The 54210-nt window shown below is 74.4% G+C and carries 43 protein-coding genes and 1 pseudogene; 28 read left to right on the forward strand and 16 right to left on the reverse strand.

What is annotated here, in order from left to right; translation table 11 throughout:
- The first annotated feature begins 198 nt into the window (after positions 1 to 198).
- The 4 genes from AB0I60_RS36145 to asnB all read left to right on the forward strand — a co-directional run bounded on the left by AB0I60_RS36145 (position 199) and on the right by asnB (position 4769).
- Positions 199 to 1425 (forward strand): amidohydrolase, encoded by a 1227-nt coding sequence (locus AB0I60_RS36145; protein ID WP_360738422.1) that lies wholly within the window; start codon positions 199 to 201, stop codon positions 1423 to 1425.
- Positions 1426 to 1434: 9 nt separating this feature from the next.
- Positions 1435 to 1653, forward strand: coding sequence for a hypothetical protein (locus AB0I60_RS36150; protein WP_360738424.1), 219 nt, complete (start codon positions 1435 to 1437; stop codon positions 1651 to 1653).
- A 73-nt stretch (positions 1654 to 1726) separates the two neighbouring features.
- The gene (locus AB0I60_RS36155) at positions 1727 to 2806 is read left to right on the forward strand and encodes a MerR family transcriptional regulator (protein WP_360738426.1); all 1080 of its coding nucleotides are present in this window, start codon (positions 1727 to 1729) and stop codon (positions 2804 to 2806) included.
- A 124-nt stretch (positions 2807 to 2930) separates the two neighbouring features.
- On the forward strand, positions 2931 to 4769 hold the full coding sequence (gene asnB / locus AB0I60_RS36160) for an asparagine synthase (glutamine-hydrolyzing) (protein ID WP_360738429.1): 1839 nt from the start codon (positions 2931 to 2933) through the stop codon (positions 4767 to 4769).
- A gap of 52 nt (positions 4770 to 4821) precedes the next feature.
- Here asnB and AB0I60_RS36165 read toward each other — a convergent pair whose 3' ends face one another.
- Complete coding sequence (locus AB0I60_RS36165) at positions 4822 to 5994, reverse strand: MFS transporter (protein WP_360738432.1); 1173 nt, start codon at positions 5992 to 5994, stop codon at positions 4822 to 4824.
- A gap of 195 nt (positions 5995 to 6189) precedes the next feature.
- On the opposite strand from AB0I60_RS36165, the gene AB0I60_RS36170 reads away from it, so the two are divergent.
- Positions 6190 to 7335 (forward strand): ROK family transcriptional regulator, encoded by a 1146-nt coding sequence (locus AB0I60_RS36170; protein ID WP_360738433.1) that lies wholly within the window; start codon positions 6190 to 6192, stop codon positions 7333 to 7335.
- Between the two features lie 3 nt (positions 7336 to 7338).
- On the opposite strand, the gene AB0I60_RS36175 is transcribed toward AB0I60_RS36170, so the two are convergent.
- Positions 7339 to 8427, reverse strand: a complete 1089-nt coding sequence (locus AB0I60_RS36175; RefSeq protein ID WP_360738436.1) for a cytochrome P450 — start codon at positions 8425 to 8427, stop codon at positions 7339 to 7341.
- Positions 8428 to 8523: 96 nt separating this feature from the next.
- On the opposite strand from AB0I60_RS36175, the gene AB0I60_RS36180 reads away from it, so the two are divergent.
- Positions 8524 to 9015, forward strand: coding sequence for a MarR family winged helix-turn-helix transcriptional regulator (locus AB0I60_RS36180; protein ID WP_360738439.1), 492 nt, complete (start codon positions 8524 to 8526; stop codon positions 9013 to 9015).
- Positions 9016 to 9075: 60 nt separating this feature from the next.
- Here AB0I60_RS36180 and AB0I60_RS36185 read toward each other — a convergent pair whose 3' ends face one another.
- The 3 genes from AB0I60_RS36185 to AB0I60_RS36195 form a co-directional block, all read right to left on the reverse strand.
- Entirely contained in the window at positions 9076 to 10902 is a 1827-nt protein-coding gene (locus AB0I60_RS36185; protein WP_360738441.1) for an ABC transporter ATP-binding protein, read from the reverse strand.
- Between the two features lie 131 nt (positions 10903 to 11033).
- Complete coding sequence (locus AB0I60_RS36190) at positions 11034 to 13358, reverse strand: FtsX-like permease family protein (RefSeq protein ID WP_360738444.1); 2325 nt, start codon at positions 13356 to 13358, stop codon at positions 11034 to 11036.
- Positions 13355 to 14035, reverse strand: coding sequence for an ABC transporter ATP-binding protein (locus AB0I60_RS36195; RefSeq protein WP_360738446.1), 681 nt, complete (start codon positions 14033 to 14035; stop codon positions 13355 to 13357). The genes AB0I60_RS36190 and AB0I60_RS36195 overlap by 4 nt, the downstream gene beginning before the upstream one ends.
- A 205-nt stretch (positions 14036 to 14240) precedes the next feature.
- Between AB0I60_RS36195 and AB0I60_RS36200 the strand changes: the two genes are divergently transcribed.
- The 4 genes from AB0I60_RS36200 (at position 14241) to AB0I60_RS36215 (ending at position 17463) form a co-directional block, all read left to right on the forward strand.
- A complete protein-coding gene (locus AB0I60_RS36200; RefSeq protein ID WP_360738448.1) occupies positions 14241 to 15506 on the forward strand; it encodes a histidine kinase in 1266 nt (421 codons plus the stop codon).
- The gene (locus AB0I60_RS36205; RefSeq protein WP_360738451.1) at positions 15503 to 16159 is read left to right on the forward strand and encodes a response regulator transcription factor; all 657 of its coding nucleotides are present in this window, start codon (positions 15503 to 15505) and stop codon (positions 16157 to 16159) included. Before AB0I60_RS36200 ends, AB0I60_RS36205 begins: the two co-directional genes overlap by 4 nt.
- Positions 16160 to 16173: 14 nt before the next feature.
- The gene (locus tag AB0I60_RS36210) at positions 16174 to 16521 is read left to right on the forward strand and encodes a VOC family protein (RefSeq protein ID WP_360738453.1); all 348 of its coding nucleotides are present in this window, start codon (positions 16174 to 16176) and stop codon (positions 16519 to 16521) included.
- 381 nt (positions 16522 to 16902) lie between these two features.
- A complete protein-coding gene (locus tag AB0I60_RS36215; protein ID WP_360738455.1) occupies positions 16903 to 17463 on the forward strand; it encodes a hypothetical protein in 561 nt (186 codons plus the stop codon).
- A 97-nt stretch (positions 17464 to 17560) separates the two neighbouring features.
- Here the strand turns inward: AB0I60_RS36215 and AB0I60_RS36220 are convergent, their stop codons facing one another.
- From AB0I60_RS36220 to AB0I60_RS36230, 3 genes are all read right to left on the reverse strand, one after another.
- The gene (locus tag AB0I60_RS36220; protein ID WP_360738458.1) at positions 17561 to 17767 is read right to left on the reverse strand and encodes a DUF4287 domain-containing protein; all 207 of its coding nucleotides are present in this window, start codon (positions 17765 to 17767) and stop codon (positions 17561 to 17563) included.
- On the reverse strand, positions 17764 to 18576 hold the full coding sequence (locus tag AB0I60_RS36225) for a siderophore-interacting protein (protein WP_360738460.1): 813 nt from the start codon (positions 18574 to 18576) through the stop codon (positions 17764 to 17766). The genes AB0I60_RS36220 and AB0I60_RS36225 overlap by 4 nt, the downstream gene beginning before the upstream one ends.
- 184 nt (positions 18577 to 18760) lie before the next feature.
- Complete coding sequence (locus AB0I60_RS36230) at positions 18761 to 19168, reverse strand: MmcQ/YjbR family DNA-binding protein (RefSeq protein ID WP_360738462.1); 408 nt, start codon at positions 19166 to 19168, stop codon at positions 18761 to 18763.
- A gap of 194 nt (positions 19169 to 19362) precedes the next feature.
- Here AB0I60_RS36230 and AB0I60_RS36235 point away from each other — a divergent pair, with 194 nt between their 5' ends.
- Positions 19363 to 20622 carry an NB-ARC domain-containing protein gene (locus AB0I60_RS36235; protein WP_360738464.1) on the forward strand — a complete coding sequence of 420 codons (1260 nt, stop codon included), beginning with the start codon at positions 19363 to 19365 and terminating at the stop codon, positions 20620 to 20622.
- Here the strand turns inward: AB0I60_RS36235 and AB0I60_RS36240 are convergent.
- Positions 20619 to 21539, reverse strand: coding sequence for a peptidoglycan-binding domain-containing protein (locus tag AB0I60_RS36240; RefSeq protein ID WP_360738467.1), 921 nt, complete (start codon positions 21537 to 21539; stop codon positions 20619 to 20621). The genes AB0I60_RS36235 and AB0I60_RS36240 overlap by 4 nt on opposite strands.
- A gap of 244 nt (positions 21540 to 21783) precedes the next feature.
- On the opposite strand from AB0I60_RS36240, the gene AB0I60_RS36245 reads away from it, so the two are divergent.
- From AB0I60_RS36245 to AB0I60_RS36285, 9 genes are all read left to right on the forward strand, one after another.
- Positions 21784 to 22902 carry a tetratricopeptide repeat protein gene (locus AB0I60_RS36245; protein ID WP_360738469.1) on the forward strand — a complete coding sequence of 373 codons (1119 nt, stop codon included), beginning with the start codon at positions 21784 to 21786 and terminating at the stop codon, positions 22900 to 22902.
- Positions 22903 to 23167: 265 nt separating this feature from the next.
- A complete protein-coding gene (locus AB0I60_RS36250; RefSeq protein ID WP_360738471.1) occupies positions 23168 to 24016 on the forward strand; it encodes a DUF4132 domain-containing protein in 849 nt (282 codons plus the stop codon).
- Positions 24013 to 28815 carry a hypothetical protein gene (locus AB0I60_RS36255; protein ID WP_360738473.1) on the forward strand — a complete coding sequence of 1601 codons (4803 nt, stop codon included), beginning with the start codon at positions 24013 to 24015 and terminating at the stop codon, positions 28813 to 28815. Before AB0I60_RS36250 ends, AB0I60_RS36255 begins: the two co-directional genes overlap by 4 nt.
- Positions 28812 to 29948, forward strand: a complete 1137-nt coding sequence (locus AB0I60_RS36260; RefSeq protein ID WP_360738475.1) for an AAA family ATPase — start codon at positions 28812 to 28814, stop codon at positions 29946 to 29948. The genes AB0I60_RS36255 and AB0I60_RS36260 overlap by 4 nt, the downstream gene beginning before the upstream one ends.
- A 148-nt stretch (positions 29949 to 30096) precedes the next feature.
- On the forward strand, positions 30097 to 33648 hold the full coding sequence (locus tag AB0I60_RS36265; RefSeq protein ID WP_360738478.1) for a DUF5682 family protein: 3552 nt from the start codon (positions 30097 to 30099) through the stop codon (positions 33646 to 33648).
- A complete protein-coding gene (locus AB0I60_RS36270; RefSeq protein ID WP_360738480.1) occupies positions 33645 to 35573 on the forward strand; it encodes a hypothetical protein in 1929 nt (642 codons plus the stop codon). The genes AB0I60_RS36265 and AB0I60_RS36270 overlap by 4 nt, the downstream gene beginning before the upstream one ends.
- A 419-nt stretch (positions 35574 to 35992) precedes the next feature.
- The gene (locus tag AB0I60_RS36275) at positions 35993 to 37354 is read left to right on the forward strand and encodes a putative glycoside hydrolase family 15 protein (RefSeq protein WP_360738483.1); all 1362 of its coding nucleotides are present in this window, start codon (positions 35993 to 35995) and stop codon (positions 37352 to 37354) included.
- A 61-nt stretch (positions 37355 to 37415) separates the two neighbouring features.
- The gene (locus AB0I60_RS36280; RefSeq protein WP_360738485.1) at positions 37416 to 38372 is read left to right on the forward strand and encodes a VOC family protein; all 957 of its coding nucleotides are present in this window, start codon (positions 37416 to 37418) and stop codon (positions 38370 to 38372) included.
- 49 nt (positions 38373 to 38421) lie between these two features.
- Positions 38422 to 39249 carry an SDR family NAD(P)-dependent oxidoreductase gene (locus AB0I60_RS36285; RefSeq protein WP_360738487.1) on the forward strand — a complete coding sequence of 276 codons (828 nt, stop codon included), beginning with the start codon at positions 38422 to 38424 and terminating at the stop codon, positions 39247 to 39249.
- A gap of 7 nt (positions 39250 to 39256) precedes the next feature.
- Here AB0I60_RS36285 and AB0I60_RS36290 read toward each other — a convergent pair whose 3' ends face one another.
- The 4 genes from AB0I60_RS36290 to AB0I60_RS36305 form a co-directional block, all read right to left on the reverse strand.
- Positions 39257 to 40261, reverse strand: a complete 1005-nt coding sequence (locus tag AB0I60_RS36290; protein WP_360738490.1) for a helix-turn-helix domain-containing protein — start codon at positions 40259 to 40261, stop codon at positions 39257 to 39259.
- 345 nt (positions 40262 to 40606) lie between these two features.
- The gene (locus AB0I60_RS36295; protein WP_360738492.1) at positions 40607 to 42769 is read right to left on the reverse strand and encodes a hypothetical protein; all 2163 of its coding nucleotides are present in this window, start codon (positions 42767 to 42769) and stop codon (positions 40607 to 40609) included.
- Positions 42766 to 43182 (reverse strand): GtrA family protein, encoded by a 417-nt coding sequence (locus AB0I60_RS36300; protein ID WP_360738494.1) that lies wholly within the window; start codon positions 43180 to 43182, stop codon positions 42766 to 42768. Before AB0I60_RS36300 ends, AB0I60_RS36295 begins: the two co-directional genes overlap by 4 nt.
- On the reverse strand, positions 43179 to 44204 hold the full coding sequence (locus AB0I60_RS36305) for a glycosyltransferase family 2 protein (protein ID WP_360738496.1): 1026 nt from the start codon (positions 44202 to 44204) through the stop codon (positions 43179 to 43181). The genes AB0I60_RS36300 and AB0I60_RS36305 overlap by 4 nt, the downstream gene beginning before the upstream one ends.
- 196 nt (positions 44205 to 44400) lie before the next feature.
- Here AB0I60_RS36305 and AB0I60_RS36310 point away from each other — a divergent pair, with 196 nt between their 5' ends.
- Together AB0I60_RS36310 and AB0I60_RS36315 are read left to right on the forward strand one after the other, a co-directional pair.
- Complete coding sequence (locus tag AB0I60_RS36310; protein WP_360738498.1) at positions 44401 to 46230, forward strand: PIG-L family deacetylase; 1830 nt, start codon at positions 44401 to 44403, stop codon at positions 46228 to 46230.
- A gap of 91 nt (positions 46231 to 46321) precedes the next feature.
- Entirely contained in the window at positions 46322 to 46516 is a 195-nt protein-coding gene (locus AB0I60_RS36315; RefSeq protein ID WP_360738500.1) for a hypothetical protein, read from the forward strand.
- Positions 46517 to 46546: 30 nt separating this feature from the next.
- On the opposite strand, the gene AB0I60_RS36320 is transcribed toward AB0I60_RS36315, so the two are convergent.
- Positions 46547 to 47233 carry an alpha/beta hydrolase gene (locus AB0I60_RS36320; RefSeq protein ID WP_360738503.1) on the reverse strand — a complete coding sequence of 229 codons (687 nt, stop codon included), beginning with the start codon at positions 47231 to 47233 and terminating at the stop codon, positions 46547 to 46549.
- A 498-nt stretch (positions 47234 to 47731) separates the two neighbouring features.
- Here AB0I60_RS36320 and AB0I60_RS36325 point away from each other — a divergent pair, with 498 nt between their 5' ends.
- The 6 genes from AB0I60_RS36325 (at position 47732) to AB0I60_RS36350 (ending at position 53219) form a co-directional block, all read left to right on the forward strand.
- A complete protein-coding gene (locus AB0I60_RS36325) occupies positions 47732 to 48097 on the forward strand; it encodes an SH3 domain-containing protein (protein ID WP_360738505.1) in 366 nt (121 codons plus the stop codon).
- A gap of 169 nt (positions 48098 to 48266) precedes the next feature.
- A complete protein-coding gene (locus AB0I60_RS36330) occupies positions 48267 to 49280 on the forward strand; it encodes a helix-turn-helix domain-containing protein (RefSeq protein WP_360738507.1) in 1014 nt (337 codons plus the stop codon).
- Positions 49281 to 49509: 229 nt separating this feature from the next.
- Complete coding sequence (locus tag AB0I60_RS36335) at positions 49510 to 51009, forward strand: FAD-binding oxidoreductase (protein WP_360738520.1); 1500 nt, start codon at positions 49510 to 49512, stop codon at positions 51007 to 51009.
- Between the two features lie 510 nt (positions 51010 to 51519).
- A complete protein-coding gene (locus tag AB0I60_RS36340; RefSeq protein ID WP_360738510.1) occupies positions 51520 to 52080 on the forward strand; it encodes a hypothetical protein in 561 nt (186 codons plus the stop codon).
- Positions 52081 to 52582: 502 nt separating this feature from the next.
- Entirely contained in the window at positions 52583 to 52852 is a 270-nt protein-coding gene (locus tag AB0I60_RS36345) for a hypothetical protein (RefSeq protein ID WP_360738512.1), read from the forward strand.
- A gap of 97 nt (positions 52853 to 52949) precedes the next feature.
- Complete coding sequence (locus AB0I60_RS36350; RefSeq protein ID WP_360738514.1) at positions 52950 to 53219, forward strand: hypothetical protein; 270 nt, start codon at positions 52950 to 52952, stop codon at positions 53217 to 53219.
- Positions 53220 to 53742: 523 nt separating this feature from the next.
- Here the strand turns inward: AB0I60_RS36350 and AB0I60_RS36355 are convergent.
- Both AB0I60_RS36355 and AB0I60_RS36360 read right to left on the reverse strand, forming a co-directional pair.
- The gene (locus tag AB0I60_RS36355) at positions 53743 to 53913 is read right to left on the reverse strand and encodes a hypothetical protein (RefSeq protein WP_360738517.1); all 171 of its coding nucleotides are present in this window, start codon (positions 53911 to 53913) and stop codon (positions 53743 to 53745) included.
- Positions 53914 to 54041: 128 nt separating this feature from the next.
- Positions 54042 to 54210 (reverse strand): annotated as a pseudogene (locus tag AB0I60_RS36360) (4-hydroxy-3-methylbut-2-en-1-yl diphosphate synthase); the annotation flags it as partial.

Below are 54210 nucleotides of genomic sequence, written 5' to 3' on the forward strand. Positions count from 1 at the left end.
TTTGCCAGGGTGTGCAAGCGAAGGGCGTGCTTGCACACCCTGGCAAAGCGCGGTTCGCTGCGCGCAGGCCACACGGGGAGAACACGACTCTGCGGTTCGGGTGGTGCCGGCTCGCCGGGTGACGCGGACGGGTGTCGCTCCGCCGGGTGCCGGTGCGGTGTGTTGCCCGCCGGGCGCGACGCGCTGATAGTGATCGTCGTGAACCTCGAAGAGCTGTACCGCGACCTGCACCGCAACCCCGAGCTGGGGTTCGCCGAGACCCGCACGGCCGGTGTCGCCGCCCGCGAGCTGCGCGCCGCCGGGTACGACACCACCGAGGGCGTCGGCGTGACCGGCGTGGTGGGGGTGCTGCGCAACGGCGACGGCCCCACCGCCCTGCTGCGCGCGGACATGGACGCACTCCCGGTCGAGGAGCGCACCGGCCTCCCGTACGCCAGCACGGCCGTCGTGGACCGGGACGGCCACCCGGTGCCGGTCATGCACGCCTGCGGGCACGACGTGCACGTCACGTGCCTGGTCGGTGCCGCCCGCGAACTCGCCGCCACCCGCGACACCTGGCGCGGCACCGTGCTCGCGGTGTTCCAGCCGGCCGAGGAGGTGGGCGGCGGGGCGCAGGGGATGGTCGACGACGGCCTGTTCGACCGCTTCGGCACGCCCGACGTCGTGCTCGGCCAGCACGTCACGCCCATCCCGGCGGGCGTGATCGGGTTGCGGCCCGGACCGGCGTTCGCGGCGGCGGACACGCTGAAGGTCACGCTGTACGGGGAGGGCGGGCACGGGTCGCGTCCGGAGTCGGCGGTCGACCCGGTGGTGATGGCGGCGGCCACCGTGCTGCGGTTGCAGACCGTCGTGTCGCGCGAGGTCTCCGGCCTGGACACGGCCGTGGTTACGGTCGGCGCGATCAACGCCGGCACGGTCGCCAACATCATCCCGGACTCGGCGGAGCTGCTGCTGAGCGTGCGCAGCTACACGCCGGCGGTCCGGGAGCGCGTGCTGGCCGCGATCGAGCGGATCGTGCGGGCCGAGGCGGCGGCCTCCGGCGCCACCCGCGACCCGGAGATCACCACCGTGACCGGCTACCCGGCCGTGGTCAACGACCCGGGCGCGGCGGCCCGCACGCGCACCGCGCTCGCCCGCGTGGTGACCGACGCGCGCGTGGTCGACCCCGGCCCGGTGACCGGCAGCGAGGACGTGGGCGTGTTCGCCACGGCCGCCGGCGTGCCGCTGGTGTACTGGCTGCTCGGCGGCGCGGACCCGGCCGCGTTCGCGGGCGCGACGTCGCTGGGGACGCTGCGCGAGATGGCGGCCGGCCTGCCCGCGAACCACTCGCCGCTCTACGCCCCGGTCCCCGACCCGACGCTCGACATCGGCGTGGCCGCCCTGGTGTCGGCCGCGCGCGAGTGGCTGCCGGTGACCGCCGGCTAGGGTGGCGGCATGGGGGAACGGGAGATCAGGGAGATCCGGGTCGGCGTGTACGCCACCGAGGAGCAGGTCCGCGAGCTGGTCGAGCGGTTCACGCGGCAGCTGTGCCCGGAGCCGGAGCACGCGAGCCCGTGCCCGGTGCCGTGGAGCGTCTCGGTCGTGCCGGCCGAGGCGCTGGCCGAGGACGCCTACCCGGAGCTGGTCGAGCAGTACCGCGTCGAGAACGGGTGAGTTGACCTTCACCCCGGGGCAGGCCGCACGGTGGTGGCGCCGGGCACCGGGCCCGGCGGGGAGGGGCGGCGGAGTGGAACTGCTCACCATCGGGGAGTTCGCGCGGGCGTCCCGGCTGTCGCCGAAGGCGCTGCGGCTCTACGACGAGCTGGGCCTGCTGGTGCCGGCCAGGGTCGACCCCGGTTCGGGCTACCGGTTCTACGCGCCCGACCAGCTGGAGCGGGCCCGCCTGGTGGCGTGGCTGCGCCGGCTGGGGATGCCGCTGGCGCGCATCCGGGCGGTCTGCGAGCGGGACCGGGCGGGGGCGGCGGCGGACGTGCGGGCCTACTGGGCGGGCGTCGAGGCCGACATCGCGGCCCGGCGGGACCTCGCCGCCTTCCTCGTGACCCAGTTGTCGGGGGAGGAGAACACCATGGACGTGGCACTCAGGTACGCGGTGCGCAGCGATCGCGGGCTCGTCCGGGAGACGAACCAGGACCGGGGGTACGCGGGCGGGCACCTGCTGGCCGTGGCGGACGGGTTCGGCCCGTCCGGGGAGCGCGCGAGCGCGGCGGCCGTCGACGCGGTGGCCGTGCTGGACGCGGAGATCCCGGCCGGTGACCTGCTCGACGCCCTGGCCGACGCGGTGCACCGGGCCGGGGCGGCGGTGCACCGCCACGTGCCGGGCCGGGGCGGCGAGCAGTGCACCGGCACGACGTTGACGGCGCTCGTGCTGTCCGGGTCCCGGTTCGGGCTGGCGCACGTCGGTGACGGGCGGGTGTACCTGCTGCGGGAGGGCGAGCTGTTCCGCATCACGCTCGACCACACGGCGGTGCAGTCGCTGGTCGCCGAGGGGCGGCTGACCGAGGAGGAGGCGCTGGGCGACCCCCGGCGGTCGTTGCTGGTCCGGGCGTTGGACGGGCGGGCGGTGGAGCCGGACCTGGCGCTGCACGACGCCCGCGTCGGCGACCGCTACCTGGTGTGCACCGACGGCCTGCACACCGTCGTGGCGCGGGACGACCTGCGGGAGGTGCTGGCCCGCGCGGCCGACCCGGAGGAGGCGACCCGCCGCCTGGTGGACCTCGCCAATGAGCGGGGCGGTCCGGACAACGTGGTGTGCGTGGTCGCGGACGTGGTCCCGGCGAGCGGGTCGGACGGCGCGAACCCGAAGTGACGCGGACGACTGTCCGCAACCAGATGGGAACGGAGGGTGCATTTCGGGCGGACACCTGGCATCACCGGGTGGTACATCGGCAGGAACAACAGTTGTTCTTGCTAAGTAACTCCGGAGGTCGGACATGTGCGGCATCACCGGGTGGGTCTCCTTCGACGTCGACCTGGCACGGCGGCGGGACGTCGTCGACGCCATGACCGCGACCATGGCCTGCCGGGGCCCCGACGACGCGGGCACGTGGGTGCGCGACCACGTCGCCCTGGGGCACCGGCGGCTCGCGGTCATCGACCTGCCCGGTGGCCGGCAGCCCATGTCCGCCCGCACGCCCGGCGGCGACGTGGCGATGGTCTACAGCGGCGAGACCTACAACTTCCCCGAGCTGCGCGCCGAGCTCACCCGCCTGGGCCACGCGTGGGAGACCGACAGCGACACCGAGGTCGTGCTGCGCGGCTACCTCCAGTGGGGCGACGCCGTCGCCGACCGCCTCAACGGCATGTACGCGTTCGCCGTCTGGGACGGCCGCGACGACAAGCTGGTGATGATCCGCGACCGGATGGGCGTCAAGCCGTTCTACTACCAGCCGACCCGCGACGGCGTCCTGTTCGGCTCCGAGCCCAAGGCGATCCTGGCCAACCCGCTGGCCGCGCGCGTGGTCGACGGCGACGGGCTGCGCGAGCTGGTCGGGCACACCAAGCGGCCCGGCTGGTCGCTGTGGAAGGACGTGGAGGAGGTGCCGCCCGGCGCGATCGTCACCGTCGACCGCTCGGGCGTGCGCACCCGCACCTACTGGCGGCTCGACGCCCGGCCGCACACCGACGACCGGGACGCCACGGTCGCCCGGGTGCGCGAGCTGATGACCGACGTCGTGCACCGCCAACTGGTCGCCGACGTGCCCCGGTGCGTGCTGCTGTCCGGCGGCCTGGACTCCAGCGCCGTCACCGGGCTGGCCGCCGCCCACCTGGCCGCGACGGGCGAGCGGGTGCGCACGTTCTCGGTCGACTTCCTCGGCCAGGAGGAGAACTTCCGGGCCGACGCGATGCGCCCCACGCCGGACGCCCCGTTCGTGCGCGACGTCGCCGCGCTGGTCGGGTCGGCGCACGAGGAGGTGCTGCTCGACCCGTCCGACCTGACCGACCCGGAGGTGCGCCGGGCGATGATCACCGCCCGGGACATCCCGGCCGGCATGGGCGACATGGACGTGTCGCTGTACCTGCTGTTCAAGGCCGTCCGCGCGCAGTCCACGGTGGCGCTGTCCGGCGAGTCGGCCGACGAGGTGTTCGGCGGCTACCGGTGGTTCCACGACCGGTCGGCGCACGCCGACACGTTCCCGTGGCTGGCCTTCCACAACGTGCTGATGAACAACCGGACCACCATGTACGACAAGGGTGTCGTGCGCGACCTGCACCTGCGCGACTACGTCGGCGACCAGTACCGCGCGGCGGTGGCCGAGGTGGACCCGCTGGAGGGGGAGAGCGCGCACGAGGCCCGGATGCGGGTGGTCTGCCACCTGCACCTGACCCGGTTCGTGCGGCTACTGCTGGACCGCAAGGACCGCGCGTCCATGGCGGTCGGGTTGGAGGTGCGGGTGCCGTTCTGCGACCACCGGCTGGTCGAGTACGTCTACAACGCGCCGTGGGCGTTGAAGACGTTCGACGGACGGGAGAAGAGCCTCCTGAGGCACGCCACCGCGCACGTGCTGCCCGCGTCGGTCCGGGACCGGGTGAAGAGCCCGTACCCGTCGACCCAGGACCCCGCCTACGCGCTGGCCCTGCAACAGCAGGCGAAGGAGGTGCTGGCGGAACCGGGCAACCCGGTGTTCGACATCGTCGACCGGGCGTGGGTGCACCGGGTGTCCGAAGTGGACGCCGCCGCGCTCGACCCGGCCGACCGGGTGGGCCTGGACCGCCTGCTGGACCTGTACCACTGGTTCGACCTGTACCGGCCGGAGATCCGGCTCTCCTGACCCGGGCCGGCCGGACCACCGGGACGCGGTGGTCCGGCTCCGCCGTGCCGGGCTACGCGCTGCGGTCGCCGGGGCGCAGCACCCCGGCGAACGCGATCAGGCCGCAGGCGAGCGCGGTGACCACGATGAACGAGACGGTCAGCGAGGTGGCCTGGGCGATGCCGCCGATCAGCGACGGCGCGACCAGGCTGGAGGTGTAGGTGACGGTGGCGACGCCCGCGATGGCCCGGCTCGGGTTGGCCCCGCTCCGGCCGGCCGCCGCGAACGCCAGCGGCACCACGACCGCGATGCCCAGGCCGAGCAGGCCGAAGCCGCCGATCGCGAGCAGCGGGTGCGGCGCGAGCACCACCAGCACGCCGCCGATCGCGGCGACCAGCCCGCCGACCCGCACCGCGCGCACCGCGCCGACCCGGTCGACCACGGCGTCGCCCGCGATCCGGGCCACCGCCATGGTCAGCGCGAACCCGGTGGTGGACGCGGCGGCCACGCCCGCCGAGGTGCCGAGCACGTCCCGCAGGTACACCGCCGACCAGTCCAGGCTGGCCCCCTCGGCGAACACCGCGCAGAACCCGACCGCGCCGATCAGCAGCGCGGACCTCGGGGGCAGGGTGAACCTCGGCGGCGGCTCCTCGTCGTGCTCCGGCCGCACGTCCAGCACCCGGTGGGCGACCAGCAGCCCGACGGCGGTCAGCACGGCGGCGGCCACCAGGTGGTGCAGCGGCGCGGGCACCTCGAAGTGGGCGGCGGCGGTGCCGGCGGCGGAGCCGAGCAGCGCGCCGACGCTCCACATCCCGTGCAGGCCGGACATGATCGAGCGGCCGAGGCGCTGCTCGACCTCGACGCCGATGGCGTTCATCGTGACGTCCGAGGTGCCCGCGCACGCGCCGAACACGAACAGCGCCGCGCACAGGGTCAGGAGGTTGGGGGCGAGCGCGGGGAGGGTCAGCGACAGGGTCCACAGCGCGAGCAGGCCGCGCAGGGTCGCCTTGCTGCCGAACCGGTGGCCCAGCCGGGCGGCGAACGGCATGACCAGCGCCGACCCGATCGCCGGGAACGCGAGCGCGAGCCCGAGCTGCCCCGCGCTGAGCGCGGCGTGCTCCTGGATCCACGGCACCCGCGTGGCGAACGACCCGAGCACCGCGCCGTGCACGCAGAACACCGCCGCGATCGCGTACCTCGCGCGCCGCACCTCCCGCGCCGCGCCGGTCACCACCGTTTCTCCCACGTCCCCGTCCCCTCCCCGAACACCGGTGCCGCCACCGGCCGCGACCGCGCCCCGCCCGTGCGGGAGCGGCCCGTCCCGGCACTACCCGTCATGGTCCGCCGGCAACCCCGCGCCGGTCGGGCGACGGTGCAAGAAATTATCAGGAAGGTTTCCTGAAAGAAAGGGTAGGAGGTCTGGATCTGCCAAGATCCCGGTATGCCCGCATCACCGAGCGCCGCCCGTGCGATCAACGACCGGGAGGCGCTGCGCCTCCTGCGGTCCGGCCCGCTCACGGCCGGCGACCTCACCCGGCTCACCGGCCTGTCCCGCCCGACCATCGCCGACCTGGTCCGCAGGCTGGGCGACGCGGGGCTGGTAACCGTGGTCGGCGAGGCCGACGTCCGGCGGCGCGGGCCCAACGCCCAGCTCTACGGCATCGTCCGGACCCGCGCGCACGTGGCCGCGCTGGACGTCCGCACGCACGGCGTGGCGGTGGTCGTGGCCGACCTGCTCGGGGAGGTGCTGGCGGAGGCGGCGACGCCGATCGGCCCGACCACGACCACGGAGCACGCGGTCGCGCGCACGCTCGCCCTGCTCACCGCCACCGCCGACCGGGCCGGCGCGCCGACGCTGCACTCCGTGGGCATCGGCGTGCCCGGCCTGGTCGACCCGCGCACGGGCGACCTGCGCGGGAGCGCCTGCCTGCCCGCGTGGCACGGCGAGGTGCTGGCCGAGCTGCGCGCCCGCCTGGCCGGCCGGCTCCTGGTGGAGAACGAGACCAGCGCCGCCGCCGTCGCCGAGCACCGCCTCGGCCGCGCCCGCGACCTCGACACGTTCGCGCTGCTGTGGCTCGGGCACGGCACGGGAGCGGCGCTCGTGGTGGGCGGCGGCCTGCACCGGGGCGCGTCCGGCGGTGCGGGCGAGCTGGGGTTCCTGCCGGTGCCCGGCCGGGACTGGCCCCGGGGCGGTGGCTTCCACGGGCTGGCGTCCTCGGACGCGATCGCGGAGCTGGCCGCCGCGCACGGGCTGGCCCCCGCGTCGTCGGAGCTGCCGGGCGCGGCGGCGGTGCGGGACGCGGTGGCCGGCGGCGCGGACGCCTTCCTGGACGCCCTCGCCGACCGCGTGGCCGTGGGCGCGGCGTCGATCGCGGCCGTGCTGGACCCGGGCTGCGTGGTGCTGGGCGGCGAGGTCGGCCGGGCCGGCGGTGACGAGCTGGCGGACCGGGTGGCCGCCCGGCTGGCCGCCGCGTCGCCGATCGCCACCGTGGTGCGGGCCAGCGCGTTGGGCGGCGAGGCGGTGTTGCGGGGCGCGCTGCTGGCCGCGTGCGAGTCGGCCCAGGACGACCTGTTCGCGACCGCCTGACGGTCAGGCGAGCACGACGGGGAGCGCGGTGAGCCGGCTGCCCATGATCCCGCCGGGCCCGGTGTGCCGCAGCGCGGCGAGCGGCACGGCCAGGCGGGCGTGCGGGTAGTCCTCGCGCAGCACCGCCACGACCGCCCGCAGTTCCAGGTGGGCGAGCTGCGCCCCGATGCAGAAGTGGTGGCCCGCGCCGAAGGTGAGGTCGTCCGCGCGGGAAAGGTCGGCGTTGACGGCCTCGATGTCGACCAGCACGGGGGAGTGGGCGGGCAGTTGCTCGCCCGCCAGGTCGAGCGGCGCGGTGGTGAACCGCCACAGCGAGTACGGCGCGGGCGGGTGCCGGCGCAGCACGTCCCGGACGAAGTCGGCCTCTACCTCGGCCGACGGCCGCTCGGCCAGCGCGTGGGCGACGGTGAAGCCCAGGGCCGCGTCGGTGGTGAGCTGCCCGGCGAAGATCAGGCTGAACAAGTGGTAGCGCAGGTCCGCGCGGCTGGTGCCGGGCGGTACCCGGTCGCGCAGCTCGGCGGCCAGGCCGGTGCCGTCGACGCCGTGCTCGGCCACCGCCTCCAACTCGGCGATGGCGACCGCCGGGTCGCCCGCGACGAGCAGCCGGCACGCGGCGGCGGCCCGGTCGACGTGGGCCGGGGGGATGCCGAGCAGGTCCAGCAGCACGGTGAGCGGGTAGCGGGTGGTGAAGTCGGCCATCAGGTCCACCTCGCGCGGCAGGTCGGCGAGCAGCCGGCGGGCGGTGGCGTGCACGCGGTCGGCGTTACCCCGCATCCGCTTCGCGCTCAGCAGCGGGGCGTGCGCCCGGCGGAGCGCGGCGTGCGCGGGGCCGTCGAGGGTGGTCAGGGCGGGCTGTTCGGCGGCGGTCCGCTCCAGCCCGGCCCGCTGCGGGTCCCACCGGGCGGGCGCGGCGGCCGGGTCCTTGACCAGTCGCGGGTCGGTCAGCACGGCACGCGCCAGGTCGGCGTCCCGGACGATCCAGACCGGGCCGCCGGCCGGCGCCTCGGCGCGGACGACGGGCCGGCTCGCGGACGGGGTGCGGTCCGGGTCGGTGTCGGTGATGCCGCGATCGGTGGCGGCGAAGTGGTGCACGAGGACCCCCAGGAAACTTCATCGTGAAGTAGCTTCATGGTGAAGCTAGTTGCGGGGTCGGTAGGTTGTCAACGCGGGCGATCAAGGGGAGTGACGATGGACGGCGAGCGCACCACGCGGCTGCTGGACGCGCTGCGGACGTTCGGCGCGAACTACACCGACCTCACCGGCCGCTTCGCCGCGTGGCTCGGGCTGCACCACACCGACGCCGCCGCGCTGGTGGAGATCCTCTACGCCGAGGACCAGGGCACGCCGCTGACCCCGACCGGCCTGGGCGGACGCCTGGGCCTGACCAGCGGCGCCACCACGAACCTGCTCAACCGCCTGGAGAAGCTGGGCCACGTCGTGCGCACCCGCGAGCACACCGACCGCCGCGTCGTGACCCTGCGCAGCAGCCCCGCGATCGAGGCGCCCGCCCGCGAGTTCTTCGGCCCGCTCGCCGGCCACCTGGGCACCCTGGTGGCGCGGTACTCGGCGGAGCAGCTCGACCTGGTGGAGGACTTCCTGGACCGGCTGCGCGACACCATGGCCGCCGCCCTCGCCGACCCGCCGCCGGACCGGCCCGGCGCGCACCGCGCCGACCCCTGACCGCGACCGCGCCCGCCCCCGACCGCCGGCCCGGGACAACGGGTGTCCCGGGCCGGCTCGTCAGGTGACGACGTCGGTCAGCTCGTCGTCGGCGAGGAAACCGCCCGACTGGTGGTGCCACAGGCGGGCGTACGGGCCGCGTGCGCGCAGCAGCTCGTCGTGCGTGCCCTGCTCCAGGATGCGGCCATCGTCCAGCACGATCAGCCGGTCCATCCGCACCACGGTGCTCAGCCGGTGCGCGACCACCAGCGCGGTGCGGCCCTCCATCAGCCGCCACAGGGCGTCCTGGACCAGGACCTCGTTCTCCGAGTCCAGCGCGCTGGTCGCCTCGTCCAGCAGCAGGATCGGGGCGTCGCGCAGGATCGCGCGGGCCAGTGCCACCCGCTGGCGCTGGCCGCCGGACAGCTTCACGCCGCGCTCGCCGACCAGCGTGTCGAAGCCGTCGGGCAGGGTGCCGACGAAGTCGGTGACGTGCGCGGCGTCGGCGGCGCGGCGGACGTCGGCCTCGGTCGCGCCGGGGCGGGCGAACGCGATGTTCTCGCGCAGCGTGCGGTGGAACATCGCGGGTTCCTGCGGCACGTACGCGATCAGGCTGCGCAGGTCCTCCTGGCGCAGCCCGGCGATGTCCTGGCCGCCGACCAGGATCCGGCCGCCGTCCACGTCCATCAGCCGCAGCAGCAGGCGGGTCAGCGTGCTCTTGCCGCCGCCGGACCGGCCGACCAGCCCGACCCGGTGACCACCGGGGATCTCCAGGTCCAGCCCGTCGAACAGCGGGCGGCCGGCGGTGTGCGCGAACGTCACCCGCTCGAAGCGGACGTCCGCGCCCTGCGGCCGCAGCGGTTCCGGCGCGGGCGGGTCCACCACGGTCGGCGGGGTCAGCAGCAGCTCGGTGAACTGGGCGGCCTCGGTCAGCGAGCTCTCCAGCCGCCGGTAGGTCTGGTTGAACTCGAACATGATCCGGGTGGCGTTGGAGAAGTACGCGAAGGTCACCAGGATCGCCTCCACGCCCAGCCCGCCGCCGCTCAGGCCGACCGCGACCAGCAACCCCAGCGCGTTGGTGAGCACGGACATCGGCGCGACCACGGTGTCGATGCGCAGGTTGCCGTAGTCCCACGACCGCAGCGTCAACGTGCGCTGCTCGGCGACGCGGGCCCGGTGCTCGGCGGCCTCGCGCCGCTCGGCGGCGAACGCGCGGACCGTCTCCATGTTGGTCAGCGTGTCCGCGACGTGGCCGGACACCCGGGCGATGGCCGCCTCGCGGTCGTCCACGAGCTTCTGCCTGCGGCGCACCAGCGGCGCGATCACCAGGCCGGTCAGCGCGATCAGGCCGACCAGGACGACCACCAGCAGCGGGTCGTAGCGCCACAGCACGACGGAGGCGAACGCGAGCGGGACGACGTTGGCGACCACCGAGAACGCGAGCGTGTCCACGAACTCCTCGAACCGCGACGAGAAGCCCAGCACCCGCTTGGTCAGCGAGCCCGCGAAGTTGTCGTGGAAGAACGCCGCGTCCTTGGCCAGCAGCTCCTCCACGCCGTCGACGCACAGCCGCTCGATGCCCCGGCCGTCGGTGCGGTTGAGGCAGTGCACGCCGATCCGCCACAGCACCTCGGCGAGCAGCAGCAGGCCGGCGAAGCCCAGCACGTAGGGCAGGACGGTCGCCAGGTCGCTCGACGCGCCGCCGGCCAGCGCCCCCACCAGCGAGGCGACCACCAGCGGGGCGAGGTAGTGCAGGGCGGTGTTGCCCAGGGCCGGCAGCAGCAGCGCGGGGATCGAGTTCCACCGCTGGCGCACCAGTTCCCGGTTGTAGCGGCGCAGCGCCAGCAGCACCGCCTTCCTGCGGGTGGGGGAGTTGCGATCGGCACCGGAGATCCCGGGCACGGTCATCGGTCGTCCTCCAGGACGTGTCGGTGGTGGGGTACCCGCTTATGCTGCCCCAGCGGCGGCGGCCCCGGCGATCGATTATCCCGACAGTCCTGTGTGGACGGTGCCGGGCGGGTGCCGCCCGGCACCGCCGGTCACTCGGCGCGCAACGCGTTCGCGGTCCTGGTGCGCGCGGCCCACCCGGCGGGCAGCAGGGCACCGAGGACCGCGATCAGCAGGCCCCCGACGACGAACAGGGCCAACGCCGCCGGGCTGAACACCGCGTACGCGGCGGCCGGCAGCCGGGTGCCCGCGCTGTCGCCCATCGCGGGCACGATCACCCCGTGCAGGGCGACCCCGACCGGCACGCCGACCGCACCGCCCACCACCCCCGGCGGCACGATCGAGCACACCACCGCCGTCATCGTCTGCCGGGGCGTCATCCCCAGCGCCTTGTGCACACCCAGCTCCCGCACGCGCTCCCGCGTGTCGAGCACCACCGCGTTGAGCACGCCCAGGCCGGCGACCACGACGAGCATCAGCGTCAGGATCGCGGTGAGACCGCCGATCAGGAACAGCATGTCGCTGAAACCCGAACTCCGGCCGGGCCGGGCCTCCGAGCCCAGCGGGCCCAGCGCGGCGTTCAGCCCGGCCAGGTAGGCGTCCAGGTCGGTGCCGGGGCGGACCGTGACGTGGTAGCTCGTCGGCGGCAACCCCGGGAACGACGCCGCGTCCGTGAGCACCTGGAGCCCGTCGTTGCGGGTGTCGAACACCTCGCCGACGATCCGCAGCGCCACCGGGCGGCCCCGGTCCTCGACGGTGATGGTGTCGCCGACCCGCGTGCCGGTGGCCGACAGCAGCGGCGCGGGCACCACGGCCTCGCCCGGCCCGTGGAACCAGGTCCCGGAGATCAACCGGTAGGAGCTGCTGGAGGTGTCACCGGAGAACCCCAGGCCCACCACCGTCCCGGGCACGCCGGGCACGGACGTCTTGGCGCGGCTGACGCCGTAGTGGCCGGCCGTGCCGGGCTGCGCGTCGACGGCGGCGGCGACCGCGCCGGCGTCCACCCGCCGGACGGGCGGGGGCTGTCCGCCGGGCTGCGGGGCGGCGGTCGGCGGGGCCGCCAGACCACCCGGCCCGCCGCCGCCGATGGCGACGTCCGCCGCGTCCGGCTGCCGCGCGGACTGCACCTCCGCCAGCGTCGCGCCCAGCCCGACCGCGAACGTGACCGCCGCCGTCCCGAACACCACCGCCGCGACCAGCGCGAGCGCCCGCGCCGGCCGGGCGAACGGGCGGGCCAGGCCCAGCCCGACCGGGCGGGGCAGCGGCAGCCGCGCGAACAGCCGCCCGGCCCGGCGACCCCGCCCCGGCCGGGGCGTGCGGCCGACCGCCAGCGCGTCGGCGGTGCGCAGCCGCCCCGCGCGCCACGCGGCGGCCAGCCCGGTCACCGCCACCACGCCCAGCGCACCGGCCACGACCACCACGCCCACCAGCGGGTCGACCGGGCGCGCGGTGGTGCCGAACACCTCGCCCGCGTCGGCCAGCACCGGGACCGCCAGCAGGTACCCGGCCCCGACCCCGAGCGCGGTGCCGGCCGACGCCGGGACCAGCGCCTGCGCCAGGTACGCCCACACCACCTGCGCGGGCGTGGACCCGAGCGCCTTGAGCACGCCGATCCGCCGGGTGCCCGACGCGACCGCGCCCGCCACCGCGTTGCCGACGACCAGCACCGACATCACCAGCCCGAGCACCCCGAACGCGGCCAGGAACGGCACGAACACGGCCGTCTCGCGCACCGCCTCGTGCCGCACCACCAGCCACGACCGGGCACCGGTGAACCCGCCGCCCGCAGCGCCGATCGCGGCGGTGGCCGCGTCGACCCGCTCGGCGGTGTCGGCCGCCGCGAGCCGGTAGAGCACCTGGTAGCCCTCGGGTTCGGCCAGCACGGCGGGCAGCACCCACGCCTCGGCGGTCCGGCCGACCGACCGCGCCACCCCGACCACGGTCAGCGCGGTGTCCAGCTCCGCGAACCGCACCTCCCGGCCGAGCAGCCGCTCGCCGCCCGGCCCGTCGGTGGCGAGCACGACCTCGCCCGGCCCGGCCACCCACCGCCCGGCGGTCACCGCGACGGCGTCCACCGGCCCGCCCGGGTCGGCCCGGCCCGCGATCACCAGCGGCGCCCGGTCCACGCCCGCCCCCGCGTCCGGCGTGGCCGTGGCGGTCGGGAACGGACCGGCGCTCGCCGTCACCTCCGGCGGCGCTGCGGCCTCCGGCGGCCCCGCGTCCGCCGAGTACCGGGCGATCACGTGCGCGCCGCGCTGCTCCTCGAACGAGGTGTCGAACGGCGCGCTCGACGCCACCAGCAGCGACCCGCCCAGCACGGACGCGGTCACCGCCATCATCGCGGCCAGCCCGATCACCACCGCCTGCACGCGGCGGCGGCCCAGCCCGGCGCGCACCACGCGGCCGAGCGCGCTCATCGGGCGTCCTCCTCGGTGACGTGCCCGTCCACGATCCGGATCGTGCGGTTCGTGCACGACTTCGCCAGCTCCAGGTCGTGGGTGACCACGACGAGCGTCTGGCCCTCGGCGTTCAACCCCGCCAGCAGCGCGCTGACCTCCTCGCCGGACGCGGAGTCCAGCGCCCCGGTCGGCTCGTCGGCCAGCAGCAGCGCCGGGCGGTTGACCAGCGCGCGGGCCACCGCGACCCGCTGCCGCTCGCCGCCGGACAGCCGGCCCGGGTAGGACTCGGCGTGCCGGTCGACGCCCAGCGCCGCCAGCAGCTCGGCCGACCGCCGGCGGGCCTGCGCCCGGGAGGTGCCGGCGAGCTGCGCGGGCAGCGCCACGTTGTCGGCCACCGTCAGGTCGTCGAGCAGGTTGAAGAACTGGAACACCATGCCGATCCGCGCCCGCCGGTAGCGCGCGGCGGCGGCCTCGCCCAGCCGGTCGACGCGCACCCCGTCCACGGTCACCGTGCCCCCGTCCGGCCGGTCCAGCCCCGCGATGAGGTTCAGCAAGGTCGACTTGCCGCTGCCCGACGGACCGAGGACCGCGACCGCCTCGCCCGGCCGGACGGTCAGCGACGCCCCGTGCAGGGCGGGTGGTCCGCCGTCGTACCTGCGGCTCACGTCGCGCAGTTCGATCACCGGCGTGGTCATGCGTCGTCTCCCGGGGTCCGAGCCGTTGTGGCGCGGTCGAAGCTAGGAGCCGGCCCGGCCCGGCCGCGTCGGTCGGCGGAGCGGTTTCCGGTACCGCGCCGGGATGACGGCGCGCGGCGTCATCCTCGCGGCGTAGTCCCGGGGGAGCGGGGAACCGGCGTCGGCGCCGATGCCCGGCCGCCGGCGCGTCGGCGAGAATGGGCCGGTGCAGAGGTGGTGGGCGGACCGGGCGAGGGCCGGGTGGGCGGCGCTGGTGCGGGCGAGCGGGCCGCCGCCCCGGCCGACCCGCCGCAACCGCGTGTTCGACGCGCTGCTGGCGCTGCTCGTCGCCGTGCTGTCGATCGACTTCGCGCTCGGCGGCGTGGACGTGCCCGGGCCCACGCCCGACGTGTTCCGGCCGCCGGTCGTCGACCTCCGGCTGCTGCTGCCCGAGCCCGTGGAGGAACCGGTCGGGCCGGTGCTGGTCGCGCTGGTCGCCTCGGTGGCGCTCACCGCGCGCCGGCGCTACCCGCTGGCGGTGCTGTGGGTCGTGGCGGCGATGACCGTCCTGGCGGCCGGCGACGAGGCGCGGCTGACCTTCTACGCCGTGGTGATCGCCGTCTACAGCGCGGCGGTGTACTCGCCGTACCGGTGGGCGACGCTGCTCGGCGTGGTGGCGGTGGCGGTGGCCGCGAACGCGCTGGGCAGCTCGCGGCTGCCGGCCGTGCCGCAGGAGTACGTGCCGCTGCTGATCGTGGTCCCCATCGCGTTCGCCGCCAACGGGATGCGCACCTGGAAGCTGCGCACCGACGAGGGCCTGGCGCAGATGTCCGCGCTGGAGCGCGACCAGGCCGAGGCGCTGCGCCGCGCGGTCGAGCACGAGCGCGCCCGCATCGCCCGCGAGCTGCACGACGTGGTGACCCACAACGTGAGCGTGATGGTCATCCAGGCGGGCGCGGCGCGCAAGGTCATGGCCGCCGACCCCGACCAGGCCCGGGACGCGCTGCTCGCGGTCGAGGCGGGCGGCCGGGCGGCCATGTCCGAGCTGCGGCACGTGATGGGCCTGCTCACCTCGGACGGCGAGGCGGACGACCCGCTGGCCCCGCAGCCCGGCCTGGGCCAGGTCGCGGCGCTGGTCGACCGGGTGCGCGCGACCGGCGTGCCGGTGCGCCTGGAGGTCGACGGCACGCCCCGCGCCCTGCCGTCCGGGATCGAGCTGGCCGCGTACCGGGTGGTGCAGGAGGCGCTGACCAACACCGTGAAGCACGCGGCCGGCGCGTCGGCGTCGGTGCTGGTCGAGTACCGGCCGGAACGGCTGCGGGTGGAGGTCGGCGACACCGGCGGCCGGGCCGGTGCGGGCCGCGCACCCGGCGGCCGGGGCCTGATCGGGCTGCGCGAGCGGCTCAGCGTCTACGGTGGCACCCTCCGGACCGGTCCGACGGCCGAGGGCGGGTTCCGGGTGACCGCACTGATCCCCCTGGAGGCGTCGTGACCCGCGTCGTGATCGCGGACGACCAGTTGCTGGTGCGCACCGGCTTCCGGATGATCCTCACCGCCGACGGCATCGACGTCGTCGGCGAGGCGACCAACGGCGCGGAAGCCGTCGACGCGGTCCGCCGCACCCGGCCCGACGTGGTGCTGATGGACGTCCGGATGCCCGAGCTGGACGGCCTGGAGGCGACCCGCCGCATCCTGACCGGGGCACCGGGGGAGCCGAGGGTCGTCATCCTGACCACGTTCGACCTCGACCACTACGTGTACGCGGCGCTGTCGGCGGGCGCGAGCGGGTTCCTGCTCAAGGACGTGACACCGGAGCACCTGGTCGCCGCGATCCGGATGGTGCGGGCCGGCGACGCCCTGCTCGCGCCCGCGATCACCCGCCGGCTGGTCGAGCGGTTCGCGCACCGCGACGCGGGCGTCGTGCACCGCGACCTGGCGTCGCTGACCCCGCGCGAGCTGGAGGTGCTGCGGCTGCTCGCGCAGGGCTTGAGCAACGCCGAGCTGGCCGCGCGGCTGCACCTGTCCGAGGCGACGGTGAAGACGCACGTGGCGCGCATCCTGGCCAAGCTCGACCTGCGCGACCGGGTGCAGGCGGTGATCGCGGCCTACGAGACGGGGCTGGTGAGCCCGAGCGGCGCTGTGTAGGCGATGATCGGCTCATGGCGGTCAACAGGGTGGTACCGGATCTGAAGAGCACGTCGTTGCCGGACGCGGTCGCGTTCTACACCTCGGTGCTGGGGCTGCGGGTGGTGATGGACCACGGGTGGATCGTGACGCTGGCCGACCCGGCGCGGCCGGAGGTCCAGCTCAGCCTGATGACCCACGACGAGACCGCGTCGGTGGTGCCGGTGGCGTCGATCCAGGTGGACGACGTGGACGCCTGCTACCGCGCGGCGGTCGAGTCGGGGGCGGAGATCGTGCACGACCTGCGCGACGAGCCGTGGGGCGTGCGCCGGTTCTTCGTGCGCGACCCGGACGGGCACGTGGTCAACGTCCTGGCGCACTGAGCCGGCGATCCGAGCGGTTCGGCCGTTGGCGCAGCCCGACTCCGCGACGTGGTGACAACGCATCGTCGGGCTGATGCAGGCCCACCAGCCGCGCCGCTGGGGTCGACCACGACGGGCCGCTGCCGATCATCCAAGGAACCGTCATCCGGCTGCCCGTCTGGTCGGCATTCGTACACGATGGGAGCGAGCAGCCACACGTATTGGTGAACAGGTGTGCGTGACGAGCCTCTTGCTGCGCTGGACCTGGGGATGCGTTCACCGTGGCGGTGTGCGGTGATGGGAAGCCGCGGTCCTGCACTCGTCGGCGCGAGTCGCGGAAGCGGATCGCCGAACGGTTCCGAGGCCGAGGACGATCCCGTCCCGTCAGCGAGAGGCGCCCCCATGACTCCGCGCACTTCCTCCCCGCTCGCCCGCACTGGCGGTGGCAGGTTCCTCGTCACGACCGCTTTCCGCCGGTTCGCCATCGCGGCGGCGACGGTGGCCGTGACCTTGACGGCCCAAGCCGCCCCGGTCGCAGCGGCCGACTACCCCGCCTGGTACATCGTCGTGGTGACCGAGCAGACGTACCGGTCGCAGACCTTCCGCAGCCCCGGCCAGGTCTACAACCACGACGAGGCAACCCGGTGGGGAAGTGCTTGCCAGGCATCGCACCCGGGCAGCACGGCCGACGGCAAGCAGTGGAACGGCCCGGGTACGGAGGGCACCAAGTGCGCCACCGGCGGCGTGAACAAGAAAACCGACTACGGCTACGCCAAGCAGAAGTTCTTCGTCTGGGCCGGCGGGGACAAGACCTACCGGACCAACAAGAAGGTGAACAGCCGGCAAGAAGGCGAAGCGTGGGTCGCCAGGTGCCGGACGGCCAAGACGAACCAGACCGTCAGGTGGGTCAACGAACGCCCCAGCCGGTCCACGACGCAGACCGGCAGTCCGTGCGTGGCCTGACCCGGGCACGGCATTCACCTCGTCCGGCGGGGTCCGGTCACCGGTCGGCGGTGACGCGTCCCGGTGACCGGTCCACCGCTGGAGTCCCGGCCGGTCCTTACTTCCCCTCGGCGAGGGTGTGCGCGACGAGCGCGTTCGCGTGCCCGTGGCCGAGGCCGTGCTCGGACTTGAGCCACGCGACCAGTTCCATGTGCTTGGTCAGCGGCGACTCGCGGACGAGCCGCTGCCACTCGGCGACCGGCTTGCCGTACTTCTTCTCGATCGCCGGGAAGTAGCTCGCCGGGCCCTTGACCGTCTCGCTCACGCCTGCTCCTGCTCCTGCTCGACCTGCCGGTTCCAGTCCGTCTTGGTGGACTGCCAGCCGTCCTCGTCCTTGCCCAGCCGCCAGTAGCCCGAGATGGACAGCTGGTCGCGCTCCAGCCCGCGTTCCAGCCGCAGGTGGCCGCGCAGGCCCTTGACCATGTTCGCCTCGCCGTGCACGAACACGTGCGCGCGGCCGGGCGGGAACTCCAGCTCGCGCACGGCCTGCACCACGGCCTCGCCGCGCGGGCGGCCGGCGCGGTGCAGCCACACCACGTCGAACGGCGCGTCCTGCTCGTCGTCGGGGCCCTCGACCTCGGCGAACACCCGCACCACGGCGTCGGCGGGCAGCGCTTCCAGGGCGGCGGCGATGGCCGGCCACGCGCTCTCGTCACCGGCCAGCAGGTGCCAGTCGGCGGCGGGGTCCGGCGCGTAGCCGCCGCCGGGACCGGCGAAGTGCAGCACGTCGCCGGGCTGCGCCTTCTGCGCCCACGGCCCCGCCACCCCCGAGTCGCCGTGGGTGACGAAGTCGATCCACAGCTCGCGGGCCTGCTCGTCCCACCGGCGGATCGTGTAGGTGCGGGTGCGCGGCCACTGCTCGCGCGGCATCGTCTCGCGGATCACCGCCGGGTCGAACGGCTCCGGGTAGGCGACGTCCTGCTGGGGGAACTGGAGCTTCACGTAGCTGTCGGTGAACGGGCCCACCGCCAGCTCGGCCAACCCGTCCCCGCCCAGCACGACGCGCACCATGTCGGGCGAGATCTGCTCGGTCCGCACCACGCGACCGCTCTTCACCCGGGATCGTTCGGCCATCGGTTCTCCTGCTCTGTGCGTGACACCACTCCCGGTGCCCACCGTACGTCGCGGTGTCCACCGTCCGGAGCAGTGCCCGCTCGATCCGGCACTGCCCGGTTCTCCCGGTGAGTCTACGTTCGTAGCCTCTCCCGTGGCAGGGTCCGGGCACGCACGGTGTCGTCGGCCATGCTCGGCCCGGCCGTCAGGACGGGCGTTCGACCAGGCCGGCCAGCCGTTTCGGCGCGGACGCGCAGAAGCTCTCCACGAGCAGTTCGCCCACCTCTTCCCAGTCCGTGTCGGCGTCCAGGAGCAGCCCGACGACGTTGGCCGACCACCGGGGCTTGAAGAACGGGCGCGGGGCGACGCTCAGCGCGAGCAGCTCCGGCCCCGTGGCGCGGAAGGTCAGCACGCTGCCGGACTCCACCCCCGACGCCTCCGCGTAGGACGCGGGCTTGCCGCCGTCGACCTCCAGCAGGTGCGCGAACGCCCGCTGCCCGACCCGCCACCGGGTGCCGCGCCAGGCTTGCTCCTCGTACACCTCCGGCAGCGCCATGCACCTCGCCCGCACCTGCGCCAGGACCTCCTCCGGCACGTCCGGGTAGTCCGCCACCTGGTACCTCCCCCTGTCGTCGCCCGCGCATTATCCCGTCCCGCCCGGGTGGTCCGGCAGGGTGCGAGCAGGCCGCTGTTCGGGCGAAGGCGGCCGTGTTCGCACAACCCCGAACGGGTTCGGACGGGGGCACGCCTTGCCCGGCGGCAGCCCCGCCAGCAGTGTCGGCCGGGTCACGGGGAACGGGGGAGCACGTGGACGACGTCGATCCGGTGGGGGCGGGCAGCCGAGCCGAGTTCCTGGCACTGCTCAGGCGGCGGAGGGAGGTCGCCGGCCTGTCGTACCGGCAGCTGGCGCGACGAGCGCGGCAGGGCGGCGGCTCGCTGCCGCCCAGCACGGTGGCGACCATGTTGCAGCGCTCGACGCTGCCGGGCCGCGAGCTGGTCGCCGAGTACGTGCGGGCGTGCGGTGCCGACGGTGCCGAGGTCGCGGCGTGGCTGGCGGCCCGTGACCGGGTGGCCGCCACCGGGGAGCCGTCGGCCCCGGTGGTGCCGCGCCAACTGCCCGCGCCGGTCGGGCTCCTGGGCCGGCGGGCCGGGCTCGCCGCGCTGGGCGAGGTGGTCGGCGGGGCGGGCCTGGTGGTGGTGACCGGCCCTCCCGGCGTCGGCAAGTCGGCGCTCGCGGTCGAGTGGGCGCACCGGGCGGCGGGCCGCTTCCCGGACGGCCAGCTGCACCTGGCGTCGCCCGCGACCGCCGGGGAGGCGCTGGCCCACGCGCTGGTGGGCCTGGGCGTGCCCGGTCCGGCGGTGCCCGCCGACGAGCGGCACGCCGCCGCCCTGTTCCGGTCCGTGGTGGCCGACCGCCGGGTCCTGGTCGTGCTGGACGGCGTGGACTCGGCCGACCGGGTGCGCCTGCTGCGGCCCGGCGGTCCGGGGTCTGCGATGGTCGTGACCAGCCGGGACCGGATGGTGGCGCTGTCCGTGCACGACGGCGCGCACGTGCTCGCCGTGCCGCCGCTGGACCGGGCGGACGCGGTGGCGGTGCTGGCCCGAGCGGCGGGCGAGCGGGTCGTGACCGCCGAACCCGACGCGGCGGCCCGTCTCGCCGACCTCTGCGAGGGGGTGCCGCTGGTGCTGCGCGCCGCCGCCGTGACCCTGGACCGCACCGTCGCGACGCCGCTCGCGGACCTCGTCGCGCGCATGGAGATCACCGGCCCGCCGGCGGCGCTGGGCGATCCCCGCCTGGGGCTGACGGCGGTGTTCGACACGGAGCACGACCGGTTGGACGAGGTCGGCCGGCGGGTGTTCCGGCTGTGCGGGACGCTGCCGGTCATCTGCCCGTCGGCGCTGGCGATGGCGACCGGCGTGCCGCTGGACCGGGTGCGGGCCGTGCTGGGCGGCCTGGCCGATCGACACCTGGTCACTTACGAGGGCGGTGAGCTGTACGCGATGTCGAACCTGCTGCGCGAGTACGCCCGTGCGCGTGACGACCCGGCGCGACACACGGCGGCCTAACGCACCGGGGCCGATTCGCAGTGCCACCGGCTGAAGTCGCCGGTCCGCCGCCACACCGCGCGGGCCATCCCGATGTTGCTCTCCGGGTCGAGCGCCGTGGTGTGGTCCGAGCGGAAGTCGAACAGCACCTCTCGGTCGTTGAGCTGGAACAGTCCCCAGTCGCGCGTCTTGTCGGCCCGGCCGTAGATCCACAGCGGGTCGAGCCGGGACAGGCAGTCGACCAGCCGCACGGCCCGGTCGGGCTCCTCGGGGAAGACCTCGCGCACCCGCTGCTCCACGCGCTGCGGCGACCACGTGGCGAGGGCGCGCGGCCGGGCGAGCGCGTCCATCGTGGGCTGGTCGGCGATCCCGGTCGGCGGCAGCCCGGTCAGTTGTTGGAACGCCACCACCCGCATCTTCGTGTACGGCCCGAACCTCCCATCCGCCGGCAACGCCAACCCGGTGCGCTGGAGAGCGACCTGGAGGTCCTTCACGCACAGGCCACCGTCGCCCAGGTGCAACGGGTCGGCGCACGTTCGCGGGGTGCCGGCCGCCTGCAAGGCGACGGACAACACCACCACCACGACGGCACCGGCCGCCGTCCGCCACACGCGTGACGTCATGCGGCGCGGTCTGGCCACCGGGACGGCCTGGTCGACGGCAAGCCTGCGCCGTGCCGCGAGCCACCGCGTCGACTCCTGCTCGTCCGCGCCGCAGGCCCGGACGTACATCGTCACCAGTTCCTCGCGCGGCAGCGTCTTGCGCGCCAGTGCGGTGGCGACGGTGGAGTGCGGCAGCACGTCCCCGTTCGCGCGTGCTGCCGCTTCCACCTGCCGGTAGGTCAGGCCGCACCAGACGCGCAAGGCACGCAGCCCGGCCATGAAGTCACCGGCCGTCGTGGCACCGGAAGGGTCCGGCCTCGACTCGTCATCCCCCATGCGGCGATGCTGTCAGGCCCGCCCGGTGGTCTCCATCGGCTGAACGGAGGGCCGCGACCGGGTCGTCCCGTGGCCGTGAGCCCCCGCCCGGACGGCTGAACTTGCTTCCCCGAACGGGTGACGGTCGGCGCAGAGCCGCTGGTCGGGGCCGGTGTGCTCGCCCGCCGCCCGGATCGGCGCACCACGGACCGCCCGGAACCTGCATCATCGGGTGCTTCGGACGGCGGTCGGAGGTGGCTTGGCGGTGACGCGGGCGAGCGGTGCGTCGGGCGGTGCGGCCACCCGGGGCGACCTGCTCCGCGCCTTCCGGGTCCTGGGCACGGACGTCCTGCCAGCGCGCGTGCTCGCGGTCGGTGCCGACGTGGACCTGTGGCTGGTCGACGGCGTCCTGGCGGGCCTCGCGGCCGGCGGGCCGCTGCGCGCGGTCGGCGACGGCCGGTACGCGGTGCGGCCCGCGCCACCCCTCGAACCCTCGCCGAGGGAGGCCCGCGCGGTCCGGGTGGCCCGCCGGATCGGCGAGGACTTCCTCACCGCGCTGAACACCTTCCCGGACCTGGCCGACGCCCCGCTGCTCGGCTTCGACCACGAACCCGCCCGGCTGGTGCTGCCCGCCGTCGGGTTCGCCGACCGCGCGGCGGCGGCGGCGTGGCTGTCCGACCACCGCGACCTGCTCGCGGCGGCGGTCCGGGCCGGCAGCCGGGCGGGCTGCCACGACCTGGCGGTCGCGCTGGCCGCCCGGATCTGGTCGCTGCCCGCACCGCCCGGCGACCGGGCGTGGGCGCACGAGGTGGCGCGGTGGGGCGCGGAGTCGGCGGCCGAGGCCCGGCGGCCCGACGCGGTGGCCGGGCTGCTCGCGGCGGCGGCCCGGTGGTTCGCGGACGCGGGCGACTTCGCCACCGCCGAACTGCACGGCATCCGCGAGTCGCGCACCCGTTCGGAGATGGGCGTGCCGTTCGGCATCGCGGACGCCTTGTGGCGGCGGGCCGGGATCTACCGGCGCTGGGGCCGCCCGGACGCGGCCTTGGACTGCTACCGCGAACTGGCCGCCGGCTACCACGACTCGGACGACCGGCAGGGCGCGGCGCGCGCCTCGACCGCGATCGGCGCGACGCTGCTGGAGTCACGGCGGCCGGAAGCGGCGGCCGAGCAGTTGGAGCAGGCGCTGCGGCTCTACAGAGGACTCCCGGGCACAACGCCTGCCGAGCGGGCCGCCGTGCTGGAGTACCTCGGGCGCGCGCTCTGGGCGTCGGGGGAGCACGGCGTGGCGCTGCGGCGGCTGGACGAGGCGATGGGCCTGCTGGCCGACGTGGACGACCGCGCCGCCGACCGGATCCGCCGGCTCCGCGCTGACTTGGAGCGCTGACCTGGAGCGCTGACCCGCCGGCACGGGCACCGTCCTTCCCGGACGGTCCGACCGCCCGGACCCGATCCGTGCCGCCGCCTGCCGGCCAGGACCGGCGAGTCGATCACGCGGGTCCCCCGGGCCGGCGCCGTGGGCCGGGCAGGGGTGCCGGAAGTGCCTCCGCTGATCACGGCGGGGTTGCGAAACGGCTGGTACGCGGTTTTTGTCGGTGCTCGTCGCTAGCCTCCGGCCAACAACTTCGATCACGACTCTCGCAGGAGGAAACGTGGGCTGGCTGGACGCCGCGTCCGGGTACCAGGTGCGGCTTGGGGAAGGTGGGCGCGTCCAGGCCCGCAACGGCAAGGGCAAGGTGCTGTCCTCGGTGCCCGCGTCCCTCAAGGACGACCCGCAGGTGGTGCAGCTGCGCCAGCTCGCGGAGTGGCTCGCCCGGCACGAGGCCGAGTGCCTGTCCGCTGTGGACGGCTGGATGGTGCGGTCGCTGCCCGTGCCCTCCGCGCTGATCGCCGAGGTGTGGCCGGACGAGGCGTGGGCCGGCGCGCTGCGCGACCTGGTGGTCGTGGCGGACGGCGAGGTCGGTTTCCTGCGCGACGCGGACGCGGAGCGCGGCCTGGGCGTGGTCACTGTGGACGGTGACACCGTGCGGCTGCGGCCGGAGGCGGTGTCCGTCCCGCACCCCGTGCTGCTGGAGGACCTGGAGGAGCTGCGCGAGTTCGGCGCGGAGCTCGGCGTCGAGCAGAAGGTCCAGCAGTTGTTCCGGCAGACCTTCCCGCGCCGGCCGCACGCGGCGGGCAAGACCTCCGTGGACGACTTCGCCGGCGGCAAGTTCGAGCAGCTCAACCACGCGCTGGGCCGGTGCCGCACGTTCGGCTACCCGGTGCGCGGCGGTGACGCGGTGTACTCGGCGTTCGAGGGCGGCCGGGTGGTCGAGGCGCGGTTCTGGATCGGCTCGGACTACCCCGAGGGCGAGACCTGGACCGGCGGCCTGCACTGGGCGCTGGAGGACGGAACCGGCCTGCCCCTGTCCGACGTCGGACCGGTCGCGTGGTCCGAGGGAATGCGCATGGCCTCGGCGATCCACGCCGGGCGCGTCGTCGAGGAAGCGGTGGCCCGGTGAGCGAGCACGACGAGAAGGCCCTGATCGGCGCGGGCGCGGTGCTCCCCGGCACGACGTCCGGGGGCGAGGACCGCGACACGATCACCGCCCGCCGGTACCTGCACGCCGCGCTGGGCGAGCGCGTCGTGGTCCGCCTGGTGCCCGCCGTGCTCGGCCGCGCCGAAGACCTGACCTGCGAGTACCTCGGGTTCGGCGAGCCCGCCCGGGTCACCGGGGTCGGCACCGGCAAGCGCGAGGCGCTCGGCTTCCCGGCGTGGGCGCTGGTCCACGACCCGGCCAACGCCCACCACGCGCTCAACCTGGTCAAGGACGTGGAGCGGCTGGCCCGCACGGCGAAGTCCCGGGCCGGCGCGGCGAAGGACGGCTTCACCTCCCTGGGCGAGATGCTCGGCCGCTCCGCGCCGCACTTCCTGCCCACCTTCTACGAGCAGGCCGGCCGGATCTTCCTGGAGCACGGCAACCACACCTACGCCGCGAGCATGTTCGGCAAGGCGCGCGAGGCGGAGGAGGTGCACGACCTCCAGGTCGACCCGGAGCGCATCCGCGAGGTGTTCCTGGAGTTCGCGTTCGCCGGCGCGCTGACCGCGAAGGCCCTGTCCGCGCACTCCAAGGGCCTGGCCCGCAAGTACGAGCCGGGTGCCGCGTACGAGCTGTTCGTGACGCTGTGCGTCGAGCGCACCCGGGGCGGCCTGCCGCCCTACACCGGGATGCCCGAAGACCTCCGCCGGCTGGCCAAGGCCGCCAAGCGCGACGTGCGCGAGGAGGACGAGCGGCTGCTGCGCGCCGTCCTCGACAGCGCCTCGGTCAGCCGCGCCGGCGTCGCGTTCTGGAAGTCTTACCGCGACTCCCTGGTGCGGCTGGCGACGCGGGACGAGGAGGTCCGCGCGCGGCTGCTCACCTTCGTGCCCGCCTCGGCGCCCGTGCTGGACACCTGGCTGGAGATCCTCACCGCGTGCGGGGCGTCCCGCGAGCTGGTCGAGCCCGGCGGCGCGGCGGACGCGGCCGAGTGGCTGGGCTCGGTGATCAAGGTCCGCGACAGCGGCTGGCGCTCGACGGGCCGGTCGACGGTCGTGCTCGACCTGGTCGAGGCGATGTGCCCGAGGCTGGCCGCCGACGGCGTGCCGGTGCGCGCGCTGGTCGGCTGGCGGCAGGACGAGCTGGACCTGCTCGACCTGCTGGTGGCGCACGGCGTGCCGATCGAGCCCGGCAACCGCAGCGACTACTCGGTCAACGTCGCCGGCTGGCTGTCCGACGAGGGCGGGGGTGCCCGCGACCTGGTGGCGCTGGCCGGTGACGAGCGGCTCGGGCGCGGCCTGGGCAAGGGCCTGGTCGACCACTTCCGCAACGTCGCCCGCAAGAGCGCGGTGTCGGCCGAGGTGCTGTCCTCGGCGGTGTCCGTGCCCGGCCTGCGGATCGCGCTGCGCGACTGGGTCACCCGGCAGGCGGCCAAGTCGGTCGCCGGGCTGCCCGCCTTGGGCGACCAGCTCGACGCGCTGGCCGTGGTCCGGGTGCCCGAGGCGTTCGCCGACGTGCCGGAGGCGGCCGAGGCGCTGGCCGCGACCGACGTCGCCGCCGCCCTGCACCACACGCTGCGCACCGGCCTGCTCGACGAGCTGGGCTGGCCCGGCCTGGAGGAGGCCGTCGCCCGCCTGTCCACCGAGCAGCCGCCGAAGGGCGAGGACACCGCCCTGGCCGGCGAGGGCTGGCCCGCGCTGGTCCTGCGGCGCGGCGAGACGTTCGTCGTGGCCGGCCCGGACGGCGTGCTCGCCGAGCACGTGTCCCGGGTGCCGGCCGACGACCGGCACCGGTGGGGCTACCACCCGACCGGCTCCTGGTTCGACGGCCGGCTGCTGGTCCGCTGGCACGGCGCGGAGGAGGCGCGCGCCTACTGGAGCGACGCACCAAACCACGTGTTCGACCCGAACTCCGGCACGAACCCGTACTACCGGCGCGACGACGACCAGCCGTCGATCGGGCTGCCCGGCGGTGCGCGGTTCGCCGGCCGCCGGGCCGTGCGGCCGGGCGACACGCAGATCCCGGAGGCGCGGGAGGCGTACGGCGACGGCACGACGCTGTGGACCACCGTGTGGCGCGAGAACCAGTGGCGCTGGAGCGAGGTCGACCCGGCGACCGGCGAGGTCGGCCGGGCCAGCCTGCCCCGCTTCGTGGAGGACTTCGCGGCGGACGGCGCCAAGCTCCACCTCGGCCGCTGCGACCTGCGCCCCTCGGTGGCGGCGACGGTGGGCAGCCCGCTGGGCGAGGCCGACGGGCTGCACGGCTGGCGGCTGCGGAAGGAGGCCGACGGCTCCTGGCTGGGGGAGGGCGTCGACGGCCGCCGGGTCCGGCTGCCCAAGGGCCAGCGCCGCCCGTCCGGCGTGCTGGACCTGCCGGGCGGCCGGCTGGTGCTCGACGCCGACGACAGCACCGTGCACCTGCTCGACGAGCAGGGCGTGCTGCTGGGCACCGTGCGCGTCGGCGACAAGCACGAGAGGTACGCGGCCGGCACCCCGCTGGTCCCGCCGCTGCACTGGTGGCACCTGCTGCGGCCCCGGGACGAGGCCGGCTCCGCCGCGCTGCGCGCCGTGACCCGCAAGGCGGTCGAGAAGGTGCTCGCGGCGGCCCTGGCCGAGGACGGCGAGAAGAAGAGCCGGCGCAAGCGGCTGCTCGCGCTGGTGCGCGGCGAGCGCGACGACCTGGCGGCGGCGGTGGCCTCCGCGCTGCCCGGCCTGACCGACCCGGCGCTGCTCGCGGGCGTGCTGGACGTGGTCCGGCGGGCGGCGAAGCTGGCGCGCGGCTACCTGGGCTACGCCGAGGTCGCCCAGGCCGCCCGGAAGGTCGACACGTCGGTCTTCGCGCCCAGCGGTCCCGTGGTGACCGAGGACGACGTGTCGGACGCGCTGAACTGGTTCGGCGACCGGCGCTCCAGCCGCGTCACCCTCCGCACCACGCTGCCCGACCTGCTCTCGGCGCTGGCCGACACCGCGCGGCAGGCCAAGCCCGAGGGCCGCGCCCTGCCCGAGTCGACCGACGCGGCGTGGTGCGAGCTGCTGCCCGTGCTGGGCGCGGTCGCGCACCGGGCCGCGTCCCCGCTCACCCCGGAGGAGGTCCGCCGGGCGGCGGCCCTGGTGCTGCGGTCGGTCGCCGACAGCGGCCTGGTCGACGGCACCGGCCACTGGCGGACGGTCGGCGTCACGGTGCCCGACGGCGAGGCGAAGCCGACCCACCGGGTCACCCCGGTCGAGGACGGGTTCATCGCCCTGTTCACCGAGCAGTGGCGGCGGGACGCGCCCAACCGGTTCGACGGCGTCCAGTTCACCCGCACCCCCGGCGCGTTCGACCTCCCGCGCAAGTGGAAGGTCGAGCGCGCCGAGGAGATCCGCCCGGCCTTCGGGCCGGCCCAGGTCGACCGCTTCCTGGCGGTGCTGGCCGAACGCGGCCCAGCGCCGTGGCGGCCCGAGGCGGTGCCGGTGCTGACCGGCGCGACGGGGCTGGGCACGGCCGAGGCGACCGTGCTGCTGGCCGGCATGTCCGGCGTCGACCGGTGGGACGCGAGCTACCTGAGCACCGAGGACCGCAAGGCGCTGGACCTGTCGGCGGCGGGCGCGCGGACCGCGAAGGAGCGGCTGCGCCCGCTGCACGACGACTTCCGCCGCCGGCTGCTGGCCGCGTCCGTGCCGGCCGACCCGGCGGAGCTGTGGACCACCGGCCCGGACGCGGCGGCCGTCGCCGAGGTGTGGGTGGCCGTGCGCGGCCGGCGCACCCCGACCCCGGACGACGTGCTGGCCGACGCCGCGAAGCTGCTGCCGCTGTCCACGTCCGGCGAGTACGTGACCGGGGTGCTCAGCCCCGACAGCACGTCGTGGCTCACCGAGGACGCCGACATGCGGATCGACGGCACGGCTGTGGTGACCCGGAACTGGTCCGGGTTCACCGAGTCGACCCTGAAGGCCGTGCCCGAGGTCCTGCTGTGGCTGGCGCACCGGCTCCCGGCGGGCTCGCCGCTGCGCGCCGCCCTGCCGACGTCGCTGGCGCTGGCCCGGCAGCGGGTGGCCGACCCGGGCTTCGCCGTCGACCTGGGCGGCTGGGTCGACAACAAGGGCCTCCAGGCGCTGCTGGGCGTCGACCTGCCCGGCGTGAACGAGTCGGCCGACCCCCGGGGCTGGCTGCACCTGATCGGCACCTACGAGGACTACTGCCGGGTCGTGGTGCGCCCCGGCCTGGTCGGTCCGGGCGACCGGGAGGTGGTCGCCGCCCTGGTCGAGCTGACCAACTCGCAGGGCGTCGGGCGCGCGCTGGACCTGCTCGCCGACGAGCGGGTGGCGGCGGCGTGCGCCGTGCCGCCGACCGGCGACCCGGACGCCTACCACCAGGTGCCGGCCGCGCCGCTGGTGTCCGAGGTGGCCGGCAGGACCGGCCTGTCCGAGGACGCCGCCGTGCTCTACCTCCAGCTGCTGGCCCTGCCCGACCCGACGGACGCGAACGCGGCCCGCTGGACGGGGTGGAAGCCCGCGCGGCTGCGCAAGGCGCGGGCGGAGCTGGCGGAGACCGACCTGGTGCTGACCGCGAAGCGGGCCCGCGCCGGCCGGTCGCTGTTCCTGCCCGGCGGGTGGCTCGCGCTGCCCGCCCCGCACCTGCCGCTGGAGTCGTGGAAGGCCCCGATGTTCGGCTTCACCCGCCAGCCGCAGGGCGTGGTGGTGCCCCGCGAGCCCGTCGCCGACCTGTTCGCCCGCGCCTGGCAGCGCGTGCTCGACGGCGACGCACCCGCCTACGAGGAGCTCAAGACCGGAGGACGCAGGTGACCGCCGCACGGCAGATCGACCCGGCCGAGGACGCCCACGCCGAGGAGTTGGCGTTCCTGGCCGCCTACGACGACGGCCGCAAGCCGCCCGGGTGGCGGCTCACGCCCCGCGCGGTCGTCACGTTCATCACCGGCGGCGACGCGCTGGCGCTGCCCGGCCCGGTGGCGGGCCTGCCGACCCGCCTGGTGGTCAGCCCCAAGTTCGTGGGGGAGCGGGCGCTGGTGGAGCGCGCCGTGGTGACCCTGGCGGGCGAGCGCGGCCTGCTGCTGGTCGGTGAACCGGGCACGGCGAAGTCCATGCTGTCCGAGCTGCTCGCCGCCGCCGTGTCGGGCAGCAGCCAGCTCGTCGTGCAGGGCACCGCCGGCACCACCGAGGACCAGCTCCGCTACGGCTGGAACTACGCCATGCTGCTGGCCGAGGGGCCGAGCCCCCGGGCGCTGGTCCCGTCGCCGGTGCTGACCGCGATGCGGACCGGAGGCGTGGTGCGGGTGGAGGAGGTGACCCGCTGCCTGCCCGAGGTGCAGGACGCCCTGGTGTCGATCCTGTCCGACCGGCGGATCGCGGTGCCGGAGCTGTCCGGCACGGACGGCGCGACGGTGCACGCCGCGCCGGGCTTCACCGTGATCGCCACCGCGAACCTGCGCGACCGGGGCGTGTCGGAGATGTCGGCGGCCCTCAAGCGCCGGTTCAACTTCGAGGCGGTCGGCCCGATCGGTGACCTCGCGGCGGAGACCGACCTGGTCCGCCGGCAGGCGACGGCCGCGCTGGACCGCGTGCAGGCCCCGTTCGCGGTGGACGACGTGGTGCTGGAGGTGCTGGTCACGGCCTTCCGCGACCTGCGCAACGGCGTGTCGGAGGAGGGGTGGGCGGTCGAGCGGCCGTCCACCGTGATGAGCACCGCCGAGGCGGTCTCGGTGGCGACCTCGCTGGGCCTGGCGGACGCCTACTTCCCCGGCGACCGCGACCCGCTGTCCCTGCTGCCCGGCCACCTGCTGGGCGTGGTCCGCAAGGACGACCCCGGCGACGCGGCCCGGCTGCTGGGCTACTGGGACGGCGCGGTGCGCCGCCGCGCCGAGACCGGCGCGCGCACCTGGCGCAGGCTGTGGGAACTCCGTGACGTCCTCGACGCCTGATCCCGGAGCGGCCCGTGCCGGCCGCCGGCCCCCCCGCCCCCCCCCCCCCCCCCCGGGGCCGCCGGGCCCGCCGACCGACCCCGCACCCGCACCCGGTCCCGGTCCTTCGGCGGTCTCGTCGGTCTCGTCGGTGTCCTCGGTGTCGTCGGTGTCGTCGGGGGAGGACGACCTCGCGGTCGCCGCGCGGTTGGCCGACCACCGCGACCCGTTCCTGATCGGGGTGCGGCACCACTCGCCGGCGCTCGCGGCGGTGGTGCCCGAGCTGCTCGCCGCCGCCGACCCGGAGCTGCTGCTGATCGAGCTGCCCGAGGAGCTGGGCGAGTGGCTGCCGCACCTGGCCGACCCGCAGCTCACCGCCCCGGTCGCCCTGTCCGGCGCGCGGCGGGACGGCGGGAGCCTGGCGTTCTACCCGTTCGCCGACTTCTCGCCCGAACTGGCCGCGATCCGGTGGGCCCACCGCAACGGCGTCGAGGTCCGCCCGTGCGACCTGCCGCTGGCGGCCCGCGACGGCGGCCACCGGGGTTCCGGTCCGGGCGCGTCGCCGCTGGCGGACGCCCTGCGCCGGGCGGTCACCGGGCGCGACGGCGAGGACCTGTGGGACCGCCTGGTCGAGGCCGCCGCGCCCGGCCAGAGCGCCGAGGCGGTCCGGCGGGCCGCCCTGCTGGTCGGCTGGGCGCTGCGCCGCGACGCGTCGGGCGGTTCCGGCGTCGACCCGTTCGACCTGCGCCGCGAGGAGTGGATGCGGCGCGCGGTCGCCCGCGCGGACGGCCGCCGGGTGGCCGCCGTGATCGGCTCGTTCCACGCGGCGGCCCTGCTGGAGGGTCCGGTGGGGCCCGCCGACGTGCCGGTCGACGGGGACGTGGTGACGTCCCTGGTCCCGTACGGCTTCGCGCTGCTGGACGAGCGCTCCGGCTACCCGGCGGGCATCCGCGACCCGGAGTGGCAGCAGGCGGTGCTGGAGGCGGCCGGCGACCCGGCGGCGGTCGAGGCCGCCGCCGCGTCGGTGATCGTCCGGATCTGCTCGCGGGTCCGCGAGCTGGGCCACCCGGCCGGTCCGGGCGAGGCCCGCGAGGCGCTGCGGCTGGCCGTCGACCTGGCCCGGCTGCGCGGCCTGCCGGCACCGGGTCGCGGCGAGGTCGTGGAGGCGGTGCAGACCGTGCTGACCCACGCCGAGCCGCTCGGTCGCGGCCGGGTGGTCGCCCGCGCCGCCGGTGACGTCCTGGTGGGCCGCCGGTCCGGCGTGCTCGCGCCGGGCACGCCGCGCTCCGGCCTGGCCCCGGCGGTGGAGGCGCTGCTGGCCGAGCTGCGGCTGCCCGGCCCGGACGCCCGGGAACCGGCGGTCCTCCGCCTGGACCCGCTGCGCTCGGACCTCGACGCGCGCCGCGAGACGACCCTGCGCCGGCTGGGCGTGCTGGGCGTCCCCTACGCCGAGTCGACGGCGACCACGGGCGTCGGCGGCGGTGACGCGCTGACCACCCGCTGGACCGCGACCTGGACCCCGTCGACGGCCGCCACCCTGCCCGTGGCCGGGCTGTGGGGCGCGACGCTGCCGCAGGCCGCGCTCGGCCGCCTGCGGGCCCGGCGGGCGGAGCGGGAGCGGGCCGCCGGCCACACCCCGGCCGACGTGCTGGCCGACTTGGCGGACGCCGCCACGTGCGGGCTGCCCGAGCTGGTCGGCGAGGTGCTGACCGACGTCGGCGCGGTGCTCCCGTCCGCCGGCACCCTGCGGGACCTGCTGGCGGGTCTGGACCTGCTGGACCGGGTGCGCGCCGGGCACGTGCCGGGCACCCCGGCGGACGTGCTCGACGGGCACCCGCTGCTGGCGCGCGAGCTGGAGACGGCGGCCGTCGCCCAGGTCGAGGGCCTGGCGGGCTCCGAGGACCCGGCGGACGCGCGGGCCCTGGTCGAGCTGGGCCAGCGGCACGACGCGCACGGCACCGGCATCCGGCTGTCCGCGACCCTGCGGCACCTGGCCGACGAGGGCGTCCCGCTGATCGCGGGCGCGGCCGGCGCGGTCCGGGTGCTGCTGGGCCTCGCCACGCCCGCCGAACTGGGCGGGCGCGTCGCGTCCTGGATCGACACCGCCACCACGCCCGAGCGGCGGCAGGTGCTGCGGCAGGGCCTGACCGGCGTGCTGGCTGCGGCGAACCCGCTGCTGGAGACGACCGAAGCCCTGGAGCCGCTGCTGACCCGGGTGGAGGCGTTGGGGGACAAGGACTTCCTGCAACGCCTGCCGGCCCTGCGGGGAGCGTTCACGTCCATCGGCCCGGCCGCGCGGGCCCGGGTGCTGGCGGTGGTGGAGCAGCGCACGGGCGACCGCGTGGACGCCGCCGGCGCACCGGACCCGGAACTGCTGGCGATCTGGCTGGACGCGGAGCAGAGCGCCCTGGAGGCATTGCGCCACCACGGCCTGGACCGCCCCAAACCGTCCACGCAGGACGAACCGCCGGCCCGCCCTCCCGCGCCGGCCACCGGCACGGAGACCGCCCGCGCATCAGCCTCGCCCGCCGAACCCGCCTCGCCCGCAGACGGTGCCGCGCCCACTGCCGCTCCGGGCGAGCCGGCGTCGACCGACCCGGCCGACAACGCCTCCGGCGCGGGTTCGCTGACGGCGGCCGTGCGGTGGCGACTGCTCCTCGGCGCGCGCGGCGACCGCCCGGCCGGGGGCGCGCGGTACGCCGCCGCCCTCGACGAGCTCTACGGCCGGGACCGGGGCGAGGGCGCGGAGACCGGCGGCGGGCTCGGGGCGGACCTGTCGTCGCCGTTCCCGGACGTCCGGGAGTGGTCCGACGAGCTGGTCGCCCTGTTCGGCGACCGGGTGCGGGAGGAGGTGCTGGCCGCCGCCGCCGAGGGCGGCCGGCTGGAGGCCGCGCTGGAGATCGACCCGGCCTCGGTGCGGCCCTCGGTCGACCTGCTGCGCAGCGTCCTCTCGCTCGCCGGCGGGCTGTCCGAGCACGCCCTGGCCCGGCTGCGGCCCCTGGTCGAGCGCCTGGTCCGGGAGCTGACCGCGCAGCTCGCCAACCGGGTGCGCCCGGCGCTGAGCGGCATCCAGCTCCCGGTGCCGACCCGCCGGCCGGGCGGCAAGCTGGACCTGCCGCGCACCCTGCGGGCGAACCTGGCCACGGCCCGGCGCGACCAGGAGGGCCGCGTGCTGGTCGTGCCGGAACGCCCGGTGTTCCGCACCCGGGGCCGACGGTCGGCGGACTGGCGGCTGGTGCTGGTGGTCGACGTGTCCGGCTCGATGGAGGCGTCCACGGTCTGGTCCGCGCTCACCGCCGCCGTGTTCGCCGGGGTGCCGGCGCTGTCGACGCACTTCCTGGCGTTCTCCACCGAGGTGGTCGACCTGAGCGACCGGGTCGCCGACCCGCTGTCGCTGCTGCTGGAGGTGCGGGTCGGCGGCGGCACGCACATCGCGGGCGCGCTGCGGCACGCCCGCTCGCTGGTGACCGTGCCGGAACGGACGATGGTCGTGCTGGTCAGCGACTTCGAGGAGGGAGGGCCGGTGTCGTCGCTGCTCGGTCAGGTGCGCGAACTGGTGGCGTCGGGGGTGACCGTGCTGGGCTGCGCGAGCCTGGACGACAGGGGCGTCGCGCGCTACTCGACGTCGGTGGCGGGCGCGCTGGTGGCGGCCGGGATGCCGGTCGCCGCGCTGAGCCCGCAGGAACTGGCCCGCTGGGTGGGGGAGAAGGTGCGCTCGTGACGCTGCCCCCGGTGGCACCCGCCGTGGTGGCGGACGTGCTGGACGCGCTGCCGCCCCGGCTGCGCAAGCGGATCGACGCCGCGCTGGACAAGGCGGCGACCTGGGAGGTGATTTGCTCCGAGGCGGCGGCCCGCGCTGACCTCGACGCCGACACCGCCCTGACCTGGACCCTGGTCGCCGGCGCGCTGACCGCCGCCGACGACCTGGTGTGCAGTTGCCTGCTCGCCCCCCGGTGCCTGCACCGGGCCGTCGCGGTGGCGGCGGCCCCCATCGCCGACCCCACCCCACCCGACGACCCGACCGCCGCCCCGGACCCGGCAGCACCGCAGGCGGACGACGAGCCGGCGACCCACCCGGCGACACCGGACGGCCCGCCGCCCGGCGGGACAGCCGGCTCGACACCTGGTCGAGCAGCCGGTTCGGCCGACTCCACGACGCCACAGGGTTCAGCGGTCGGCGCGACGCCCGGCCGGACCACCGGACCGGCCGGCGTGTCGGCCCCGGGTGTCGCCGGGGCCCTGCCCGAAACTCCGGTCGCGGTCACGCCCGGCGAGCGGGGCGCGGCCGGTGCGCTGTGGGACGCGGGCACGACCGTCCTGCGCGCGGGTGCGCAGGGCAGCGGTGCCGTGGTGCGGGCCGAGCTGCTGCGCGCCGTGCACACCGCGCGGGTCGCGGGGCTGCACCGGGCGTCGGCGTCCGGGCTGCGGATCGCCTCGGCGCTGGCCGGGGCGCGGGCGGGCGACTCGTCGTTCGACCGCGAGGTGCTCACCGCCGAACTGGTGGACCTGCTGCTCCTGTGCCACGACCTGCGCACCGCGCCGCAGGTCACCTCCGAGCTGCGGGGCACGGCCCGCCGCGAGTACCGCCCGATCGGCTCGCTGCGGCTCTACGGGTTGTGCACCGAAGCCGTGGTCACCACCTCCGGTTACGGCGGCGTGGTCACGCACCTCGTGGACGACGCGGGCGGGCTGTGGACCGTCCCGGCGATCATGCCCGGCGGCCCGGAACGCGTGCAGGCGGCGGCCGGAGGTCCGGTGGCGGTCGGCGAGTCCGGTCTCAGCCACCGCGAGCTGGGGCGCGGGGGCCTGCTGCTGTCCGGCGGCACCGCGTCACCGGACCGCAGGCTCGGCGCGGGCAAGGCGGTGCGGGCCGTGCGGGCGTCGGGCGTGGCGTGGGACGCGGACCCGGTGGCCCGGCTGTGGGCGGAACCGCTGGCCGAGCAGGTGGCGCGCGCGTTCCACGCGGGCACCGTGCCGGAGACCCACCGCCCGGCGGGTGCGGACCTGCTGTTCGTCGAGGGCTCGGTGCTGGGTGCGGCGGGCAACGCCCTGCGCGTGGCGACCGGTGCCGGCACGCTCGACCTGGTCGGCGACGGCGACCGCGCGCGGGAGAACCTGCGCGTGCTGGCCACCGCAGGCGGCGCGGACCTGCGGTTCGTGGCCCGTCTCGTGCCCGACCGCCCGGGTACGGCGGTGGTGCTGGCCGCCTCCGGCGACCTGGCGCTGACCTCCGACCTGGCCGGTCGAATCGACCTGGGCCTGGACCGGGTGCAGCGCTCGAACGTGCGGGGCGACGCGCAGGACCTGCCGCCGCGCCCCGAGCCGGCCGACCGGGTGCCGCCGCCGCTGCGGCCACTGGTGAACGTCCTGCACCGGGTGACGCTGGGCGGCCGGGCGGTGGCGGCCGTCGCGTCGGCGTCGCGCGACGTGGCGGCGCTGTCCCGCAACGGCCTCACGACGACCGCCGACCTCCTGGCGGACCTGGCACTGGCGTCCCGGGACCGCGAGCGGGACGTCTTCGGCCGGGTGGTGCGGGACGCGGGCGACGCGTTCCCCACCGCGTGGCTCCGGGCGGGCCTGCACGTCCGCGAGTTCACCCGGACCGTGGCGCGGCGGGCGTGGCTGGACGCGGTGAGCCCGGTGTAACCGCCACCCGCACCCGGCCGTGCACCCGGCTCCGCCGGGTGTGCGGCCGGTATCGCCGATGTGCGACTGAAAGCGGTATCCGGATGTGGGCCGGGCCGCCGGGACAACTTTCCGTAGGCGTCCCGAAACGCCCGGCCCGCCCCGCCCGGGTGTCCCACACCTCGCCGCACCAGGCGTTTCCCCGGTCCGCCGACGCCACACCCCGGAAATCACGGGTCCAAACCGGATTCCGGCGCTCGGCCACTGTCGTGCGAATTCGCCGCGCGGCGCTCCGGGCGCGCTTCCGGCCGATTCGCCACGGGTATCCCGTTCACGGTTCGACGGCACGAGTTCCGGGAGTCGGGTGGCGAGCGTTCGGCGAGGTGGACATGACCAGCATCCCCACGGGGGCAGTAGGCGCACGACGAGGTCGTCGGCGCGTGACCGGAATCCTCGGGGTGGCCTGCCTGGCCGCCGCGCTGCTGGCCGTCCCCGGCTCGGCGGCCGACGCGGTGGAACACCCCGTCGTGGACACCGAAGCCGCGCACGAGCAGTTCTGGCACGACCAGATCTGGCACAGCGACGACGATCCCGGCAGCGACGACCCGGACAGCGACAGCGACGAAGACAGCGACGACCCGGGCGACCAGGGCGAGCACGCCGGGTACGTCGGCGTCGGTGACGCCCAGTCGTTCTGGCTGCACCTCAACAGCACGCCCGTCAGCGACTCGATGGCCGCGACCGAGGCGAAGCGGCACGAGTACATCGTGCTCAACGCGTGGGAGGGCGGCCTGCTCAAGAAGCTCAAGGCGGCCAACCCCCACGTCCAGGTCTTCGTCTACAAGGACCTCTCCTCGACCCGCAGCTACGCGTGCAAGAACGGCACGGACGACAAGTACCTCCCGGCCGGGGTCGGGTTCTGCGCCGCCGACCGCAACCACCCGGACTGGTTCCTGCTCGGGCCCAACGGCAAGCGGTTCGAGTACGGCGGGTACCGGGGGCACTGGCAGATGGACGTCGGCAACGTCTCCTACCAGCACGCCTGGATCGCCAACGTGATCGCGGACAGCAAGGTGACCGGGTTCGACGGCGTGTTCATGGACAACGCGCTGTTCCCGTGCGACGCCTACCACTCCGGCGTCTGCCCGAAGAAGTACCCGACCGACGCGAAGTTCCAGGCCGCCTACAAGTCGATGCTGTCGACCATGAAGCCGTTCTTCGCCGCCGCCAACCTCAAGACGGTCGCCAACCTCTCCAACGCCCGCCTGCACAGCGGCGCGTGGGACGCCTACACCGAGCACCTCGACGGCGGGTTCGACGAGTGGTGGCTGACCTTCGACGACAAGAACCTGCTCGCCGAGTACGACCAGGGCTGGAGCCGGCAGGTCGCGGAGATCGCGTCCGACGAGGCCCGCGACAAGATCACCTGGGTGCAGCCGCACTTCAGCCCCGGCCAGGACCGGCCGCTGCGCTACGCGATGGCCAGCTACTACCTCGCGGTCGGGGACAAGGCCGCCATCGCCGAGATGAAGACCACCGACGACTACGGCGACCCGACCGCGACCAGTGACATGTACGACTGGGACCTGGGCACCGCCTCGAAGGCGTACCGCTCGGTGGCCCCCAACGTGTTCCGCCGCGACTTCACCTGCGGCACGGTCGTGGTCAACGCCAACAACGGCAAGAGCACCCCGGTGCGCGTGCAGCTCGGGGGCACCTACACCGACGAGAGCGGTGCCAAGGTGTCCTCCGTGAAGCTGGCCGGCACCTCGGGAACGATCCTGCGCAAGTCCTGCCGCTAGCCCCGGGCCGGTTAGCGGAGAGTTAGCAGCCGGTCGGGGCCATCCGGCTACGTTGACGCGCATGGGTTCCGACATCACCGGCCTGCACCACGTCGGGCACGTGGTCGCCGACCTCGCCGGCGCGCTCGACCTCTACCGGCGTCTCGGCTTCGCCGTGCCGCCGCCCGCCTACCCGGCGATGGCCCCGCGCGAGGGTGCCGCGCCCGAACCGTTCGGCGCGGTCAACGCGCACGCCGACTTCGCCCGCGACTTCGTGGAACTGGCCTCCCCGGTGCGCGCGGAGGCGCGGCTCCCGGACGGTGCGACGCTCGTCCCGCTGCACGCCCCGCCGGACGTGCTGCCCGTGCTGCTCGACCGGATCGCCACCACCAGCGCGAACCTCGCGGTGTGCCTGGACCGGTTCGAGGGCGCCCACATCCTGATGTTCTCCTCCGCCGACGTGGACGCGACCGCCGACCGGCTGGCCGCCGCCGGCGTCCGGCACGGCGGGGTGCACACCGTGCACCGGCCGGTGCGTCCCGACCTGGTCGAGGCCGTCCGGTACCTGGAGGTCGACGGCGAGCGGCCCGGCCTGGTGGCGGAGGGCCGGGTGGGCGTGGTGGCCGACCTCGACCCGGCGATCCAGGCCGTCCGCGTGCCCGAGCACCCCAACGGCGCGGTGGCGCTGGTGGAGGCCGTGCTGTGCGCGCCCGCCGCCGGCCTGGACGACCTGGCGGCGCGGTACACCCGCTACCTCGACGTCGAGCCGGTGCACGACGGGCCGGCCCTGGTGTTCCCGCTGGGCACGGCCCGGCTGGTGCTGCTCGCGGACCACCGGCTCGGCGAGCTGCTGCCCGGTGAGCGCCCGGTGGCATCGCCCGCCCTGGCGGCCTACGCGGTCGGGGTGCGCGACAGCGCCGCCGTCGCCCGCCACCTCCGGGCGCACGGCGTGCCCTTCGAGGTCGCTGGTTCAGGTGACGTGTTCGTGTCGGCCGCGACGGCGCTGGGGGTCGCCGTAGTGTTCCGGCAGGTCGGGTGAGCACGGGCACCGGCCGGCGACGCGGCACCAGCGCAGCCAGGGAGTGGGCTTGGTCAGGAAGTACGTGATCACGGGGGCCAGCGACGGCATCGGCGCGGCCGTCACCCGCGAGCTGCTCGCGCGCGGCCACCACGTGATCGCCCTGGGCACCGACCCGGCGAAGGGCGAGGCCCTGGTGGACGCGGCCCGGGGCACGCCCGGCAACGTCGAGTTCATCCGCGCCGACCTCAGCCTGGTGGCGACCAACCGGCGGGTGGTCGCCTCCATCCTCGAGCACCACCCCGCCGTCGACGGCCTGGTGCTGTGCGCGCGGTTCATCCGCAGCTACCGCGCGGTGACCACCGAGGGCCTCGAGGACAACTTCGCCCTGCTCTACCTGAGCAGGGTGCTGTTCGGCTACGGCCTGCGGCCCGCGCTGGAGAACGCCGCCCGGCCGGTGATCGTGAACGTCGCCGGACCCGGCCACGACACCCCGGTGGCGTGGGACGACCTGCAGAGCGCGCGCGACTACGACGGCGTGCGCGCGATGTTCCTGGCCAGCCGGCTCAACGACCTGCTCGGCGTGACCTTCGCCCAGCGGTTCGGCGACGGGCCCGTCCGCTACGTCCTGTTCCACCCGGGCACGACGTCCACCGGGATCGTCGGCGAGTACGACCCGCCGACGGCGGCCTACGTGGAGCAGCAGAAGGCGCTGGCCAAACCGGCGTCCGAGGTGGTCCCTCCGATCGTGCGGCTGCTGGACGACCCGCCGGCGGAGCCGTTGACCGCGTTCACCCCGTACCGGGAGATCGACCTGGGCGGCGGGCTGTTCCGGCCGGCCGACGCCGAACGCCTGGCCAAGATCACCGACGAGCTGCTGGACCGCGTCCGCGAGTAGGCGGGCATCACCACGGCTGCGGCTCGGCCGCGCCGACCGCGAGGGCGGCGGAGGTGCGCAGCGCGTGCCGCCGGTACTCGGCCGGGCTGATCCCGTACGCGGCGCGGAACGCGCGGCTCACGTGCGGCGCGTCCAACAGGCCCCAGCGGGCGGCGATCGCGGCCACCGTGCGGCCCGCGAGCTGCGGGTTCTCCAGGTCCTGCCGGATCCGGTCCAGCCGCCGGGACCTGATCCACGACGACAGCGGCTGGTCCTGCCCGCTGAACAGCCGGTGGACGTACCGCACCGAGACGCGGTGGGCCCGCGCGACCGACCGGGGGGACAGGTCGGGATCGGACAGGTTGGCCTCGCAGTGGGCGAGCATCCGGTCCAGCATCGGCGCGCGCCCGTCCACCGGGGCCTCCCGACCGGTGAACATCAGCGCGATCATGTCGACCAGCGAGTCGGCCAGCCGGAGCCCGCCGTGCGCCACCCCGGTGTCCAGCTCGTCGGCCAGGCCGGTGAAGAAACCCGCGACCAGCCGCCGGACACCCCGCCCGGTCGCTTTGGGCACGGCGATGACCTCGCGCAGCGCGTCCGCGTCGGCGGCGAAGTACGAGCGCGGGCAGGTGATCACGATCGTCCGGAAGTCGTCCTCCGGGCGCAGCGCCGGGTCGTGGTGCACCAGGGTGTAGGGACGGGTCGTGTCGTAGACGGCCATGTCGCCGGGCAGCACCACGTTGCGCCGCCCGTCCTGCGCGACGACCATCCGGCCCGAGAGCTGGAGCGCGACCTTGTACACGTCGTTGTCGGTCGAGCTGATCTGCCGGTGGTCCCGGTGCACCGTCAACGACGACGTGCGCAGGTCCGAGACCAGCAGCCCGCCGACCTGCTCGGCGCGGATGCGCGCCCACATCGGCCCGACGTCGTTCGCCGTGATGGCCAGCGGCGCGAACGTGGCCGACGCGGCGGCCTGGAACTCCTCCAGCCGCTGCTGCGGGGTGCCGGCGGGATCCGTGGCGAACTCGGTCAACTCGTCACCTGCCTCCGTACCGTTGACCCCACGATACTCAACGTAACGATCCGGGTACGCGGAACGACAAGAACGGGTGCGCGCTACGGCGACCCGCCGGGGGAGAGCCACCGTACGGTGGTCCGGCGGTAACCCGGCCGGCCCCGACTGCCCGTTCGGGTGCCGCAGAGGCGGGCGGCACCGGCGGGGGAGGGGTACGCCGGTGCCGCCCCACCCCACCTCGACCCGACCTGCCGCCGTTGCCCGAACCGGCAAAGCCTCACCACGACCCGCCGCACTTCGCGACCCTCGACCCGACCTGCCGCTCCCGCGGCCCGTCGCCGGCCTCGCCTCCCGAGCCCTCCGCTACGCGTTGCTCAACTCGCGTTCCGCCTCGACCGGTGGTGCCGACTCTCGGCGGCGGGAGCGCCACGCCACGAACACGGCATAGGCCACCGCGCCCAGCAGGCCCAGCACGGCGAGCACGCTGCCCAGCGGCATCCCGGGCGGGGTCCACCGGATGGCGACCCGGCCGCCGTCGACGTCGGCCGGCAGGTCCACCACCAGCAGGCCGGCCGGGCCCTGCCGGGTGGACAGCTCCCGCCCGTCCAGCTCGGCCCGGTAGCCGGGCCACGCCAGCCGCGCGAACACCAGCGACCCGGCCGCGCCGCGCGGTTTGGTGAAGCGCACCGACTCGTCCCGGTCGTCCGGCGCGACGTCCTCGGTGACCCGCACGCCCGCCGTGGCGTGCGAGAGCCGGCCGCCCGGCCACGGCAACGGCTGCTCGCGGGAGAGCACCGTGGCCTTGACCGAGCGGTGCGAGACCCGCCAGCCCGGCGGCGGGACCACGTCCGGGCGCAGGTCGTTCTGCACGTACACGCTGCCCACCCGGATCAGGTCCGCCAGCGTCCGCCCGTCCAGGTCGGTCGGCGCGAAGATCCGCTCGAAGCTGCCCGCGCACGTGGCACCGTGGTAGACCATGCAGGTCGCGTTGGCGAAGTCGCGGAACTGCAACCCCGTGTACGAGCCGACCGACGACAGGCCGGCGACCAGCCCGACGTTGCCCGGCAGCGCCGAGCCGACCGGGAACGTGGTGCCCTCGTGCGGCGGGGTCTGCGCGCGCAGCTCCGTGATCGACCGGGGGTAGTCGTGGCCCGCCACGTCCCCGTTGAACGGGAACCACGCCGTCTGCGCCACCAGCCCGGCGGCCACCCCGAGCACCAGCACGCCGTACGTGGCCGCCACCCGGCGCCGGGCCAGCCAGAGCGCCAGCACCACGCCGACCACCAGCATCGCCAACGAGATCGCGTGGTGCCGCCACTGCCACGGCCCCGAAGAGAACGCCAGGTACGCGGCCAGCGCCAGCGCGCCGCCGGTCACGAGCGCGCGCCGCCGCACGTGGTCCAGCTTCGGCCCGCCGGTCAGCATGACCGCGAACAGCACGCCGAACGCCAGGTACACGACCTCCAGGTGCCGCAGCGGGAACCGGAACATCCACATGTTCGACGGCCCGATGGCGAACAGCAGGTAGACCACCGCCACCGCGAACACCCCGGCCAGCGGGCGCCACCGCTCGCGCAGCCTGCCCCAGTGCAGCCACGGCAGCAGCGGCACGACGAACCACGCGAAGTACACCGCCGGGGTGAACATCCGGATGCTGTGCCCGAAACCCCGGATCAACGGCTGGTGGCTGGGCGTGCTCAGGTTCAGCAGCTCCGACAGCCGGGGCATCAGCACGCCGTCGCTGGCGAACCCCTGGCCCGCCCGGACGGTCACCGCCGAGCTGCCCAGCAGCGGCAGGTACACCAGCGGCACCAGCAGCGCGACCAGGCCGCCCACCACGAACAGCCGGACCAGCGCCGCCCGGTCGCGCCGCAGCCACGACTCCAGCAGCAGCGCGGCCAGCACCACGCACACCCCGAGCAGCCCGTACGGGTTGCCCGTGGTCACCGCGAGCGCCCCGAACAGGAACGCCCACAGCGGGCTGCCCGCGCCGCGCGCCGCCCGCCGCGCCGCCCACCAGGTGAACGGCAGCCAGGTGAACGCCATGAGCCCGGCGACCCAGGTGGCGGCGTCGAAGTAGAGGGTGAACCCGCTGAACGGCAGCGCGACCGCGACCGCGGCGGCCGGTCCGCGCCCCGCGCCGTACTCGCGCGACAGCAGGTAGGTGCCCAGCGCCAGCAGCACCAGGAACTCGGTCTTCACCACGAGGGCGGCCACCGACAGGTCGTCGAACTGGTGCACCAGCACGAAGTTCGCCAGGTTGACCGGGTTCCAGATGCCGAACAGCGCCTCGGCGGCGAAGTTGCCGCCCATCCAGTTGTCGACGTCGAGCAGCGGCGGCCAGTCGCCGCGCAGCAGCCGGCCGCCCATGCTGTGCCAGGTCGGCAGGAACTGCACCGCGCTGTCGTCCCAGGCGTAGAACGAGCGGTTGCGCAGGAACGGGATCTGGGCGATCAGCACCACGGCGGCGCACACACCGAACGCGACCAGCGGACCCCGCGCCGGCCGTCGGACGAGCGTCGTCACGACGTCCGTTCCTCTTCCTTGACCAGGGGCGCGGCCGGCCCGGGACGACCCAGGAGCACGAGCTGCGCGACGATGAACGTGAACGGGATCGCCACCACCGCCGCGAGCAGCGGCGCGATCCCCTGGTCGACGTGCAGCCACGTGACCAGCGCGTACAGGCCCGCCGTCGTGATCACGAAGTTCGTCACGTTGGACAGCGGGAACAGCAGGAACGTCCGCAGCGACGGCGTCGTGCGGAACGTGAAGTAGCAGTTGAGGAAGTACGAGCCGACCATCGCCAGCACGAACGCGGCCACGTGCGCCGCCAGGTACGGCAGGACCAGGCGCAGCGCCAGGTACAGGCCGTAGTACACGCCGGTGTTGACCACGCCGACGAGTCCGAAGCGGACGAGCCGCCCGAGCCGAGCGGTCACCGCGCGGTCCGCTCCGTGAACGGGCCGGACACGACGTCGCCCATGGCCTCCACCGCGTGCCCGGCCACGTCGCGGCCCAGCGGCAGGGTGACCGGCGTCGGCCCGGTGCCCGCCGACTCCTTGACCAGGAAGTGCGGCCGCCGCTTGGACTCGAAGTAGATGCGGCCGACGTACTCGCCGATCACGCCGAGGAACAGCAGCTGCAACCCGCCCAGCACCAGGACGCCGCACATGATGGTCACGTAGCCGGGCACGTCGACGCCGTGCCACACCGCGTTGACCAGCACCCAGATCGCGTACCCGAACGCGATCGCGGTGACCAGCGCGCCCAGGTAGATCGCCACCCGCAGCGGCTTGGAGTTGAACGACACCACGCCGTCGATTCCGTAGTTGAACAGCTTGCGCAGCGTCCAGCTGCTGTTGCCGTTCTGGCGTGCCACGTTGTCGTAGTCGATGACGGCGGTGTCGAAGCCGATCCAGGAGAACAGGCCCTTGGAGAACCGGTTGTACTCGCCCAGCGACAGCAGCGCCTGCACCGCGCGCCGGGTGAGCACCCGGAAGTCGCCGACGCCGTTCTGCAGCTCGACGTCGATGACCTTGTTGATCAGCTTGTAGTAGAGGTTCGACACGACCTTGCGCACGGGGGCCTCGCCGCGCCGGGTGCGGCGCGCGATCACCTGGTCGTAGCCGGTGCCGATCAGGGCGACCATGCGCTCCAGCAGCTCGGGCGGGTGCTGCAGGTCGGCGTCCATGATGGCGACCAGGTCGCCGGTCGTGTGGCGCAGGCCCGCGAGCATCGCGGCTTCCTTGCCGAAGTTGCGGCTCAGCGCCAGGTACTTGAACCGGGGGTCGCGCTCGGCCAGCAGGCGCAGCCGGGGCAGGGTGCCGTCCGAGCTGCCGTCGTCCACCAGCAGGACCTCGAAGTCCTCGCTCACCGCCGGGAGCGCGCGCAGCAGCGCGGCGTAGAGATCTTCCAGCCCGGCTTCCTCGTTGAAGCACGGGACCACTACCGAGATGCGCACAAGTTCCCTCGAAACCCCTCAAGACACTGCTGTGCCGATCCGACCCACCGACGTGGAATCCCACCTGTCAACGACGCTTCGCACTGCGCTTGCGTTGCACGACGTCGCGTTGGTCACCGTGTCTGCGCTGTCGCCTTTCTGTCGGTAGCCTGTCCGTCGCAGCAGGGGTGGAATGCGACTTGGGGGCACTGGGTTCATGGCGGGTGCACGGCCGTTCGCACTGCTCGTGGCGCTGGCGCTGGCGGTGCTGGTGGCCTGCGGCGACCCTACCGCACCGCCTGCCGCGTCCGGCGAGGTCGCACACCTCCAGGTGATCGCGCACCACGACGACGACTTGTTGTTCATGAACCCGGACGTGCGCGACAGCGTCCGCTCCGGGCACCGCCTGATGACGGTGTTCCTCACCGCCGGCGAGGCGGAGGAACCGGACGCCAACGGCTACTCGGCCGCCCGCCAGGCCGGGGCCCGCGCCGCCTACGCCCGGATGGCCGGCGTGCCCGACGAGTGGGACGGTTCGACCCTGGCGCTGGCCGGCGGGCGCACCGGCGAGCGCTACTCGCTGCGCTCGCGGCCCCACGTCGCACTGGTCTTCATCAACCTCCCGGAGGACGCCGACCCGCGCGCGGACGGCGGCCGGGGCGCGTTGAGCCGGATGTGGCAGGACCGGGGCGGCTGGGTCGCGGTGGACACGCTGGTGCCGACCGGCGGGCAGGTGTCCGAGCCGTCCCGCTACACCGGCAACGGCCTGATCAAGGTGCTGGCGAAGCTGATGGAGGGGTTCCGGCCGACGGTCCTGCGCGTCCAGGACTCCGACCCGGACCCGGACTACCCGTTCTGGCTGCCGCTGCACGACCACCCCGACCACGTCATGGGCGCACGGTTCGCCGAGGCGGCGGCCCGCGTCTACCGGCGTTCACCGGACCGCCCGGCGCTGTCGGTGATCGGGTACCGCGACTACAACACCGACAGCGCGCCCGCGAACCTCAGCCCGGAGCAGCAGGACGACAAGGTCGGCACGTTCGGCGCGTACCAGAAGCACGACAAACTCGCCCACGGCCCGGTCTACGACCGCTGGCCACGCCGCATGTACTACCGCTGGGACCGTGGCACGTCGTGGGTCGGCCGGGCGCGCGACGGCCGGCTGCACGCGTTCGCCGTGCGCGGCAGGCAAGTCCTCGGGTGGCGCCAGGACGGCGACCGCTGGCAGCGCGCCGACCCGGACCGGCCGGGCGGCCCGCTCGCGGCCGGGCTCGCGGTCGGCACGGGCGTCGGCGGCCTGACCGTGTGCGGCCGGCGGCTCGACGACGGCGACCTGACCTGCCACGACGAGAAGGGCTGGGTGGGGCTGGGCAGCCCGGACCCGGGTGACGCCCGGGTCGGCGTGCCGGCGGTGGCCGCGCACCGGGACGGCCGGCTGGTGGCGTTCGTGCGCGACGGGCGCGGCGGCGTGAGCCGGGCAGAACAGGACGCCACGGGCCGGTGGGGTCCGTGGCAGAGGCTCGGCGGCGAGGGCGTGCGGGACGGCCTGAGCGCGGTGCCCGGCCCGGACGGCGTGCCGGAGGTGTACGCGAGCACGGCCACGTCCGTGCTGCGGTGGGCGGGGAGCTGGGACCGTTCGTTCCCGGCGGTCACGCCAGGAGGAGCGCCGGTAGCCGTGGAGGGCGGAGGCGGGACGACGGTCGTGGTGCCGGTGGCCGACACGGGGGAGGTGCTGCGCACCACCCGCGTTGCCGGCACGTGGTCGACGCCCGTACGCGGTCCGGGCCCGGGAGGCCCCGGCGGCCCGGCGGCGGTGTCCGCGCACGGCAAGGTGGTCGTGGTCGGCCGAACCGGCGACGGCAGCGTGACCACCGACGCATCCGGCGCGTGGCAGGCAATCGGCGGCACACCCCTGGACTACCCCACGGCGGCGGTGGACGCGTCGGGCCGCCTGACCGTGCTGCTGATCGGCCCGGACGGCCGTCTGCACACGTCAACGCAACCCCAGGAGGGCGGCACCTTCACCCCGTGGACCACGACCGACTGACGCCTCGCCGAGCCACACCCCAGCCCCCAGGTGCTGGTCCGATCCGGCGTCGCGGCAGTACGCGGTCTTCCTTCCCCGGCTCGACGTGCTGGTGGAGCGCAACGCCCACCGCTGCGGGACCCGCGAGCTGTCGGAGGGGATGCTGCGGATCATCCACGACCGGATGCAGCGGTGGCGGGACCTCGGCGTCCCGGTGATCGACAACTTGGAACTGGCCGTCCCGGATGCCGCAGCGCGGCTGTGGCGACTGGTGGACTCCGGCGAGGTCTTCGCCATCCCGTCCTGACCCGGCACCCGGGCCGAGTCGGCCGGCAGGTCAGGCTGTGCCGGCCGCCGCCGCGAGCAGTCGGGCGAGTTCGGCGGGCTTGGTGTGCATGGGCCAGTGGCCGGAGTCGAGGTCGATGAGGTCGAGGTGTTCGACCCGTGCGAGTTCGGGTGCGTCACCGGCGTCGATCCACGCCTGCGCCTGGGTCGGGGTGAACTCGGGGCATACGAGGGTGACCGGGATTTCGAAGCGTCGCTCGTCGGTCAGTCGCACGGTGCCCGTGGCCACGTCCTCGGGAACCGGGACCGCAGCGGCGGCGAAGGCGCGTTTGGCCTGCTCGTCGAGGTCGGCCGAGTCGGGTCCTGCGAACGGTTCCCAGCCGGGGAAGGGCATGGCGCCGTCGCGCAGTGCGAAGAAGTCCGCGTAGGGCTTGCCGTCGGCGGTCGGGAAGCCGCCGATGAGCACCACCCGGGCGATCTTGTCCGGTCGCGCGTCTGCGGCGAGCCAGGCCAGGGTGCAGGCGGCCGAGTGCCCGACCACCACGGGCTTGCCGGAGGCCGCGTCCACGGCGGCGAGCACGGCCGCCACCTGGTCGCCAAGCGTCGCGGAGGTGGACCCGTCGCCCTGCCCGGGCAGGGTGAGCGGAACGGGGTTGTGGCCCAGCGACCGGAGCGTGGGAGCGACATCGTCCCAAGCCGATCCGTCGAGCCACAGACCGGCGACGAGGAGGATGTCCATGATCGTGTGTCTTCTTCCTGTCAGGTCGCGGTGTGTCGAGACGGCAGGCTCGGGGACGTCACGGTACCGGTGGTGCCGGAAATCCGAGCGCCGGCGGCGGTGGTCGCCCGGGTGGCGGTCGGTGGCACACCCGGGCGAGGCCGGTCGTGCCACCGGGACCGGGTTAACGGGGGTTGTTCGACATCTGGGCGGTGGTGGCGTCGCCTATCTTGGTCCAGCCGGTGCCGACGCACTGGAGATCGAGGACCTCGCTGGGCGAACGCATCCCCGTAATCCGGGGACCGAACGGTCCTGCGCGACCCGCCGGGCGAAGCGTTCAGACTGCGCCCCGTTCCGCCCCTGTCCCGCTTTCGCCCGTGACGACTGCGTCCCGGTGGACCGGGCAGCGCGGAGGCGGCGCGGATCGTCAACGTCGTGTCGCGTGGGGTCGATGTCCGGGCGGGAAATCTCTCCGATGCTGGTGGCGCAACGAAATGGTGTCCAGTCGGAGGAGGATTCATGCGTTTGCGTCGAACTGTTGCCGCTGTGGGGCTGGCCGCTCTCGCGTCGCTGACCGTGGCAGGGTCGGCCGGAGCGGCTCAAGTCGCCGGCGTTCCGGACGCGGCGGCCTGTGGGCAGGGCAAGGCGGACAAGGACCACCGGGAGTACTTAAAGGACTTCACGCACGCGACGAACATCCGTTCCGGCCCGAGCACGCGGTGCACCCCCGTGGGCGTCGGCTACCCGCCGCACTCCATCGACTACCACTGCTGGGACTACGGCGAGAACGGCACCTGGTCCTACCTGCGCACGCGCGGCAACGTGTACGGGTGGGTCAAGGACAGCGAGCTGAAGGGTGGTCTCGGCTCCATCGTGAAGTGCTGACCCGACCTGTCCCATGACGGTGCCCGGATTCCCGCCGGTTCGGAATCCGGGCAGCGCCATGGAATGGGGGTGAAAAATTTCGGTTCTTTGGTTCACTGGCTCCGGAAGGGAAACCGGGCAGGTTCCGGCACGGTGTGCGGAATGCCCGGACTGCATCCGAGGGGGCCGAGTGGACACGATCTTCCGGGCGACCGACCACCCGGTGGCGGAGCGGTTCGAGCGGTGGGCGGAGCTGGTGCCGAGGGTGTTCGCGCCGTTGCGGCTGTCGGTGGCCGAACCCGACCGGCACCGGTCGGAACTGCGGGTCGCCGAGCTTGGCGGGACGATGGCGTACTACGTGGCGTCATCCACCTCCCGCGTCGAGCGCACCGATCGCATGATCCGGCAGGCAGACCCCGACGTCGTCCGAGTGGCGCTGGTCGAGCACGGCGACGTGGTATTCGGCCAGGACGTCACACCGAGGGTGGTCGAACCGTGCCGGCTGTACGTGTCGACCAGTTGGCGGCCGTTCGAGCTGAGCGGGGCCGTACCCGGTGGCGGGATGAACGTCACGCGCAGCGCCGTGGTGCCGTTCGGCCGGCTGTCGATGCCCCGGGGCCAGGTCGAGCGGTTGGGCGGCGTCGCGGTCCCCGCCGGCGGGCTCACCGACCTGGTCACGGCGTCGCTGCGCGAACTGACCACGCACGACTTCGGTCCGGCCGACGCGTCGAGACTGGGCAGCGTGCTGGTCGACCTGGTGGCCGCACTCGTCGCGCACCTGCTCGACCGGACCTCCGACCTGCCCGCGCAGACCCGGGAACAGGCCCTGCTCGCGCAGGCCGAGGCGTTCATCCAGGCCAACCTGGGCGACCCGGGCCTCACCCCGGCGGCGGTCGCCGCCGCGCACCACGTCGGCCTGCGCACGATGCAGCGACTGTTCCGGCGACAGGACCGCGGCCTCGCCGACTGGATCCGCCACCGCCGGCTGGAAGCGTGCCACCGAGACCTCACCGACCCACGCCTGCTCTCACAACCGGTGCACCTCATCGGCCGGAGGTGGGGCTTCACCGATCCGTCGCACTTCAGCCGCGTGTTCCGGGCGGCATTCGGGTCGCCACCGGGCGACTACCGCGAACACCAGACCCCGACCAGTTCGCCGTGCACCGCCCAACTCGCCCTGGCACCCTCGGGCGACTTGCCCTGACCTGACCCCATCGAGCCCTCAGCGTCACCCTCTCGTGCCGACTTCGCCGCAACGCCGGCTGCACGGCGTTGCTGCGGTGATCCCGTCGGTGTGAGTGTCCTACCCGGATCGTTGGACGCGCTCGACGTCCGGCGTAGTGCCGCGCGACACGGGAACTCCCGGGACGACCCGACATCGCGAGCCGAGCTCGCCCGGAGGAAGGGCCATCGTGCGCGATCGTGATGTGGTGGTGGTCGGCAACGGTGTCATCGGACTGTCCATCGCCTTTGAGCTGTCGAGGCGCGCACCCGACTTGCGGATAGTGGTGATCGGGCCACCGGATCGCCCGATGGCGGCATCCGCAGCGGCCGGGGCGATGCTGAACTGCTTCGGCGAGGTGACACCCTTCACCTCCCATCACCCGCCTTCGGCCGCGAAGTTCGCCATCGCCAGAGCCGCGCTGGACACCTGGCCTGCATGGCTCGACGCGCTCAGCGACACCGCTGACGGGACCCGCGCCCGCCGTTCCCTGAGGCCGGGCACGTTCGTCGTCCTGCCGTCCACGGCCGGCACCGGAACCGCCGCCCACTTCCACGCGATCGAAGCCGCGCTGCGCGAGTGCGCGGAGCCGTTCGACGAGGTGACCCCCGACGCGGTCGAAGGCTTGCGACCCGCCGACCACGCGCGACCGGCGCGCATCCTCTACCTGAGGCGTGAGGGCTCCATCGACGCGCGCGAAGTCCTCGCACTGCTGGAGCAGGCCGTGCGCGTTAACGGCGTCGACATCGTCCCGGCCACCGTGCACGAGCTGGACACGGCCGGTAGTCGTGTACGCGGTGTGCGCCTCGCCGGCGGCGAGTCGATCGCCGCACCGAACGTGGTGCTGGCTGCCGGCAGCCTCGCCCAGGACTTCCTCAAGCAGCTGCCCGCCGGCTCGATCCCGCCGCTGCTGCCCAGCACCGGACTCGCGGTGCAGACCCACCGCAAGGAGTTCCCCGGCTTCACCCACGTGGTGCGCACCCCCAACGCCGTCGGCGGGTGCGGGACACACCTGGTCCCCTTGGCCGAGCACGGCCACGAGTACATCGGGGCGACGAACACCCTCCACTTCCAACCGTCCTCCGGCCCCAACGTGGGGGTCACCGTCAGCCTGCTCAAAGACGCCTGCGAGCAGTTCGACCACCGGATCGGCCTCTCCCAGGTCACGCACTGGCCCACGGGCCGACGTCCGGTCGCCCTCGACGGGTTCCCCCTGATCGGCCCGGTCTTCTCGTGCACGGGGCTGGTGCTCGCCACCGGCACCTACCGCGACGGCTTCCACAGTTCGCCGGTGATCGCGCGCCACATCACCGACGTGCTCCTGAACGGTGATGCCAAGGACCCGCACTTCGGCCGCTTCGCCGTGGAACGCCTCCCGATCCAACGCACCACCGTGGAGGAGTCCGTCGACGCGTTCGTCCGGCACGAAGTCGACGCCTCGGTCGCCTCCGGCCTCCGCCTGCCCTACTTCCTCGAACCCGACACCCTCACCCTTCGGCACAGGGAACTCGCCGAACGGATCTACGCTCAGTTGAGCGATCCGATCGCCCTGATCCCCGAAGTGCTGGACGCACTCGCCTACCGCCCCGACGACGGAGCGCACTGGCTCGACGAGTACCTGCAAGCCGCACGCCGACACCACGGCACCCCACCGTCGACCGGCGGACACGCCGAGTCGACAGAGCCCGTTTCGCTGATTGGCGACCGGTGAGCCTCCTCCCGTCGACGCCCACGCCGGGAGCGCGTGGTGCTCGGGCCACGTCTCTCGATCATGCCGACTAGGGTCACGCGGTGCACCACCACGTGCGGTGTGATCGGCGGCGTTTCGCGGCGTCCGAAACGACGACGGCACAGCAGCGTGCTGCATGGGTTTTGGAAAGGAGGTCTGGAGTTACGCCTCGCGCAGTGACTCCCGCGCCCTGCGGCGGTGTTCTCCGGCGAGCGGGGCTTCGTCGGCGGAACCGGGCCAGTCCGCCTCGACGTGAGCCGGCACGATCTCATCCTGGGAGGTCACGAGGGTGGTGGTGCTGTCTGCCCCGAGCTGTGCCAACACCTGCGCCCGAGGTGGTGGGCGAGCGTCATATCACGCGCGAGATATTCCTGCGGCCAAGATCGAGAACCCGCGGGACCTGGTCAACATCGCCGGAGGCGGTACGATCGCAACGATCTTCGTCCAGGCGACGGACGGAGGGGAGATTTTCTCCCGGTCGAGCGAGGGGCCATGACCACCGACTGGAGCACCCGGATCAGCCGGGGCTTCACAACTGGTGAATTGAGGTCCGCGACCAGGGTCGCGCTCGGGGAATTGCTCGGAGTCGACGCCTCCGCACTTTCATTGGCAGTGGTGTGGAGCGTCGGCCTCGCATCGGCCCATCCCGGACGGGTTCCGGACGTCGCGGCCGAGGTGTTGGCACGGCCGTCCGGGCCCGATGAGGACGTCGCATTCGTGGCGTGGGACCTCGACGCGGCTGCGGTAGAGGTGAACGTAATTGTGCTGGGTGATCCGGATGAAGGGGACGAACACGGTGGTGTCCGGTTGCACGCCGCGCCCTACCGCGCCGCGCACTCCTGCGTGCTGGCGATTGCGACCGCGATTACCGCTGCGTGCCTGGGTGGGAGTCCGGTGTGGGACGAGCGCACGACGTTGAGCGACCGCCGGGTCGCCGATCCGGAGTGTTTGGTGGAGCGTCTTCGGCAGCCACCCGGGAAGAGCGCCTGGGATGCCGCCCTCGACCTTCTGAGGGGGACCGGACTGCGAGACGCGGCCGACCCCGACTGGTGAACCCGTCCGTACTTGGTGGTGTTGCACAGCCCGTAGTGCTGGGCCGTCCGACCGGGAGCCGCTCCGGCGGCCGGATCGCAGTCCTTCCACCCCGGAACCGATGTCACCGGACCACGGCGAACTTCGGGCGGGCCTCGGGCGTGTGGTTGAATGATCGGATCGGACCACGGGAATCGGGTTTTGACGGAGGTTTCGTCATTGCCGATGATCACCATGACCGGTAGGTGTGCAGCGTGACCACTGATTAGGAAGCACGGATCAACCGAGTTTTCACCACGGGTGAGTTGCGGTCGGCGGCCGGAACCGCCCTTGGGGAGTTGCTCGGGGTCGACGGCGCGTCGATCCGGGTGGCGGCCCCAAGGCGCTCGACCTGGCGAGGAGGCAGGCGGCAACCGCCGCCTATGATCGGCTCACTCCAGTATACGAAGTGCCGGACGCGAATGCGCCGCAGCCATGAACCGATTCATGGCGTACGCGGGAGTGTCGACGACCGTTGTGCGGATTGGGCGATGAGATGAATCCGGAACCTCTGGTAAAAGCGATCGTGGCGGCGATGATGCTGTTGGAGGAGTGTGGACCCGACGAAGTCGACCCGGATACGGCTGTCCGGGGCCTGGAGCATATGGGTTACGAGCTTCTCCGGTTCACCGAGCGTGAGCGCGTCGAGTTCTTCGGGCTACTCGAGCGGATGGCATCGGCCGAGACGGACCAACGCACGGCCGAGTACTTGCGGCGCATACCATTCGTGCTGGGCATGAGGGAGTCTGAGTAGGCTTCCACGGCACTGAAGGCGACGCCCGTCACCGCCGGCTCTTCCCCCTCGGTCGCTCGGCATCGTCGACCCGCCCGGGTGGTCCTGCGACGTCCCGATGCTCACCTGGGACTGGATCGGCACGGCCGGCAGCCTGGCGGCGGCCCGGGGCCTGTTCCCGTCGTCCGGGACCGGCCACGGGTTCGTGATCGTCGAGCAGCCGGCGGGCGTGTTCAACGTGGCCAAGACCAACCCGGTGAGCGAGAGCGCTCTGTCCGGCACATTCACGGCCGGCGGCCTGCTGACATCCTCGACCTTCGTCCGCGTCTGGTTGCAACTCGTCACGGCCGATGGCATCCACCGCCTGGCCCCCACACCCGTCTACTAGTCTCCGGCGCGTCGGTAAGCGCGGGCGGCGAGCGCCGGAATGGCAGCGATCCTCGAAACACCGCGATGTACGACACCGGCAGCCGCCGGGTGATCCCTGGCACCGATACGCTCGCGATGCCGCCCGGATCAGGGGCCTTGTCCGATCCCAGCGGTTCACCGGCGTCGGTGTATTGCTCGGTACCGGCGGGCTGCCGCGTCTGCCTCGGTGGTGGCCGTGCACGGTCGCGCTGGGCGAGTTCGGCGTGGCGGGCCTCCCGTTCCAGCTCCTGGGTGCGCTGCCATCGGACCGCCAAGTGCAGCGCGAACAGTCCGCCGCCGCCCACCGCGACCGACGCGGCGCGGAGGGCGGTGAAGCCGTCGAGCCTGTCCCAGCAGCCGATTCTGTCGCCGGGTGCGGAAACAGCGATGCGAACCGAAGGGACAGGGGAGCAGTAGCGGCTGCGGTCCCGTACAGACTCAGGCGGACGGGATGTCGCGGTGGCCGATGGCCACGTTCGCAGGCAATTGACGCCACGGATCCGTCACGAGGGGCCACGTGTCCTATCGCAGTAGGCGAGCCAGATGATCCCCGAGGCGGTGGTGCCCAGCCAACCGATGGAGGCCGACCACCAGGGCGGTTCGGTGAGGTTGAGCAGCACCGAACCGCTGACGACGAACGCGAAGACCGGATGCAGTCCGAGTTCTCCGCTCATCACCGCAGGCCGTGGCGCGATTCTGGGTGGCCCCCGTGATGGACCGGCAGAGGCGACGGCGAACCGGGCTCGGGGTGCGTGCCGGTCTCGGTGGTCGAGTTGTCCCTGGCCGGTGTGGCACCGGTTGTCCCGGATCCTCCCGCGTCCTCGCCCATCTCCTCGGCCAGGCGCATGGCCTCCTCGATCAGCGTCTCCACGATCTGGTGCTCGGGCACGGTCTTGATGACCTGGCCCTTCACGAAGATCTGCCCCTTGCCGTTGCCCGACGCGACACCCAGGTCGGCCTCCCGCGCCTCG

This window comes from Actinosynnema sp. NPDC050436, assembly GCF_040655415.1.
Taxonomy (GTDB): Bacteria; Actinomycetota; Actinomycetes; order Mycobacteriales; family Pseudonocardiaceae; genus Actinosynnema.

Excerpts from the sequence above, each read along its gene's own strand:
- AB0I60_RS36210 (WP_360738453.1), top strand. The coding sequence starts at position 16,174 with ATGGCGGTCAACAGGGTGGTACCGGATCTGAAGAGCACGTCGTTGCCG.
- AB0I60_RS36355 (WP_360738517.1), bottom strand. The coding sequence starts at position 53,913 with ATGAGCGGAGAACTCGGACTGCATCCGGTCTTCGCGTTCGTCGTCAGC.
- AB0I60_RS36280 (WP_360738485.1), top strand. The coding sequence starts at position 37,416 with ATGGGTTCCGACATCACCGGCCTGCACCACGTCGGGCACGTGGTCGCC.
- AB0I60_RS36320 (WP_360738503.1), bottom strand. The coding sequence starts at position 47,233 with ATGGACATCCTCCTCGTCGCCGGTCTGTGGCTCGACGGATCGGCTTGG.
- AB0I60_RS36225 (WP_360738460.1), bottom strand. The coding sequence starts at position 18,576 with ATGGCCGAACGATCCCGGGTGAAGAGCGGTCGCGTGGTGCGGACCGAG.
- AB0I60_RS36190 (WP_360738444.1), bottom strand. The coding sequence starts at position 13,358 with ATGAGCGCGCTCGGCCGCGTGGTGCGCGCCGGGCTGGGCCGCCGCCGC.
- AB0I60_RS36240 (WP_360738467.1), bottom strand. The coding sequence starts at position 21,539 with ATGGGGGATGACGAGTCGAGGCCGGACCCTTCCGGTGCCACGACGGCC.
- AB0I60_RS36170 (WP_360738433.1), top strand. The coding sequence starts at position 6,190 with ATGCCCGCATCACCGAGCGCCGCCCGTGCGATCAACGACCGGGAGGCG.
- AB0I60_RS36350 (WP_360738514.1), top strand. The coding sequence starts at position 52,950 with ATGCTCACCTGGGACTGGATCGGCACGGCCGGCAGCCTGGCGGCGGCC.
- asnB (WP_360738429.1), top strand. The coding sequence starts at position 2,931 with ATGTGCGGCATCACCGGGTGGGTCTCCTTCGACGTCGACCTGGCACGG.
- AB0I60_RS36340 (WP_360738510.1), top strand. The coding sequence starts at position 51,520 with ATGACCACCGACTGGAGCACCCGGATCAGCCGGGGCTTCACAACTGGT.
- AB0I60_RS36180 (WP_360738439.1), top strand. The coding sequence starts at position 8,524 with ATGGACGGCGAGCGCACCACGCGGCTGCTGGACGCGCTGCGGACGTTC.
- AB0I60_RS36195 (WP_360738446.1), bottom strand. The coding sequence starts at position 14,035 with ATGACCACGCCGGTGATCGAACTGCGCGACGTGAGCCGCAGGTACGAC.
- AB0I60_RS36150 (WP_360738424.1), top strand. The coding sequence starts at position 1,435 with ATGGGGGAACGGGAGATCAGGGAGATCCGGGTCGGCGTGTACGCCACC.
- AB0I60_RS36310 (WP_360738498.1), top strand. The coding sequence starts at position 44,401 with ATGGCGGGTGCACGGCCGTTCGCACTGCTCGTGGCGCTGGCGCTGGCG.
- AB0I60_RS36185 (WP_360738441.1), bottom strand. The coding sequence starts at position 10,902 with ATGACCGTGCCCGGGATCTCCGGTGCCGATCGCAACTCCCCCACCCGC.
- AB0I60_RS36215 (WP_360738455.1), top strand. The coding sequence starts at position 16,903 with ATGACTCCGCGCACTTCCTCCCCGCTCGCCCGCACTGGCGGTGGCAGG.
- AB0I60_RS36325 (WP_360738505.1), top strand. The coding sequence starts at position 47,732 with ATGCGTTTGCGTCGAACTGTTGCCGCTGTGGGGCTGGCCGCTCTCGCG.